This window comes from Pseudomonas sp. WS 5071 (genome assembly GCF_012985765.1).
GTDB lineage: Bacteria > Pseudomonadota > Gammaproteobacteria > Pseudomonadales > Pseudomonadaceae > Aquipseudomonas > Aquipseudomonas lundensis_A.
Window position 1 is genome coordinate 1 of the sequence record NZ_JAAQWY010000035.1, and the last position, 48,721, is coordinate 48,721.

At 57.7% G+C, this 48,721-nt stretch carries 49 protein-coding genes and 6 pseudogenes; 36 read left to right on the forward strand and 19 right to left on the reverse strand.

Going from position 1 to position 48,721, the window contains the following annotated elements; all coding sequences use genetic code 11:
- Positions 1-150: 150 nt before the first annotated feature.
- From HBN61_RS19165 to HBN61_RS19185, 5 genes are all read right to left on the reverse strand, one after another.
- Complete coding sequence (locus HBN61_RS19165; protein WP_032901689.1) at positions 151-702, reverse strand: helix-turn-helix domain-containing protein; 552 nt, start codon at positions 700-702, stop codon at positions 151-153.
- A gap of 514 nt (positions 703-1,216) precedes the next feature.
- On the reverse strand, positions 1,217-1,840 hold the full coding sequence (locus HBN61_RS19170; protein WP_048377566.1) for a recombinase family protein: 624 nt from the start codon (positions 1,838-1,840) through the stop codon (positions 1,217-1,219).
- A gap of 223 nt (positions 1,841-2,063) precedes the next feature.
- On the reverse strand, positions 2,064-2,414 hold the full coding sequence (locus HBN61_RS19175; protein ID WP_048377565.1) for a TrfB-related DNA-binding protein: 351 nt from the start codon (positions 2,412-2,414) through the stop codon (positions 2,064-2,066).
- Positions 2,411-3,319 carry a ParB/RepB/Spo0J family partition protein gene (locus HBN61_RS19180; RefSeq protein WP_048377564.1) on the reverse strand — a complete coding sequence of 303 codons (909 nt, stop codon included), beginning with the start codon at positions 3,317-3,319 and terminating at the stop codon, positions 2,411-2,413. Before HBN61_RS19180 ends, HBN61_RS19175 begins: the two co-directional genes overlap by 4 nt.
- 10 nt (positions 3,320-3,329) lie before the next feature.
- Entirely contained in the window at positions 3,330-4,097 is a 768-nt protein-coding gene (locus tag HBN61_RS19185; RefSeq protein ID WP_048377563.1) for a ParA family protein, read from the reverse strand.
- A 914-nt stretch (positions 4,098-5,011) separates the two neighbouring features.
- Here HBN61_RS19185 and HBN61_RS19190 point away from each other — a divergent pair.
- The 15 genes and pseudogenes from HBN61_RS19190 to HBN61_RS23040 all read left to right on the forward strand — a co-directional run.
- Entirely contained in the window at positions 5,012-5,482 is a 471-nt protein-coding gene (locus HBN61_RS19190) for a TrbC/VirB2 family protein (protein WP_053070065.1), read from the forward strand.
- Entirely contained in the window at positions 5,479-5,778 is a 300-nt protein-coding gene (locus tag HBN61_RS23030) for a VirB3 family type IV secretion system protein (protein ID WP_082149917.1), read from the forward strand. The genes HBN61_RS19190 and HBN61_RS23030 overlap by 4 nt, the downstream gene beginning before the upstream one ends.
- Positions 5,779-5,794: 16 nt before the next feature.
- On the forward strand, positions 5,795-8,449 hold the full coding sequence (locus tag HBN61_RS19200) for a VirB4 family type IV secretion/conjugal transfer ATPase (RefSeq protein ID WP_262498811.1): 2,655 nt from the start codon (positions 5,795-5,797) through the stop codon (positions 8,447-8,449).
- Positions 8,449-9,135, forward strand: coding sequence for a TrbJ/VirB5 family protein (locus HBN61_RS19205; RefSeq protein WP_082149916.1), 687 nt, complete (start codon positions 8,449-8,451; stop codon positions 9,133-9,135). The genes HBN61_RS19200 and HBN61_RS19205 overlap by 1 nt, the downstream gene beginning before the upstream one ends.
- Positions 9,136-9,164: 29 nt before the next feature.
- On the forward strand, positions 9,165-9,377 hold the full coding sequence (locus HBN61_RS19210) for a hypothetical protein (protein ID WP_048377561.1): 213 nt from the start codon (positions 9,165-9,167) through the stop codon (positions 9,375-9,377).
- Positions 9,370-9,759: a hypothetical protein gene (locus tag HBN61_RS19215; RefSeq protein WP_048377560.1), complete on the forward strand. Its 390-nt coding sequence runs from the start codon at positions 9,370-9,372 to the stop codon at positions 9,757-9,759. The genes HBN61_RS19210 and HBN61_RS19215 overlap by 8 nt, the downstream gene beginning before the upstream one ends.
- Positions 9,747-10,607, forward strand: coding sequence for a TrbL/VirB6 family protein (locus HBN61_RS19220; RefSeq protein ID WP_048377559.1), 861 nt, complete (start codon positions 9,747-9,749; stop codon positions 10,605-10,607). The genes HBN61_RS19215 and HBN61_RS19220 overlap by 13 nt, the downstream gene beginning before the upstream one ends.
- Positions 10,607-11,272, forward strand: coding sequence for a VirB8 family type IV secretion system protein (locus tag HBN61_RS19225; RefSeq protein ID WP_048377558.1), 666 nt, complete (start codon positions 10,607-10,609; stop codon positions 11,270-11,272). Before HBN61_RS19220 ends, HBN61_RS19225 begins: the two co-directional genes overlap by 1 nt.
- 27 nt (positions 11,273-11,299) lie before the next feature.
- Complete coding sequence (locus HBN61_RS19230) at positions 11,300-12,079, forward strand: TrbG/VirB9 family P-type conjugative transfer protein (protein WP_053070063.1); 780 nt, start codon at positions 11,300-11,302, stop codon at positions 12,077-12,079.
- 2 nt (positions 12,080-12,081) lie between these two features.
- Positions 12,082-13,341, forward strand: coding sequence for a TrbI/VirB10 family protein (locus HBN61_RS19235; RefSeq protein WP_048377557.1), 1,260 nt, complete (start codon positions 12,082-12,084; stop codon positions 13,339-13,341).
- Between the two features lie 9 nt (positions 13,342-13,350).
- A complete protein-coding gene (gene virB11, locus HBN61_RS19240; RefSeq protein ID WP_048377556.1) occupies positions 13,351-14,379 on the forward strand; it encodes a P-type DNA transfer ATPase VirB11 in 1,029 nt (342 codons plus the stop codon).
- The gene (locus HBN61_RS19245; protein ID WP_048377555.1) at positions 14,363-15,277 is read left to right on the forward strand and encodes a lytic transglycosylase domain-containing protein; all 915 of its coding nucleotides are present in this window, start codon (positions 14,363-14,365) and stop codon (positions 15,275-15,277) included. The genes virB11 and HBN61_RS19245 overlap by 17 nt, the downstream gene beginning before the upstream one ends.
- A gap of 29 nt (positions 15,278-15,306) precedes the next feature.
- Complete coding sequence (locus HBN61_RS19250) at positions 15,307-15,633, forward strand: TrbM/KikA/MpfK family conjugal transfer protein (RefSeq protein WP_053070061.1); 327 nt, start codon at positions 15,307-15,309, stop codon at positions 15,631-15,633.
- Positions 15,623-15,751 carry a hypothetical protein gene (locus HBN61_RS23035; protein ID WP_254925078.1) on the forward strand — a complete coding sequence of 43 codons (129 nt, stop codon included), beginning with the start codon at positions 15,623-15,625 and terminating at the stop codon, positions 15,749-15,751. Before HBN61_RS19250 ends, HBN61_RS23035 begins: the two co-directional genes overlap by 11 nt.
- A 27-nt stretch (positions 15,752-15,778) precedes the next feature.
- A pseudogene (locus tag HBN61_RS23040) lies at positions 15,779-15,973 on the forward strand (phospholipase D-like domain-containing protein); the annotation flags it as partial.
- Between the two features lie 72 nt (positions 15,974-16,045).
- Here the strand turns inward: HBN61_RS23040 and HBN61_RS19260 are convergent.
- From HBN61_RS19260 to HBN61_RS19290, 7 genes are all read right to left on the reverse strand, one after another.
- A complete protein-coding gene (locus HBN61_RS19260; protein WP_009682427.1) occupies positions 16,046-17,149 on the reverse strand; it encodes an FAD-binding oxidoreductase in 1,104 nt (367 codons plus the stop codon).
- On the reverse strand, positions 17,146-18,219 hold the full coding sequence (locus tag HBN61_RS19265) for an aromatic ring-hydroxylating dioxygenase subunit alpha (protein ID WP_009682426.1): 1,074 nt from the start codon (positions 18,217-18,219) through the stop codon (positions 17,146-17,148). Before HBN61_RS19265 ends, HBN61_RS19260 begins: the two co-directional genes overlap by 4 nt.
- Positions 18,220-18,405: 186 nt before the next feature.
- Positions 18,406-19,518: a DUF2817 domain-containing protein gene (locus tag HBN61_RS19270; protein WP_009682425.1), complete on the reverse strand. Its 1,113-nt coding sequence runs from the start codon at positions 19,516-19,518 to the stop codon at positions 18,406-18,408.
- Between the two features lie 23 nt (positions 19,519-19,541).
- Positions 19,542-20,309 (reverse strand): ABC transporter ATP-binding protein, encoded by a 768-nt coding sequence (locus HBN61_RS19275; RefSeq protein WP_009682424.1) that lies wholly within the window; start codon positions 20,307-20,309, stop codon positions 19,542-19,544.
- 27 nt (positions 20,310-20,336) lie between these two features.
- The gene (locus tag HBN61_RS19280) at positions 20,337-21,050 is read right to left on the reverse strand and encodes an ABC transporter permease (RefSeq protein WP_009682423.1); all 714 of its coding nucleotides are present in this window, start codon (positions 21,048-21,050) and stop codon (positions 20,337-20,339) included.
- On the reverse strand, positions 21,047-21,736 hold the full coding sequence (locus HBN61_RS19285; RefSeq protein WP_009682422.1) for an ABC transporter permease: 690 nt from the start codon (positions 21,734-21,736) through the stop codon (positions 21,047-21,049). Before HBN61_RS19285 ends, HBN61_RS19280 begins: the two co-directional genes overlap by 4 nt.
- 116 nt (positions 21,737-21,852) lie before the next feature.
- The gene (locus HBN61_RS19290) at positions 21,853-22,623 is read right to left on the reverse strand and encodes an ABC transporter substrate-binding protein (protein ID WP_009682421.1); all 771 of its coding nucleotides are present in this window, start codon (positions 22,621-22,623) and stop codon (positions 21,853-21,855) included.
- A gap of 381 nt (positions 22,624-23,004) precedes the next feature.
- On the opposite strand from HBN61_RS19290, the gene HBN61_RS19295 reads away from it, so the two are divergent.
- Positions 23,005-23,934, forward strand: coding sequence for a LysR substrate-binding domain-containing protein (locus HBN61_RS19295; RefSeq protein WP_009682420.1), 930 nt, complete (start codon positions 23,005-23,007; stop codon positions 23,932-23,934).
- Between the two features lie 6 nt (positions 23,935-23,940).
- On the opposite strand, the pseudogene HBN61_RS19300 reads toward HBN61_RS19295, so the two are convergent.
- The 4 genes and pseudogenes from HBN61_RS19300 to HBN61_RS19315 all read right to left on the reverse strand — a co-directional run.
- A pseudogene (locus tag HBN61_RS19300) lies at positions 23,941-24,556 on the reverse strand (LysR substrate-binding domain-containing protein); the annotation flags it as partial.
- Positions 24,557-24,585: 29 nt separating this feature from the next.
- Complete coding sequence (gene mobF, locus HBN61_RS19305; RefSeq protein WP_048377553.1) at positions 24,586-27,552, reverse strand: MobF family relaxase; 2,967 nt, start codon at positions 27,550-27,552, stop codon at positions 24,586-24,588.
- A 10-nt stretch (positions 27,553-27,562) separates the two neighbouring features.
- Positions 27,563-29,116: a type IV secretion system DNA-binding domain-containing protein gene (locus HBN61_RS19310; protein ID WP_048377552.1), complete on the reverse strand. Its 1,554-nt coding sequence runs from the start codon at positions 29,114-29,116 to the stop codon at positions 27,563-27,565.
- Positions 29,116-29,502: a hypothetical protein gene (locus HBN61_RS19315; RefSeq protein ID WP_048377551.1), complete on the reverse strand. Its 387-nt coding sequence runs from the start codon at positions 29,500-29,502 to the stop codon at positions 29,116-29,118. Before HBN61_RS19315 ends, HBN61_RS19310 begins: the two co-directional genes overlap by 1 nt.
- Before the next feature lie 428 nt (positions 29,503-29,930).
- On the opposite strand from HBN61_RS19315, the gene HBN61_RS19320 reads away from it, so the two are divergent.
- From HBN61_RS19320 to HBN61_RS19335, 4 genes are all read left to right on the forward strand, one after another.
- Positions 29,931-30,383, forward strand: coding sequence for a conjugal transfer protein TraD (locus HBN61_RS19320; RefSeq protein WP_170047649.1), 453 nt, complete (start codon positions 29,931-29,933; stop codon positions 30,381-30,383).
- Positions 30,380-31,102 (forward strand): StbB family protein, encoded by a 723-nt coding sequence (stbB, locus tag HBN61_RS19325; RefSeq protein WP_048377549.1) that lies wholly within the window; start codon positions 30,380-30,382, stop codon positions 31,100-31,102. Before HBN61_RS19320 ends, stbB begins: the two co-directional genes overlap by 4 nt.
- A gap of 5 nt (positions 31,103-31,107) precedes the next feature.
- Positions 31,108-31,497: a hypothetical protein gene (locus tag HBN61_RS19330; RefSeq protein WP_048377548.1), complete on the forward strand. Its 390-nt coding sequence runs from the start codon at positions 31,108-31,110 to the stop codon at positions 31,495-31,497.
- 133 nt (positions 31,498-31,630) lie between these two features.
- Positions 31,631-32,425 (forward strand): SprT-like domain-containing protein, encoded by a 795-nt coding sequence (locus tag HBN61_RS19335; protein ID WP_048377547.1) that lies wholly within the window; start codon positions 31,631-31,633, stop codon positions 32,423-32,425.
- A 720-nt stretch (positions 32,426-33,145) separates the two neighbouring features.
- Here HBN61_RS19335 and HBN61_RS19340 read toward each other — a convergent pair.
- A complete protein-coding gene (locus tag HBN61_RS19340; RefSeq protein ID WP_081791613.1) occupies positions 33,146-33,385 on the reverse strand; it encodes a hypothetical protein in 240 nt (79 codons plus the stop codon).
- 304 nt (positions 33,386-33,689) lie between these two features.
- Between HBN61_RS19340 and HBN61_RS19345 the strand changes: the two genes are divergently transcribed.
- Complete coding sequence (locus HBN61_RS19345) at positions 33,690-34,016, forward strand: Tn7-like element transposition protein TnsE (RefSeq protein ID WP_257011529.1); 327 nt, start codon at positions 33,690-33,692, stop codon at positions 34,014-34,016.
- Positions 34,017-34,107: 91 nt separating this feature from the next.
- Positions 34,108-34,209: pseudogene (locus tag HBN61_RS19350) on the forward strand (ATP-binding protein); the annotation flags it as partial.
- 290 nt (positions 34,210-34,499) lie between these two features.
- Here the strand turns inward: HBN61_RS19350 and HBN61_RS19355 are convergent.
- Together HBN61_RS19355 and HBN61_RS19360 are read right to left on the reverse strand one after the other, a co-directional pair.
- A pseudogene (locus HBN61_RS19355) lies at positions 34,500-34,652 on the reverse strand (transposase domain-containing protein); the annotation flags it as partial.
- Complete coding sequence (locus HBN61_RS19360; RefSeq protein ID WP_001446199.1) at positions 34,609-34,872, reverse strand: transposase; 264 nt, start codon at positions 34,870-34,872, stop codon at positions 34,609-34,611. The pseudogene HBN61_RS19355 and the gene HBN61_RS19360, both read right to left, overlap by 44 nt.
- A gap of 305 nt (positions 34,873-35,177) precedes the next feature.
- Between HBN61_RS19360 and HBN61_RS19365 the strand changes: the two genes are divergently transcribed.
- From HBN61_RS19365 to HBN61_RS19430, 14 genes and pseudogenes are all read left to right on the forward strand, one after another.
- Positions 35,178-35,459, forward strand: a complete 282-nt coding sequence (locus HBN61_RS19365; RefSeq protein WP_016782886.1) for a helix-turn-helix domain-containing protein — start codon at positions 35,178-35,180, stop codon at positions 35,457-35,459.
- A 34-nt stretch (positions 35,460-35,493) separates the two neighbouring features.
- A complete protein-coding gene (gene hsp20, locus HBN61_RS19370) occupies positions 35,494-36,063 on the forward strand; it encodes a small heat shock protein sHSP20 (RefSeq protein ID WP_034113504.1) in 570 nt (189 codons plus the stop codon).
- A 105-nt stretch (positions 36,064-36,168) separates the two neighbouring features.
- Complete coding sequence (clpK, locus tag HBN61_RS19375) at positions 36,169-39,018, forward strand: heat shock survival AAA family ATPase ClpK (RefSeq protein WP_095008723.1); 2,850 nt, start codon at positions 36,169-36,171, stop codon at positions 39,016-39,018.
- Between the two features lie 146 nt (positions 39,019-39,164).
- Positions 39,165-39,623 (forward strand): small heat shock protein sHSP20-GI, encoded by a 459-nt coding sequence (hsp20-GI, locus tag HBN61_RS19380; protein ID WP_016782889.1) that lies wholly within the window; start codon positions 39,165-39,167, stop codon positions 39,621-39,623.
- A gap of 21 nt (positions 39,624-39,644) precedes the next feature.
- Positions 39,645-40,553, forward strand: coding sequence for a heat resistance protein YfdX1 (yfdX1, locus tag HBN61_RS19385; RefSeq protein WP_016782890.1), 909 nt, complete (start codon positions 39,645-39,647; stop codon positions 40,551-40,553).
- Positions 40,554-40,655: 102 nt separating this feature from the next.
- Entirely contained in the window at positions 40,656-41,543 is an 888-nt protein-coding gene (locus tag HBN61_RS19390; RefSeq protein WP_016782891.1) for a YfdX family protein, read from the forward strand.
- A gap of 85 nt (positions 41,544-41,628) precedes the next feature.
- On the forward strand, positions 41,629-42,240 hold the full coding sequence (locus HBN61_RS19395; protein ID WP_000993372.1) for an HdeD family acid-resistance protein: 612 nt from the start codon (positions 41,629-41,631) through the stop codon (positions 42,238-42,240).
- Between the two features lie 98 nt (positions 42,241-42,338).
- Positions 42,339-43,484 carry a hypothetical protein gene (locus tag HBN61_RS19400; protein ID WP_029611654.1) on the forward strand — a complete coding sequence of 382 codons (1,146 nt, stop codon included), beginning with the start codon at positions 42,339-42,341 and terminating at the stop codon, positions 43,482-43,484.
- The gene (gene trx-GI, locus HBN61_RS19405) at positions 43,474-43,914 is read left to right on the forward strand and encodes a heat resistance system thioredoxin Trx-GI (RefSeq protein WP_000787151.1); all 441 of its coding nucleotides are present in this window, start codon (positions 43,474-43,476) and stop codon (positions 43,912-43,914) included. Before HBN61_RS19400 ends, trx-GI begins: the two co-directional genes overlap by 11 nt.
- Positions 43,915-43,917: 3 nt before the next feature.
- Entirely contained in the window at positions 43,918-45,624 is a 1,707-nt protein-coding gene (locus HBN61_RS19410; protein WP_016782893.1) for a cation:proton antiporter domain-containing protein, read from the forward strand.
- On the forward strand, positions 45,621-46,649 hold the full coding sequence (locus tag HBN61_RS19415) for a GGDEF domain-containing protein (protein WP_178125697.1): 1,029 nt from the start codon (positions 45,621-45,623) through the stop codon (positions 46,647-46,649). The genes HBN61_RS19410 and HBN61_RS19415 overlap by 4 nt, the downstream gene beginning before the upstream one ends.
- A gap of 11 nt (positions 46,650-46,660) precedes the next feature.
- On the forward strand, positions 46,661-47,149 hold the full coding sequence (locus tag HBN61_RS19420) for a phosphate-starvation-inducible PsiE family protein (protein ID WP_004152114.1): 489 nt from the start codon (positions 46,661-46,663) through the stop codon (positions 47,147-47,149).
- Positions 47,136-48,099, forward strand: a pseudogene (locus tag HBN61_RS19425) (zinc metalloprotease HtpX). Before HBN61_RS19420 ends, HBN61_RS19425 begins: the two are co-directional and overlap by 14 nt.
- A 19-nt stretch (positions 48,100-48,118) precedes the next feature.
- Positions 48,119-48,604: pseudogene (locus tag HBN61_RS19430) on the forward strand (S1C family serine protease); the annotation flags it as partial.
- Positions 48,605-48,721 lie beyond the last annotated feature (117 nt).

Below are 48,721 nucleotides of genomic sequence, written 5' to 3' on the forward strand. Positions count from 1 at the left end.
GGTTGATGCGTCTTGAATCGGCCCACTGCTGCTAAGCTTATCCACAATTGCTGGGACAGAAATCAGCAATCCGTCCTGGGTCAATTTTCAATCGGCAGGGTGGGTCAGTTTTCAATCAGCGCCAACAGCCGTGCTGCGGGTTTCGTCGTTTCAGGCTTCTGAATTGTCGGAGATCGACGGCAAGTCTGGCAGCATGCTTTCGAACGTTTCTTGAACTGGCGGGGCCAGACCATCACCAGCTGGCAACTGCAAATCACCTGGTGCCATGACCGGTGCTTTCAACAGTTTGCCGCTGCCCAGGTCACTTTGATCTTCGGACGACACAAGCACACGCGCATTGAACCGTGCGAAGCGGATATTTTCGCGGCTATCCGCCCAAGCGATCCTGCTGTTCACCACGTAGGCCAGCGCTCCGCCTCGATCACTCCCCAGCCGGATTGTCTGAATCCAAGCCTGCTCGATCAGTACCGACAACGCTCGCTTTGTCGTTGCTGTAGAAGTTTCCATCAGCTTGGCCAAAGTAGCTTGGCTGGCAATCAGGGCACCGCTCTTATCCATGTTGGCCACGAGTATGTGCAGCAGCTGGGCCGCACGTGGAGCGTGCGCAATCAGTTGCGCCCATGCTTCGTGTCCAGCACGCTCTGTCTGAACCCAAGTCCCGCGTGGCGCGGGTTGGTGTAGATTGCGGATTTCCTCAGACATCGACCCTCCTGTCAGATCGTCCAAAAGTGATGTTTGCTATCTCTCAAACTTGTCAGATAGCGAGCAAGAATGAGCGAAGGGTAGCTCACGCTGTGCTCTATTGGTAGATCAAATTTGTTCGCTATCTGACAGACTTGTCGGATATCGCGCAAAAAATGAGCTAGGGGTAGCTCATGTTGTGAGCTACGGGTAGCTCAAGGATGTTTGCTATCGAACACCGATGAGCGAGGGGTAGCTCATAACGTGAGCTAGGTTAGATCACGGTCTATGAGCGAGGTTGGTTCACAGATGATGACCGAAGGTTCGCTCATAGGCTGAGCTATCTACTGCTCTGGAGGCCCCGTAAATCAAGGGGTCAGAAGTCCTGCCTCTTATGATCTCTAACTGTCGTCCTCTGCCACGCTGTTAACCTTGGGGTTGATAAGTCAAAGTCGCCTGCCGGCGGCGGCCACTCGTAAGCGCCTGACAGACTACGGCTTCGCCTCCGCTAGTCAGTCACTTCCGACCGGCTCAATTAACTGAGCTGTTGAACCTGGTCACGGATTTTGAGAACGGTCGTGGTTGAACAACCAGCGTGACGGGCAGTTGCTCTAATCCCCAAATTTGCAGCAAGCAGTTCACGTACACGCTTGTGCAGATCGGAATCAATGGGGCGGCCCTTATACGCCCCGGAGCTTTTGGCTTTGGCGATTCCCTGGGCTTGCCGTTCGCGGCGTTGTTGATAGTCCTTACGAGCAATAGCCGCCATCATTTCGATCATCATGTTATTGATTGCTCCAAGCATGCGACTGGTGAACTCGTCGCCTTGGGTGACTCTTAACGCCAGGTGACTGGTGGGCAGATCCAGCGCGACGATGCGAAGTCCTTTTGAGTCGATGGTCGTTTTGAGCATCCGCCAATCAGAATCTTCCATCCGTGACAGCCGGTCGATGCTTTCAACCAGGAGCACGTCGCCTTTGCGCGCATCCTTGAGCAAGCGAAGAAGTTCTGGCCTGTTCGCTTCGGTGCCGCTGGCATTTTCTGTGTATGTACTGGCAACAACCTGGCCATGGTCAGCTGCAAATTGTTCCAACGCGTCATTGGCTCGGTTAGCGTCCTGCTCGATGGTCGATGCTCGCAGGTAAGAACGGATGAACATGACGGGCTCTACTCCTTCGTATCATTTTGAGTGTTCATTTAAGAGTGTATCAAATTGAACGTATCACTAATCTAAGTAAAGCCCTGCCCGGTTTGCCTCTGACTGTCTCAATTCATGTATGCCCTAAAGAAACAGTCCCACAGTCAATGCTCAAGCTTCTGTGCTGCCATCCCCGATAGCGGTTTCAGCAGTTTTGAGATTGCTCGATAGTCGCTTTACCGAATCATGCGTCCTTGTCCTTCTTTGTTGTGGATTTACTCTGCCAATACCTCAATCGCTCCGTGTCGGCCTCTTTGACGAAACGATTGATCATTTCCTCGGGGGCGCAGATCTGCGCATAGCTCCAGCCTTCGGGAGCCTGGAGTAGATAGGCTGAGTAGATTTTGTCCCTTATGGCTAAAGCGCGCTGTTTCGTCAGTCCGTGAGCATTGGCCACTGCTACAAGCTTTTTGCCCTCAACGAGGATTTCAAAAGCCACGTCAAGGCTGCGGCTATGCATCTTTGAGTTACTGCGGATACGCTCGAAGTCTTCGGGTGGTATTCGTAGATCCTGGTCAGTGAGGCGGGTAGTCATTCTGCAGGCTTCCACTGGTCGGCGATTTGTTGCCGTGCTTTCTCCAGTTCCTCAGAGAGATACACCTTTTCAGACTTCAAGGTATTTACCTGCTCAGTCAGGAGGGCAACCTGTTCTTTCAACAAATCGAGTTCTGTCGCTTTGCCTGGTGTCTTGGGTTTGGCTTTGCCCCCGCCTATCCTGAGCGCCTTGGTTGTTTTGAGTTCCGTGCGTACTTCGTTGCGAACGTTCAGGTCAGGATCAGCTTCGGCACGCTGTACCACATTGGCGGCTGCAGCGGGGTCGAGACGTTCAAGGCGCGCTAGGTCGTTTACCACTGATACGTCAGCGGTTATTCCGTTCTGTACTGCTGTGCTGGTAGCTCCCCCGGCTTCGATGGCATCCAGATAGGACAAGCGTTCAGCCACCCAACTGATGCTCTTTTTCCATTCGGCAGCAACTGCCTGCAGGGTGCCTAATTCTTCCTTGTCGGCTTTCAGGGACAGGGCTATTTCGATTTGCAGAAGTCCTTCGCGTTGGACATTCTCAGAACGTTGAATCCGTTTGGCCTGGGCGTCTGTGAGGTCGCGCACTACTGCTTCAAGCAAAAGGCCTTTGAGTGCGCAAGACCGCAACCGTCGCTCACCCGCGACCATTAGGTATTTGAACCCGCTTCCAGGGTTTGGGTGGGGCCGTAGGACGGCAGCCTCTGCCTGTCCGTTCTGTTCAATGTCGTCGCCCAGTTCAATCAGAGATTCTTGTGTGAAGCCTGGGTTGTCCTTGCCTCGGATTTGCGGCTTGCACTCAACCTCGTCGGGGTTGACCTTGATGATGCGTTCACCTTCCAGAACTGCCGTTTTTTGCTTCTGAAAGTCAGAAAGCTTTTTGACTGCACCCCCGAATGCGTTGGGTTTCTTCGTTGTCATGACATGGCCCTCATTCAGCCCAAACTTTATCGAGAACGGCCTTACAAGCCCGTTTCATTTCCCGGCCCGCTTCACGCTGACTGCCGCTGCGGGCCTTCCACCAGACCGGATTACCAGCGGCCAGCGATTTGTTGATACAAGGCCGGTAGATGATCTGCTCCGCGAACATGGCATCACCGTAGCTCTCGCGAAGTCCGGGGAGGGCGTCTATTTCCTCGGGCGAACGGCTGTTCACCAAGTTCGGCAAATAGCCCAAAAAGCGCAGATCAGGGTTGTACCTGTCTTGCACAGTTTCGATGGTGTTCATCAATTTTGGGAGTCGAGCAAGGGTAAAGGCGCTGATATTGAACGGGGCCACCACGGCATGGGAGGCCGTCAGGGCCGCAACCATGCGACGTTGCAAGTTCGGTGGGGTGTCGATCATGCAGAGATCAAAATCGTCAGAAAATCGTTCCAGTGCAGGCCGTAGAGCGTGGATTACGTCTAGATCCATATCGTCCACGTCGAGCAGTGCTACGTCAGCTTCGATCAACCAGATGTTGGGACCGACCTGGCGTGGCTGACGCCCTTCATGCTCGCCATTGAACAACTGGCTGGACATTAGATAAGGCGTATTATCGCCATCCTCTGTTTGGGGAAAAAACTGCGATAGGTCGCCTTCATCAAGGTCTACGACCAGGACACGCTTACCATCCTCTGCCGCGCATGCTGCCAGGTGAATCTCTAGGGTGGTCTTCCCTACGCCGCCCTTTTGATTCGCTACAGTTGTGATCTTCATCATGATCTCCGACTTGTCCGATAGTGGACCGTGATTCAAGTTTGCATATGGTAAACCCTTTGGTCAACCCAAAAATAGGGTTTACTTTGTATTTTTCTCGCATGCGATAAATACACGACACCGCGTCGCGTTCTCGCACGCGAGAATTCATTTCACGGCTGCTCGACTTCGCGACCTTTGCCCCTCCTCACGTCGAACATTCGTTCAACTCAGCTCAATACCGGTCATCAGCTTTTTTTCAAATAGTTGAGAAAAATCCCATCCCCGCTGTCACACCCGCGTGGAAGGCTATGCCCTCTTGCCTTACCTCATACACGACATGAAGCCGCCAGGCCTCAATGGATAGATCGTGAAACGCTTTATGTCTCAATCACTTATCGCTACCCATCAGTACGCAGGTTTATTCCTGGGGCATTCGTTCGTCCCCATCCTTTTCGGAATCCAAAAAACGCAACATGAAATGTTGATTTCATAAAATGAAAAGAATATATTGAGTAACGAAATGCATAAAACGTTAAACAAAACGCTAAAGAGGAAGAAAATGCGAGGTGGGATCTAGAAGAAAAATGTCAGGGGCTACAGTATCCCCTCTGTTTTTAGCGCTGAGCTATTCAGAGGACATGATGCAATCCCTAGATAAAAAAGACCTGGTGGTTTTCACCAACGCCCAACCGGATTACCGAGTTCATCTACAAGAGCGGTACTTGGATAATGTTCGGAAGTGGGAACTCATCATCGAAAGTCCGTCAACAGGGCAAGTGTTTTCGGTTGTTACAGCGTTAGGGAAGACCAGACTTTTTAAAAATGCCGATACTGCTATCGACTTTATAAAAGAGACCTGTCCTAACAATCCGCACAAAGCAATAACCATAACGTACGGGGATTCCCCGTCATGACTATGAAGAGGCAACGGTATGCAACTCGAAACAGGAAAATCGAATTTCCGTAAGTCAGAAACCATTAACAAACAATCCTGGGTAACCAAGCTTCAACAAAGCAACACGGTAACAACCCTTCGCAATATCGTCACCCCGAAACACGGAATGAACCATGCGGCCCTGATGCGCAAAGACTGGACTGCCAAGGCAGAAAAGATCGTCGTCATCGGGTCGCTGTTCTCCCTGAGCCTTCTCCCTGAATTTGCCAACGCGGCGATGGACTTCAGTTCGGTCAAGAACCTGCTGAAAGACATTGTTAGCTTCCTCATCTTCGATATCGGTTACTACCTGGGCATCCTGGCCATTGTGGTGCAGGGCTTCCGGGCTAAGTCGGGCCGTGTCGAGTGGTCCACCTTCGGTTGGACTGTCGCCGGTGTGTTCCTGGTGTTCTTCGCACCGAACATCGTCGCCGAGATCAAATCCGGCGCTGCAACCTCACTGCAATGAGTGCGGTCGAGCACGCACCCGATGAGGGTGAGGTGCTTGTCTTAGCGATGGCTCGACCATCTATGGTCGGCGCCTTCACGCTATCGAGCATTCTTATCAGCATCTTTGGACCGCTAATAACAGCATTGGTAATTCGCTCGTTATGGCCGGTTGGGGCAATACCACTTCTGTTTGGAATTTCGTATTACATTTGCAGCAAAGACGTTTATTTATTTGGTGTCTTGCAATCTGCATTTCGTTTACGGGCCTCTCGGAATAGGAACTTGTGGGGGTATCGGAGTTATGCGCCTCGTTGATAAAGCGCTTAGGAAATTGACGCGCAATCTTGACTTGTCGCTAGGCGTTCAACAGCCAGCAGGATCCGAAGAGGATCTGCTGGAGTTGGAAGTCAGCGCAATGGTGCCGTATGACTATCACTACGATGATCAGATGGTAATGACCAAGGAAAGCGCGTTAGTCCAAGTTATCAAAATTGATGGCTTGCTCTTTGATTCGCTGACCGAAGAACAGGTTAAACAGTTTGAAGTTCGCCGTAACACGCTGCTACGTACCGTCGCATTCAGTAACTTGGGCCTGTACGTGCATACCATCCGCCGTAAGGTCTTTGATTTCCCTGAAGGCGAGGGCGGCACCTGGTTCTCCAAGCAACTCAACGCTGCTTGGCGTGGCCGTTATCAACACAAAGGGTTCTACGTCAACGAGATCTATATCTCGCTGGTACGCAACCGTTTCCGGTCTGGTGTACCAGGGCTGATGGATCGAGGCATTGCGCTGATTACAGGGACCAGCCCGACTAAGCAGGATGCTGAATCCTATGACGACATGGCTGAGGATCTGTACAAGGCTGCGAATCTGCTGCTGGGTGGACTGTCCGAGTACGGTGCGACTCGCCTGAAAGTGCAGCGGCACCCTAAAACCGATTCAAAGATGATCGACCGTGACCGGGCTTATGACGCGGTGCGTCGTTTCCGTTGGAGCTGGGCGGATTTCAAAGAGCACAACGGCGATCACCAGCAATACCCTTCTGAGGTCGTGTATGACTTCCTGGGAGAGGAATTCTCCGAACTCAGTACGTTCTTCAACTACCTGATCAACCTTGAGGATCGCAAGATCCCCCTGAGCGATCAGAAGCTCTGCGAAATGTTGCCATACGCTCGCCTTAACTTTCGTGTGTTGGCAACCATGTGCGAAGTACGTGGCAGCACCAGTTCGCGTATCGGCGCGATGTTGAGCATGGCTGAATGGCCGCGCAGAACTCCATCGCGGATGATGAACAAGTTCCTGCAGCAGCCGGTGGAATACATCATCACGCAATCGTTCTTCTTCTCTAACCGAATCGAAGCTGAATCGGCGATGACGCAAGAACAACGGCGCCTGACTGTCTCGGACACTCACGGCATCGCCGACGATGACAGCAAGGAACTGACTGAGGGGATTCGGGCGTTGCGCCGTGGTGATGCTGTCAACGGTCTGCACCACCTGACCATCTTTGTGCATGTGCCGTCGTTGCCTATGGACTCGGAAGCGAACCGTAAGCAGAACGCTAGCGAACTCGATAAAGCCGTGGGCCTGGTGGAAAACTGCTTTGTTGACCTGAACGTCAAATCGGTACGCGAGTGGATGGGCCTGGAAACCTTCTACTGGTCGCAGCTGCCAGGCCAAGCACAGAACCTGATTGGTCGTCGCGGCAAGATCAAATCGACCAACTTCGCGGGGTTTGCTTCGTTGCACAACTTCGCCAAGGGGCGTCGGGATGGCAACTTGTGGGGGCCAGCCATTACCGCTTTTGAAACTGAGAGCGGGACTTCCTACAACTTCAACTTCCATCGCGAACTGGAAGGGATGGTTGCAGGGCACACGGCAATTGCCGCTGATACGGGTTCGGGTAAGACCACCGTTATTTCTCTGATGGTCAGTGAGGCCGACAAAGCCGAGCCACGAGTATTCTGGTTCGATAACCGCTACGGCGCAAAGGTGTTCATGAAAGCTATGGGCGGTGTGCATACCACGCTTTCCCCTCATAGCGGCATGAACTGGAACCCCTTCAAGCTGCCCGATACGGCTGAAAACCGTGCGTTTCTGGTGGATCTGCAAGTGCTGATGCGTCAGTGCTACGCATCAACCCCTACGTCTGCTGATGACATCAAGCGTTTCAAGGCTCTGGTGGACGAAAACTACAGCCTGCCGTTCGAGGATCGCCGGTTCCGCAATGTCGTGTGGACGTATGGCCAGGGCGAGCTGGCCGATGTTATGGCCATCTGGCACGGCGCCAAGGGTGTCACTGGCGCGAATGCCGGTGTCTTCGACAACGTGAATGACTCCATCGACCTGAGCACGTCGCGGCACTACTGCTTTGAAATGATGGAACTGCTCAAGGGCGGTGAGGCGCGGCCAGAACTTCCGGTCGTGTTGAGCTACCCACTGCATCGCATCGAGCAAGCAATGGATGGCACGCCTTTCATCCTGGTACTGGAGGAAGGGCAAAACCTGGTGAAGAACGAGTATTGGAAGAAGCGAATCGACAACTTCATCATGCAGATCCGTCGCAAAAACGGCCTGATTATCTTTGTCACGCCTGATGCCAAGTATTTCCGCAGTGAAACCGACTCAATCGACAAACAGAGTGCCACCAAGATCTATCTGTCGAACGACGCGGCCACTGATGAAGATCATCAAAACCTGACCGTCGCTGAACGTAAGTGGATCCGCGAAATCGGCCAGGGCTCTCGCAAGTTCCTTATCCGTCGCGGCAAAGAGTCGATCAAGGTTGTATTCGATCTGACCTCAGAGGATCCGAAGGCCGATCTGTCCGACTTCATCCCCGTGCTGTCCTCGAACGATGTTGGTGTGGCTCTGATGGAGTCGATTATCAAGCGCCTGGGCACTGACGATCCAGAGCAATGGGTTCCGGTCTTCATGGCCGAAGCCAAAGCCAAAAACACTCACAACTTGAAGGCGGTCAAATGATGACGACTATCAAAAAGCTGTGCCTCGCTACGGCGGTGGTTATGGCTATCAGCGGCCAAGCACACGCAACGGGTGTTCCAACTGGTGACGCTGGCACCTGGGCTGCGTTGGCCCAGCAATACCTCGTGTTGAAAGATCAATTTGACACGTTGAAACAGTCCTACGAGACGCAAAGCCGAACCCTGGACAGCCTCAAAGGCTCGTACGGTCGCGGCGCTATCGGTCTGAATGACGCGATCAACTCGGCCTCGGTCGTGCCAGGTTCATGGCAGGAAGTCGTTTCCCGTCAAAGCTCGGGCGCTTATGGCAGCAAGCAGTCGTATTACGAACAACTGATCAACACGTTGCCGCAGGAACTGTTCAACAACCCGCAGGGCCAACGGGCTCAGAATTATCAGCTCAGTTCTGACTCTGTTCGCGCTGCAATGTCTGGTGGTGACGCGCTGTACAGCGAGGTGCAAGTCCACCTGAACAACTTGGCCACGCTCTCGGCGCAAGTCGATCACACCGCCAATGCCAAAGACGCCGCAGACCTGCAAAACCGTATTGCCGCTGAAAACGGCATGTTGTCCTCGGCTCAATCGAAGCTGTCAGCGTTGAACATGAACCTGCAAGCGAACTTGAACAACGCTGAGAACCAGGCTACGTCGGACAACGAAAAATTCTTCAAGTGGAAAGATCAGTAATTCTCGCGTGCGAGAAAAGGAGTAACCGCATGAAAGCAATCGTCTTCATCTTCAAAGGCGTCACCCTCCCGATCTGGCTCCCGCTGTGGGTGGTGTTCAAGCTCTGGAAAGTGGTGCTGCTGGCCGTGGTGGTCAGTGCGGCCTCGGGCTGTGTCACCAACACCGGCAAGATTGATAAGTCGCCTTGCGCTTGCCAGTTCACCCCGTTTGTCACAGCAGACCAGGAGCGCAGCAATGCTTAAATTCAAACTACATCACGTCCTTTCGGTAGTCGTTGCCGTGGTCGTTGTCGGTAGCGTGGTTTACATCAATACCGCTTCGTACTTCTCGACGGAACCTGCTGAACCAGGCAATCCAACAGCACCGATCAGCGTCGGGAAAAACCCTCTGTTGAGCGCATCAAAACGCGACGTTGGCAACTGGTTCCCCGGCACTTGCTTTGCTGAGATCTACATGAAGTCGTCGTCGTACGGCGGTTCGCTGGTTCAAGGCTGCATCGAACAGACTTCCAGGGAGATCAAGGCACAAACCGGTGTGCAGTTGAGTGCCAGTGACTTCCGCGACCCCGAAGTGCTCTCCCACTTCCAGGGTGTGTACGGAGCATCGAACCCATGGCGCAGCTGACCCTTGAGGGCTTAATCGGTGCCACTGACGAATTGACTACCAGCTTCGTCGCCCAGGTGTTTCCTGACTTGGCGGAACTGGTTTCCCCAGCCGTGTACCTGATTGCCGTTGCTTACTGGGCAGTGCTCGGGTTCACGATCTACAACGGCCAAGCCATCAAGTATTGGGATCTGGCGCAAAGGATGTTCCTCACTGCCATGGTGTTCCTGACGCTGAATTGGTCTACGGGAGGGCTTGTGTTCTACCAGGCATGGGGCGGTTTCACAGAATCCATTGCCGCGAAAATCATGAGCGGGGGTGTCAATTCGACGTCGATGCTCGACGCCTTGTATGTGAATGTCGGGAAAGTAGCCAGCGTTCTGATGAACGTCAGTTGGCGGCAGTTTGCAATGATCATGATGGGCTACGGCTTATTCGTTATTAACTGCATTCTGTTCGTGGTCGCGATCTTGAACATGCTGATTGCTAAGTTTGGTGCAGCTATCAGCATGTCGATTCTGCCGATCTTGGTCGCGTTTTTCTTCTTTCCACAAACACGGGGTTGGGGAATGAATTGGCTAAGCAAGATGTTGAACTTCTCGCTTATCTACATTCTGTCCATCGCCATTATCCGATTCGGCTATTCTGTCTTCGGAGACGCCATTAACGAAGTTGCGCAAACCGCTACTATCAGTGACGCAGCCCTAATGACGGCTCAACAGTACGGCACATTATTGATCGTGGAAGGAGTCTTGATTATCTGCATGTTGCAAGTTCGCGGTTGGGCCGCTGCGTTGTCCTCTGGTGCAACTGTAGGGGGGTCGTCGCTGGTGATGATGGCTGTTAGAACTTTGGGAGTGAAAATGTAATGGACAAGACATTCAAGAATGATGAGGCCGTGCGCCGCAATTCATTGCGAGAGCAGCAGAAGGTCAAACAGGAACGCAATCGCTCCCTGTTCCTCAATGGTGCTCAGGCGATTTCCATTGTTGCTTTGGCTTGTGCGGTCTATGTCCTGTCGGATCTGCACACTGTAATTCCCGTGGTAGCCACCATCGGCGCAGACGGTGAAGTCCTGAAAATGCGCGTCATTGACAAGGAAAATGTGTCGGCAGAACAAGCCTTGATCGAGTCAGACCTGTACGCCTTCGTGAATGCGTGCAACACCTTTGATCCACGCAGAAGGCAGTCACTTTCTGACACCTGCCACCTGTACACAACGCCGGAGGTTGCGCGCCAGTACGAGCAGGAAATCAATCCAGATAATCCAAGAAACCCCTACGCATTGCTGGGTGAAAAGGAGTGGATTGAAGCCGAGGCGTACAGCATCAATAAAGTAGGTGACATTTATCAAATTTCATTCACGTCAAACTTTCATCAAGCAGGGAAAGCTGATCCCGTACCAACGAACTACACAGCGAATCTGAAAATAGCGAACACACTTGTACCGCGTCAGCTCGGTGATCGCTGGGTTAACCCGCTCGGTACTGTGATTACTCTTTATCGAAAAAGTGAAGAACTGAGCCGCCGGTAATTCACTCAATTCAAGGAAACTAAAATCATGAAGCAACATTGCATTTTGCCGACCGCTATCGCCCTGAGTTTGTGTTTTTTTGGTGGTTTTGCACACGCCGCTAAGTTGCCAACCCCGCTCTTGACCGATAAACGGGTTAAACAAGTTACTTATGACCCGAACCAAGTCTACGAACTGGTGGGCACTTATAACTATCAAACATCCCTCGAATTTGAAGCGGATGAAATGGTGAAAGTGGTTGCCTTGGGCGACACCATCGCCTGGCAAACCATCCCGTTCCGCAATCGTCTGTTCCTCAAGCCGGTCGAGGAAAACGCGGACACCAACCTGACCGTGATCACCAGCAAGCGTACTTACTATTTCCAGCTGGGTAGCTCCAAGAAAAACACCGGCCAGTCGTACCTGATTCGCTTCATTTACCCAAGCAGCCGCGTGTCCTCTTTCACTGAGGTCAAGAGCCATGAGCCCCCGCCTGTGGTCAGCACCGGCACGCCAGGCTCCCCGAACATCAACTACGGCTATGCAGGTGACAAGGACTCCATTGGTTTGCAGTCGGTCATGGATGATGGCCAGTTCACCAAGTTCCTGCTCAAGAAAGGGGCTGACATGCCGCAGTTCTACCGCGTGTTGCCCGATGGAACTGAGGCCATGGTCAACAAACGCCGTGAGGGTGATTACGTGGTCGTAGAGCGCCTGGACAGTATGTTTGTCCTGCGTGACGGCAACGCCCATGTCTGCGTGGAGAACCTGGCCAACCCATATAAGCGCACCGTTACTCGAGGCGCTCGTGATGGCGGAGGGGCTTAAGCATGAACAATGACGACAACAAACCCGTTCCGGAGAAAACTCGCGAGGACGAACTTCGTGAGTGGAACGAATCACAGTCGAACTCGATGCTCAAAGCGAAGCCCGGCTCAAACAAGGCTGCCGGTGTCGCTGTGGCGCTCACGGCGGTTGCGCTTTGTGGGTTTGTCTACTGGTTAAAACACAGTGATGAACCTGTAGCCGGGAACAGCGTTGGTAATGACGCGATCACCGCCGCACAGCCGCGCCGTGTGCAGGATCCAACCCTCAAGCGTCAAGCGGCGCAGGTCGCTCCTGTCAGCAATGACGGCAGCACTGCACCCGCTGACACGCCGCGCACTGTGGTAGACCGTCAAAATCAAACTGGTATGAGCGAAGCCGAGAAGCGTCGCCAGGCCATTGAGCTGCAGCGTGAGCTTGAAGAACAGAAGATGCAGGCCGCACGTCAACGCTCGGCCATCATCGCCACTGCGAAAGACGAGGGCTTCACGGATGAAGCTGAGGGTCAGAAGGGTGGGTCTGGATCCTTGGGCGTGGGGAGCGATAGAAACGCTCCTGTCCCGTCAAATGCCAATAGCGCTTACGCATCCTCGACGTTCACCGATGGGGTTACGGTATCCAAGGTACGCAAGATGGAAAACCTGGAGTACAAGGTTCTGCAGGGCGCTGTTATCGAGGCTGTGTTGCAGCCCCGCGCCCAAAGTCAGTTGCCGGGGCAGATCTGCGTAGACATTCAGCAGGACGTTTACGCGGCTGTCGGTCGTCGGGTTCTGATTCCGTGGGGCTCGACGGTTTGCGGCAGCTACAACGCCAGTCTTCGCCCTGGTCAAGAACGGTTGTTCACCATCTGGAATTGGTTACGTACGCCGAACCTGCCTGGACGCCCAGCAATGGAGATCGCGATCAATAGCGCGGGCTCTGACCAGTTGGGCACCGCTGGTCAAGGTGGCGTAGTCGATAACCATTGGGGGCAAATCTTCGGTGTTGCTGCAGCGGTTTCGATCATCGGCGCCGGTGCCTCGAATACCGGAGTGTCGTCCGGCGATCAGGAAAACTCGGCGTCACGCTATCGCACGGAAGTACAGGAAGCCGCGTCTGAGTCGGCCCAAACGATCCTGGGTCGCTACGCCAGTATCCAACCAACTTTGACCGTGCCCCATGGCTCGCGTGTGGTGATCTACCTGCAGCGCGATTTGGATTTCACCTCGCAATTCGAGGCCGAGATCGAGCACGCCAAGAGTGGCGGCGTCACCTTCATCCAGTGAGGAAGCGGTATGTCTGAGATTGCATCGTTCCGCGCCAAACTGAAAAACCTGGTCACGCTGCTGGACGATCCAGAAGTGACCGAAATTGCGATCAACGGCCCTGGCAACGTCTGGGCCGGTTATCACGGCAGTCGGTTCATGAAGCCGGTGCAGATCGAGGGGGTAACAACTGGATTAATTACCTCGCTCGGTGAGGTGATTGCCGCTCATACCGGGCAACAGGTTGACTCGTATACGCCGATTCTGTCGGGCCGTATTCCGATCAATCTCGCCGAGGGTGTGCCAGACAACCAGCGCGGCGATTACCGCGTGCAGGTTGTCTTGGCGCCTGCGGTCGAACAGCACATTGGCGGCATCGTCTGTATCCGTAAGCCCGGTATCAAGCAAATCACCCTGGACGAATACCAGGACACCGGGGCTTTCGAGCATATCAACGAGCCTCGGTTGCACAGCGATTATTCCGACGATCACCTGATAGCGCTGTATCGCGCTAAGCGCTGGAAAGAGTTCTTCATCGGGATCATGAAAGCCCGCAAGAACATCATGATTTCAGCCGGGACCAACGCGGGTAAAACCACCTGGCTCAACGGGATGCTGGAGCACATTGATCCGCATGAACGTCTCGTCACCATTGAAGACACCCGCGAGATCCGCACACCCAACAAGAACGTGGTTCACCTGATCTATTCACGTGGCGGTCAAGGTCGCGCCAAGGTCACACCGTTTGACCTGCTTGAGTCGATTCTTCGACTGACCCCCGACCGGGCAATCATGGGCGAGATCCGCGGCGGCGAAGCCTTCCCGTTTTTGGAGCTGTTGAACACCGGTCACAGCGGTTCACTTTCCTCGATTCACTCGGACTCGCCGGAAATGATGTTCGACCGCCTGGCGTCTATGGCTGCGCGTGGCGGCGCCGAAATGAACAAGTCGCAACTGATCGAATACTCGCGGCAACTGATCGATGTCGTCATTCAGTGGGAGTACGGCTTTGATGGCCGTCGCTACATCTCGGAGGTTCAATATGCAAAAGCTGCCTAAGTTCGCGGTAACGCTGTTGGCACTGGCCTGCACTCTCGGCCAGGCCTGGGCCGATGAACAAGCCCCGGTGCCGTTCTCTGAGCTGGCCGTTAAGTGCGCGCCTACCGTGCATCCGCAGACCCTAAAGTCATTGATCGGCAATGAATCGACCTACAACCCTTACGCTATTGGGGTTGTCGATGGCCGATTGGAGCGTCAGCCCAAGTCGTTGCGTGAAGCGGTGGCCACCGCCGAACGGTTGGAGCGCGAAGGCTTCCGTTTCTCGGTCGGTATTGGCCAGCTCCTGGTGACGAACATGCGGGCTCTCGGCCTGAGCTACGCCCAAGCGTTTGAGCCGTGCCGCAACCTGCAGGCGATTAGCGAGCTGATGGTCAAGAACTACACCAAAGCCCTGACCGCGAATCCGAACCCACAAGAAGCCCTGCGCGACTCGCTCTCGATGTACTACAGCGGGAACCCTGTACGTGGTTATCGCCCGGACAAAGAGGGTGATCTGTCCTACGTGCAGAAAGTTGTGGTCGGTGCCCTGAATCCTTCGAGTGCTGATCCGATTGTGCCTGCTGTGGAGGCCACTGCAGGCGATGAGGCGATACCCGTAGCGGTTGCATCACCAGGGGCACGAAAAACGCCTGTGCGCGCTCGTACAGCTTCGTCAAAACATAGTGACCCATGGGTGATTGTGACCGACGAAAACGGCCAGGCACCGCAACCCGCTCAACAGGCTGCGATGCAACCGGCGAGCCCTGAGCAGTCAAGGATTCAAGTTGCGCTGGACACTGGCGATGCTGCGCCGGTTGAACAGTTCCAACGCTTCGCTGATCCCAAACCAGCCGCTGCGCTGGCATCCGGCCAAGGGCAAGCGCAAGTCGAGCCATCTTTCGTACAGATCATCAATTGAATTTCTCGCACGCGAGAAAAGGGGGATTTATGCAAAAACTTCCATCCGTTTTTTTGCTGGGAGCGTTATTGCTGTCAGGTCCAGCCGTTGCTGATGAACCGGTCCAGCCGCCCTATGGCCATGACAGTAACCCCGACGCTTGCGGTGCTGTTCTTTGTCTACTTGGCATGACCCGCGATGGTGACTGCGACAAGTACATCCAGAAATATTTCAGTATCAAGCGTTACAAGCACGGACATTTCAGTCCTTCGCGCACGAAAGCCGCACGGGGGGAGACTGTTGAGTCCTGCAAGGACGATGAGGGTTTGACTAAAAAGGCCAACGATATTTGGGGGCCTGTAGAACATGGTTTCTAGAGTTTTCAAGCCACTGGCGTTGACGATGGCACTGGTCGCGGGGGGCAGCCTGCAAGTGCTGGCCCTGGCTGCTGACAACGAGGGCGACGCAAGCCGTCGCATCGAGGTCGGTTTCTAGCCCGAGGGCTCTGCACAGAAACTAGTCTTGCGCACCATTTACGCGGCCACCAGCTCTATCCGCGTTGCTGCGTACGTCTTCACCAGTCCAGACGTTACCCGAGCGCTGGTTGCCGCCAAGCAACGCGGTGTTGACGTGGCGGTGGTCGCCGATCACCGCAGCAACCTCGAAGAAGCGCGCTCAACTGCTGGGCGCCATGCCCTGACGCTTATAGCCAAGACGGGTACCCAAATATTGGATCTGATTTTTCGCGCCCAGCATCAGACACGCGGCCGACTTCGCCTACGGCGCTTACTATTGGCGCAGTTGCACCGTGATCGCACTGGTGGGCCGCGTGCAGCACAACAGGATGTCACCGTTTTGCGGAGCGTCCAGCGGGTCGTCGAAGTACTCGACCGTACCTTCGCGCAAGCTCACCTGGCAGGTATTGCACAAGCCCGCCCGGCAATTGAACGCCGGAGTCAGGCCCGCCTGTTCGGCCAATTCGAGCAATGAATGGCAGTTTTCATCCCAGGCTACGCGGGTGCCGGACGGCATGAAGCAGACACTTACGGCACCGTCCTTTGCCACAGGTTCGCTCAGCGTCGGCTCAGGTGGCGGCGCTGGACTGACGTCGTCTTCCTCAAGCACCGTCGCCGGGCCAAAAAACTCGTAATGAATTCGTTCGCGGGCCACCCCAAGGCTGCGCAACAGCCGCCAGTTGGCCTGCATGAAAAGTCTGGGGCCGCACAGGTAGATATCATAGTCGTCCAACGGCAGCAGGCTTTGCAGGGTTTGGCGACTGATCAGGCCCTGGCTGTGAAAGCGGTCACGATCCGCCTCGCTCGGATTGCGATAACAGAAGTGCACTTCAATGCCCGGGCGCCGGTCGGCCAGGGCCAGCACTTCATCGCGAAACCCATGCACCGCGCCGTTTTCGCAGGCGTGCAGAAAGTGCACCGGGCGCATCGACTGGCCGCTCAGGCGATGCAGCATGCTCAGCATGGGCGTCAAACCGACGCCGCCGCTGAACAGCACCACCGGCCTTGGACTTTGCTCGTCCAGCACAAAGGTGCCGGATGGGCCTGCGATGTCGAGTACGTCGCCAACCCGCACGCCGTCGTGCAGGTGGTTGGAACCTTGTCCGGCCGGCAGGTCTTGGCGATCGAACGGGGCGGGTTCACGCTTGACCGAAATTCGTACCTGGAGCGGGTTGTCCGTGAGGGCACTGACGCTGTAGTTACGCAGCACTCGAGTGCCGTCGCCCAACACCAGCCGCACCGTGAGGAACTGCCCCGGACGAAAGTCCATGGGTGCAGGACCGTCCTGCGGCGCGAGGACGAAGGAGGTAATGACCGCGCTTTCCGGCGTTTTCTCGATCACCCGCCAAGCCTTGAAACCTTGGGGTTGGCTGCTCATCTCAAACCCCCGCTGTTTGCGGTCTGGCCTTGTACCAGCGGGATCAAGTCCGCAGGTTGTTCCTGGGCAATCAATTTGGCCAGGTTACGCCGGAAACGCAGGGGTCCCGAGTCGGAGGCCAGGTCGATATTGGGGCTGCACTTGTTGGCCATGCCTTGATGGACGGCGGCGAGCACCACGCGGTCTTCGGCGAAAGCGTGACGTACGTCCTCATCGAACTGGCGCGAGACTTCCTCGTTGTCCTGGTCGAAGTTGCGCACCTGGAACCAGTAGTAGCGGGTGGTGGACTCATCGATGGGGGTCATGAAGTTGTAGGAGTTCATCAAGAACACCTGTTCGTGCACCGGCCCGGCATCCGATCCGGTGCCGGCCGGGGTGAAGATGGCCTTGATGATGGCCTGGGCCGGGTAGTGCACTTCGTAATGCTGCTTGCGGTCACAGTTGCCGCTGAACTTGACGAACTTGGCGTAGAACGGCGCCACTTCGATGTCGCGCATCCACCGCGACACGATCACGCCGACGTCTGTCACCGTAGTTTGCAGCGGCTCCTGGGCGCATGCGGCGCTGCCAAAGGAGGACTGGTGAACCCAGGCCACGTGGGAGGGGTCGAGCAGGTTGTCGGTCATGTACAGGTAGTTGCAGGGGATGACCATGCTGTCGCCACGATTCAGGCCCCAGGCCGGATCGCCCCATTCGGGCACGTGGCAAATCTTGCTGGCGTCGGCCAGCTCGGCATCGCCCATCCAGATCCAGATCAGGCCGTAGCGCACGGCCAGCGGATAACTGCGCACCTTGGCGCCTTGGGGAACGTGCTTACTGCCGGGGGCGCGCACGCAACTGCCCGAGCAGTCGAAGGTTAGGCCGTGGTAACCGCATTCGATGTCGTCACCTTGGCGCCGCCCTAAGGACAACGGCAGTTTGCGATGCGGGCAGGCATCTTCTAGGGCGACCGGGGTGCCATCGCCTTTGCGGTAAAGCACTACCGCCTCATTCAGCAGCTTGACCGCAAACAGTTGCTCACCGAGTTCGGTTTCACTGGCGGCGACATACCAGGCGTTGCGCATAAACATGGGGTCTCTCCTTATTATTCTTCGGATCGTGGCTAACGACGGATCCAGAATACGAGAGGCCAGTTGAGTAAGAATAGATGGATAAAACTGATATTTGGTTTAGGTTCTCTTAAGTGTTTATCGCGTCCCCACGAACATCTCCTGTGGGAGCTAGCTTGCTCGCTCCCACACTGGGTGCTGTGCGTTTTACAGACCGCCGCGCGTGCCTATCGCGGACAACGCCCGTTCCCAGATCTGCCGCGTTCGCACCCACACCAACTCTTGCCAGTCGCTGTCCGCGGGGAAGAATTGTTCAAGCAGTTGCAACTTGATCTGCCGTGCTTCGGGGCCGGTTGGGTCGCCGTGTAGGTGCAGCCACTGATCGTCGCGCAGCACCGCATGGATTTGTTGACCAGGGTAGGTGCCGCACTCGATCACGAACGGCATCAGTTGCACATGAGGCAAGGCGTTGATGATGGCCTGGGAGGTGTAACCGGTGGCAGTGGCAGCAACGCCGGTGTCACTCTGGCTGTTGGCGCTGGTCATCAGGGTGAACAGCCAGGGCCCGAACAACACCTGGGCCTGGGGCAGTGCCGGGTACGAGGCCTGGGCAATGGTCATCAACATCGGATGGCCATAATCGCCCGCGCCGGTGTGCAGGTCGAAGCACATCGCGACCTCGGCGTGTGCCAGGTGTTCGCCGAGGATCCGGTGCAGGGTCTGGTTCGACCAACTTGAGCTGTTACCGCCGTAGAACAGGCCATCGGGATGGCGATACTGACCGGCCTCGACAATCGACATCACCGCCGACCAGCCCTCGCGGCTGATCCGTTCATTGAGCTGGGCATCGGCGCGCTCACGTTCGGGGCCACGCAGTTGGGTACAGGTGTAGATCGGGTGCAGAGTTTCATAAGCCGCGTTGTCGGGTGGTGTCTTAGTGAAGTCCAGGTAGTTGCGGTTGAGGTCGATGTTGTCCTCGTTGACCCGACGCATCCAGGCCGTGCCCCACGGGTTGATCAAGTGGATCATCAGTACCGCGACGTCGTCGGGCAGGCTGCGCTCCCTGAAGGTTTGCAGCCATTGGCGCTGGCAATCCGAGCCGTAATAACCTTCCACGCCGTGGGTGCCGCTCAAGGCCACCAACACCCGTTTGGCCTGGGGGTTGCCGAGCAGGGCCACATCTGTGCCCAGGGCCTCGGCGAACGGGCCGCGCAATGGGTGCGGGTAATGGCTAAGACGGGCGCCGACGGCCTCGGCGGCGGCGAGGAATTGTTCACGCTGCTGGGTAAAGCTGCGGTGTGATGGAAAACCGTTACTCATGGTTGTCTCCTGTCGAAATGGGGTTACTTCAGGCGGCCGGAGAGGAACTGGGTCAAGCGCTCGCTTTGCGGACTGACCAGCACTTCACCCGGCGGACCTTGCTCTTCAACCCGGCCTTGGTGCAGGAACATCACATGGTTGGAGACGTTGCGCGCAAACCCCATCTCGTGGGTGACCACGACCATGGTGCGACCTTCCTCGGCCAGGGCCTGCATCACTTTCAGCACCTCGCCCACCAGTTCCGGATCCAGCGCGGAAGTGGGTTCGTCGAACAACATCACTTCCGGTTCCATGGCCAAGGCACGGGCAATGGCGACCCTTTGCTGCTGGCCGCCGGACAGGTGGGACGGGTATTTTTTCTCAACGCTCGGGTCCAGACCGACTTTATGCAGGTACTGCCGCGCGCGTGCCTCTGCGTCCTTGCGCTTGACGCCCAGCACATGCACCGGTGCTTCGATGATGTTCTCCAGCACGGTCATGTGCTGCCACAGGTTGAAGTGCTGGAACACCATCGCCAGTTTGGTGCGCACTTTTTGCAGCTGACGCGGGTCGGCCACCCGCAGCGCGCCGTTGAGATCCTGTTTGGTGCGGATTTGCTCGTTGTTTACCGTGATGGTTCCGGCGCACGGCTGTTCCAGGAAGTTGATGCAACGCAGGAAGGTGCTTTTGCCCGAGCCGCTGGAGCCAATGATGCTGATTACGTCGCCAGCTTTGGCCTTGAGCGATACGCCCTTGAGTACTTCGTGGTCGCCGTATTTCTTGTGCAGCTCATCTACGCTTAGCTTATACATGTTCGATGTCTCCAAAAGGACGGTCACTCAATGCGCCTGCGGTTGCAAGAAGGCCAGCCAGCGCACTTCGCAGCGACGAAACAGCCAGACCAGGGTAAACACCATCAGCGCGTACAGCACCGCCGCCAGGCCGAAGGCTTCGAACGAGGAGTAGGTCGCAGAGTTGACGTCGCGAGCGACCTTCAATAGATCGGGCACGGTGGCGGTGAAGGCGAGAGTGGTGGAGTGCAGCATCAGGATCACTTCGTTGCTGTAGTACGGCAGCGAACGGCGCAATGCCGAGGGCAGGATGATTCGCCGGTACAGGGTGAAGGTGGACATGCCATAGGCGCGGCCTGCTTCGATCTCGCCATAGGGCGTGGCGCGGATGGCGCCGGCGAAAATCTCCGTGGTGTAGGCGCACGTGTTGAGGGCAAAGGCCAGCAGGGTGCAGTTCATGCCCTCGCGAAAAAACGCATCGAGGGTCGGTTGGTCGCGCACCACTTGCAAGCTGTAGATCCCGGTGTAGAGGATTAGCAGTTGGATATACAACGGCGTGCCGCGAAACACGTAGGTGTAGAACCATACGGGCATGCGCAGCAGCGGATTGGACGAGACTCGTGCCACGGCCAGCGGCACGGCCAGGGTGCCGCCGATGGCGATGGAAGCGACTAGCAGCCAGAGGGTCATGGCCACGCCTGAGAGTTGGTAGCCGTCAAACCAAAGGTAGGCTTTCCAGTACTCCTGGACGATATCGATCATAGCTGCGCACCTCTGACGCCCACCGAGTAGCGGCGTTCAAGCCACATCAGCACGCCGTTGGAAACGGTGGTCAGGGCCAGGTAGATCAGGCCGCCGACCACGCTGAAGAAAAACAGGTCCATGGAGTTCTTGCCCGCGTCCTGGGTGACTTTGACGATATCGATCAAACCAATGATCGACACCAGCGCCGTGGCCTTGATCAACACCTGCCAGTTGTTGCCGATTCCCGGTAGGGCGAAGCGCATCATTTGTGGAAACAGCACCCGCACAAACACCTGCCGACGATTCATGCCGTAGGCCACGGCAGCTTCCAACTGGCCGGCTGGCACGGACTGAAAAGCGCCGCGGAAGGTCTCGGTGAAATAGGCACCGTAGATGAAACCCAGGGTCAGCACCCCGGCCGCGAAGGGGTTGATGTCAATCTGTTCGGTGTCCAGCCATTCAGTCAGGTTGTTCAGCCAGATCTGCAGGCTGAAGAACAGCAACAACATGATCACCAGGTCCGGCACGCTGCGAATCAGCGTGGTGTAGCCGGCGGCCAGGTGACGCAGCAGCGGTTGTTTCGATAGTTTGGCTGATGCGCCGATCAGGCCCAGCGTGACGGCCAGTACCATGGACATCAGTGCCAGCTGGATGGTCGCCAACGTACCTTCGAGAATGAGCGAACCATAGCCCTGTAAAAGCATGTTCTGTCTCTCCGTTGGCAAGGGCGGCCCGGGGGCCGGCCCTTGCGCGAAATGGATGGGCAAGGCGCCGGATCACCAAGCCGCGAGCGTTCCGGCACCGGTCAAGCGCAGGGCTTTTAGTTGTAGATGTCGAAGGTGAAGTACTTCTTCTGGATGGTGTCGTAGGTGCCGTTCTTGTGCATTTCGGCCAGTGCCCGGTTGATGGCTTCCATCAGCTGCGGCTCGTTCTTGCGCAGGCCGATGGCAATGCCTTCGCCCAGCAGTTCCTGGTTGTACACAGCGTCGCCGGCGAAGGCGAAACCGGTGTTCTTAGGCGTTTGCAAAAAACCCAGTTCGGCCACGGCGGCATCGGTCAGGCTGGCGTCGATACGGCCGCTGACCAGGTCCGGATACAGCAAGTCCTGATTGGGGTAGGTGACCATGATCACCCCTTTAGGCGCCCAGATTTTTTTGACGTACGTCTCTTGGGTAGTGCCTTGGGCTACGCCGACGCGCTTGCCTTTCAGGGATTCTGGCGTAGGCAGCAGACCGCTGTCCTTTTTCGCGATCAAACGGTTGGGGGAGTTATAGAGACGGTCGGAGAAGTCCACGTTTTTTTTGCGCTGGTCGTTGATGGTCATTGCCGACAACACGGCATCGAACTTTTTCGCCCGCAGCGCCGGGATGATGCTGTCGAATGCGTTTTCCACCCACACGCACTTGACCTTCAGCTCGGCGCAAATGGCGTTGCCCAGGTCGATGTCAAAGCCCACCAGTTGACCGTCGGGGTTTTTCGATTCGAACGGAGCGAAGGTCGGATCGACGCCAAAGCGAATGACGCTTAAATCCTTGGCCAGGACGCCGGTGGAAGCCAATGCAAAGACGGTGGCGAGTACAAATTTTTTCATTGTTGTTTTTCCTTTGTCTGACGGATCGAACGCTAACGATGTATTACAGAAAAATCTTTATATGATAGTACCTGTATATACATTTAATGCAAAATGCAGGCCAATTCACGGAAAATGCCTGCAAGGTGCTGTTTTTCGCGGTGCTGATAAGCCCGGGGTGGCTGAGTCGCCGGGCCACTATGGTTTTTTGGTACGCATGGTTACATCAGAGGCTGCACCGTATCGGGTCTTGCGTAACAACATGGGGCGTCTCCTGACCGGGACAGGTAAATACCCGCCAAAGCCAGAATACGAGGCTTTTCATATACAAAAAATGTCGAAAATTGTGGCTTGCTATAGCTCAGCTAAAGTATAAAACCGTCGATTGCTATGGAGATGATGATGAACAGCTTGCCTTCCCTGCGCGCGCTGCAGGTTTTTGAAGCCGTGGGACGTTTCGGCGGCATTGTCGAGGCCGCCAAGCGTCTGGGTATCTCGGCCGGTGCCGTCAGCCAACAAATGAAACTGCTGGAAGACACCCTGGGCTTGAGCCTGACCTTGAAGGTCGGCAAGCGTATTCGCCTGACCGCCGCCGGCCAGCGTTATCACGATAGCTGCGCAGCGGCATTCGAGAGCCTGCGCATCGCCCAGGTCGAGGTCGAGCGGTCGAAAAACGCCAGCAACCTGCGCATCAGCGCTTTGCCGTCATTGCTGTCGGATTGGTTGGCACCGCACATCTATGCCTGGCAGGACGAGCACCCGGAACTCAATTTGTTTCTCGATGGCAGTCACGCCGAACCTTCGCCAGAGGGCTACGACATCGATTTTCGCTTCACCTACGGCGACTACGTGGCCACGGAAAACGCCATCGAACTGTTTCGCGATTGCGTGGTGCCGGTGTGCAGCCCTTGGTTGTTGCGGCCTGATGTGCTGCTCAACAAACCGGCAGACCTGCTGGCATATCCGCTGCTGTCCATCGACTGGCTACCGAAGTTTGCCTCGCCGCCTTCGTGGCGTGACTGGTTCAAGGCCCAACAGGTGGACTGCGAAAGCATTCGCGATGGCTACCGCGTGTATTCCTTGTCTGCCATGGCAATCCAGGCCGCATTGGCGGGGCAGGGTGTGGTACTGGCGCAATACTCAATGGTGGCTGATGCGTTGTCAGATGGGCGTTTGATCAGGCCGTTTGCCCGGGCCTTGCCCTTGCCGTCGGCGTATTTTTTGGTGGGTGCCAAGGGCGCGTTCGACAAGGCCCACTGCCGCGACTTCCACCGTTGGATTGTGGCGCGCGGGCGTGAGCAAATGGTGATCAATCAGCGGTTGCTGGCGTAGCCGTCACTAGGCTGCGCTTGAGCTCAGGTTTTCGTCGGACAGTTCGCTGTTGGAGCGCCGGCACAGGTAGTACTGGCGGCCGTCATCCACGTGCAGGTCGAACAGCTTTACCAGTTCGCCGCTGGCGACATCGGCGCCACCAACGGCTCGCGCAGCAGCGAGCAACCCAGGCCGGTCAGCGCCAGTTGCCCGTCTTCGAGCAGCAAGCCATTGAGCGCACTGGCGTGCTTGACCTCGGCGACTTGAAACCATTCGGCCCAGGTGCCGCGTTCTTCGTCGTGCAGCAACGGCAGTTGGCTCAAGGCCTGGGGCGAGTCGATGGGGGCGTGGCGCTGAAGGAATTCGCGGCTGCAATAGGGCGAGACGGCACCCGAGATCAGCGGCTCGCTGTGATTGCCCGGCCAGTGGCTGGTTCGCTGGAATAGCTGCGGTGGTTTGCGTAGGTGACGTTGATGTCCAGTTCCGGGTTTTGCGCCAGGAACTCGACCAGCCTCGGAATGAACAGGTTGATGCCAAACAGCGGAATCAAGCTGATGGTCACCTGGCGCATGACGGACTTCTCGCGCACATGCTCGGTGGCGCTGTGCAATACCGCGAAAGCCGAGCGGATGGCACGGTAATAGGGGGCATGCCGAGATAAGGCAAAGTTCACTAATTTGGTATGCCGCCGCTTGGGCTGTTGGGCCGCATGCGTTTTTCGCGTTCCAAAGCTCGCTCGGTTTTTGGCCCATCCACAACCGTTTTCGGGGCGTGCGCTTTCTGCAGGCGCTGGGCGTCCCGCTCTTTTTGCAGCGCCAGTGCCGTGGTTTTGTCGTAGCGCTTGGCAATAGAACCCGGCAAACCGGCGATAGCATCGGTGTAGATCCTCGCTTCCAACCGCGCCCGACTGATGGCCACGTAGAACAGATTTAGCGAAGTGGTACGGCTCTTGGTGTTCACGGAGATCATCACGCGATCATTGGTTAGGCCCTGCGCACTGTGAACAGTCGCGGAATAAGCGTGTTCCAGGTGCAGCGGTTTGTTCGATGGCAGCTTCACCACGCGCTCCGGCTTTCCGTCGCGCTCTCTGGTCGAAGCCAGCTCGATCATGCCGTTGGCTGTGCTGATAACTCGCATCCGGTCGCCGTTGGTGAGGTCGAGTGATGGCGTGTTGCGGGTGATGCGTACCAGGTCGCCAATGGACAGCTCCGGGCGCTCTGCCTTGTAGACGCTGAGCTTTGTAACCTGTCGCGAGTTGATCTGACGGCTCTGGCCATCGGCACCGGTCACGACAAGGATGTTTCCCGGTAACGCCTGTTTGACGGTGTAGTTCTCGCCACGAACCAAGCCCGCTTTTTTGTAGTCTTTCTCCGGCTGAATGACCATTCCTTGCTGGTAGGTCGGTGCGTAGCGCCGCTCTGCCTGAGTCATATCAACGCGGTTCAACGTGTCGAACTTCGCCCCCCGGCCCTCAAGGCCCAATGCCTTGCGCGCCAAAGTGTTGATCTCTTTGCGGTCTTTGTTTGTACCGGCAACGATCAATACCTCTCTACGCTCCTGGTCAGTCAGTTGCATGTAGTCGTTGACGATCGCTTGATGTCGATCGATAGGGTTGCGCAGTTCCTCAATGTGCTTGATGTGCTGCAGCGACTTGGGAGTATTGCCATCGGCGGCGTGCTCGACGGCTAATTTCAACTCGGGGTCTTTCTGCCGCTGGATCTCCTTGATCCGGGCGGTTTGCATGCCGTTCTGCTGGAGCTGGGCGAATGGTTTTCCCGCCTCGATGGCCTCGGTCTGTTTGGTATCGCCCAGCTGAACAAGGCGGGCCCCGGACTTTTCCACCAGCCGCATGAGCTGTTCCATCTGGCGAGCGCCGACGACACCGGCCTCGTCGAGAACAATGATAGTCCTTTCGTCCAGGGTCTTGTCTTTGGTGTTGAAAAAGCTGGCCAGGGTATGAGCGTCCATCCCCTCGTTTTTGAGTGCGGCAACTTGGTTCCCATACGGCGCCAATGCGAGGATTCGATAGCCGAGTTGATCCTCTGTCTTGCCGTAACTCATTGCCTCGTTGACGGATGTGAGCAGTTGCACGGCCCGCTCAACGGAGTAGGTTTTGCCCGTACCAGCATCACCCTGAATGCCGACAAACCGATTCTCCGTGCTGACGATGGTCTCGACGGCTTGCCGTTGGCCAGCGGTGAGGGTTGATCCTTCAAGTGCTTTAGCGACCTGCTCCTGGGACATGAGCGGCGTCACCTGGCCCCGGCCAGTGCGCTCAATGGCAAGGATGGCTTTCTCGCGCTTCAAGCCTTTCTGTGTGGTGTAGCGCTTCTCGGTTGGCACCAATGAACCGCGCTCGATGGCGGTGGCCACGTACTGTTTTGCCTGCTTGTCCGTCCAGCCTTTCAACTCCTGCAGGTGAGCTTGCCAACCTGCAGGCGACAACACGGGCGCGTTTTCCGTGGGCTGTGCCATTGAGTAGGCCGGTGCTGACTCTATGAGCGTACCTTGTTGTACCAGCCGGGCTATTTCGGCCCGTACCTGGTCAGGCCCGGCCAACCCTACCGAACGCTGGAGCGCCACGGTCAACAGGTCCAACTGGGTAACAACCTGTTCACGCTCGGTCAGGTGATTGATTGCGTATTGCACAACGGCTTGGGCCGGTGTCAGCCCTGCGGGTAGATTGGGATCAGATGGAACGCGGCCAGCGCCTGACGCTGGGCCTGATTCACCATACTCGCGGCCATCCAATCGGCTTTGTGGGCCGTAGTCGATCCCTAACTCGCGGCTTTTCGTCACCCAATACTGTTTCACCAGATCGTGGTCGCGCTCGTCTTTGTGCGGCCTGGTGGCCATTGAGATAACTTGTTTTTCCAGAGTGGTCGCGTCGGCCCGGGTTTTCCCGTCCTTGGCCAACGCTTCTTCAATGACTTTGCTGCGGCTGGAGAATGCTTCGATCTGTTCCCGTGAAATGTGATTCAGCTCGAAGTTGCCTTTGCCATCGAGTACGCGGATCTCGTAGCCCAGCTCGCGCAGCTCCAAGGCCAGTTGGCCCTTGTACATGGCGTCAACTTCATGCTGAACCTTGAAAATATCGTCGTTGAACAAGGCACGCCATTTACCATCGGCGCGCTGCGTCATGTTCATGATCACCGCATGGGTGTGCAGTTGGGGATCCTTGCCGCGACTCATTTCGTGGCGAAACTTGCCAATGACCATGTTCCCCGTGCGTTCGCGCAGGAACTTGCCCTGTACCTTGCGCCGTGCCTGGGCGAGCTTTTCGACGTGGTGCATGGCCTTGGCCACCGCCCGGTCGTGAGCCAGGGTGACATTTTTGTCGCCGGCGACGAGTGCTTGCATCGACACCGATTTCGGCGCCGAGAATGTCATGTCCAAGCCCATGCGCCGCTTGTTGGTTTCGGCATTGAACGTGGTGTGGATCCGCTCGCCGTTCGGCAACTTGCCATCAAGCAGTTTGGCCAGTTGCAGCTGATCGACGGGGCCGACCAGGCCGAGCCGTTCGGCACCTTCGCCTTGCCACTCGCCGGGTGTTTCCTTGGCGTAGTAGTCGTCTGCAGCAGAGAAATAACGTGCTGCAGCGTACTGGTTGTTTCCTCGAATCGGCGTGACGTTGAGCATGCAACCTCCGTTACGCAGCCTGACCGGCAACGACTATTCCCTGCGCTCTCTCTTTGTGATTCACATAGGGCAGCTTGATTTTGGTGATAGGGAAGTCCTCACCGAATTTCAGATAAGCCTCAAGGTCTTTCAAATTTGAGATTTCGGAGTCCATGACCACGGGCTCTTTCTTGATCTCTGGCGAGCGGTTGCTGCGGCCGTTGCTGAAAGAGACACGCATACGCCTGACTTCCTGCTGGCCAAGGATCTCGCTGGCCTTGTCCGAGGTTTGTGCGTTGGATGCGGCAAGAATCACGTAATTACGGAAGCAAGACAGCACCGTTTCTGCATCGTGTTGGCCATAGCTGGTGATCAACTGCGACCAGTCCTGCAGACTGGCAACCATACGAAGGCCGTGTTTCCGGCCTTTGGTGGCTGCTGGCACGAACGATTCGAGTTTGCCCAGCGACTGCAGCTCGTCCAGGAACATCCAGAGACGTTTCCCGGTCATGGGCTCATAGCTGAGGATGGTCGCGCAGATCGTATCAATCCACATGGCCACCAATGGCTGCATGGTCGAGCGCATGTCCTCCCGCCAGGTGATAAACAGATTGCCCGCATTCGGGTCTGTCACCCACTTATGGATCGAGAAACTACCCTTGGTCATGAAGCGCAGCGGGCGAATGTACTTGTTCATCATGAACTGAATACTGGCAATCGCCTTTTCAGCGTTGTCGCGGAAATAGCCCTCGGAGTCGGTGTTGGCCAAGAACGCCCGAATGGTGTCCCCATCCTCCCGAACCAGCAGGTTTACCAGCGTGTCCTGGTTCGGGTTGTTGGTTTCCTTGAGCTTACGCATGGTGTCGGCCAGTACGTCACGGGCATACGCGCACCACTGTTCATCACCTGGATCCACCTGCGGCGGGATGATGGATTTCGCCATACGGTCGAAGTCGTGAACACCCTTGATCTCGTTGAACACCGTCCAACCTGCTGACCGAGCATCGAAGGGGTTGAGAATCACATCGCCTTTGAAACTGAACTTTGAGTAAAAGGTGCCGTTGGGATCGACAACGGCCATCTTGTCGTTACGCTTCAACGCCGAGACCATCATGCTTTCCATGGTGACGGACTTACCGGCACCGATGGACGCGCAAATCATGGTGTTTCGATCTTCAAGGTGCAGTGGCATCGGCACTTTGCCGACCATGATCGGTTCGATGTTTTCCAGCCCACTTTTGCGGCGTTCACGGTTGGTTTGGGCGTTACGTCTACGGACTTTGCTGTCCACGTAGTGCCAATTTCGCATGCGAGAACCGCGCAAATGCTCAATGAACCGTTCGCCACGGAACCCATCGTCGCAATACTCATTGAGGTAGTAGACCAGGGCACCGGCCACCACGGAGGTGGCCACCGTGCATCCGGCCATGATTGGGTTCTGCAGTGTCTGGTGCAATGTCTCGCGGAAGGCGCCGGGGAATGGTGTAAACGGCATCTGCGCCAGGTAGGCGCCGCCGACCCAACCGGCGATTGGCAGAGCAATCCCCGCCGTCAATATTGCGCTATCGACTTCTTGTTTGTGCACTAGTCCTCTCCTGATAGACGTTCAATGTCCTTAGCCAACTCGGGCAACAGAGCGGCTAATGCTTCCTCGTTGCTCCCCAATGCGGACAGTTCGGCACGCAGCTCGCTGAGCTTTCCTTGCGTGCTGTTCTGTCGTAGCAGGTAGACCACGATGGCCAGAATGGTTCGGTTAGTGGCCTGCGCCTGGTCGAGTGATTCGAGCAAACTCATGATTCGTTGTTGGTCTGCCCACTGGTCGATTCCGCCCTGGTGGCTGTCCACTTTGGACGGCTCAAGCAGACGATCACGCATGTAGGTGGACAGGTGTTTGTAGCCTGCCAAAGCAGCCGATTCCTCGACCCTGGCCAGCTGCTCATCGTTCAAACGTATCGGTACGGTCTTCCCCACATTGCCCCCTCATGGCGGTCAAAATCCCCCCTTGAAATGGAGGGGTCCAGGTCTTCGAGTTCATGTATAACAAATGTAATACACAGAACACTATTAAAATATGGTCCATATTGTATATTTGTAATACATCTGTATCACATGTGCATTCAGGCAAAACCCACTGGAAGCACTGTATATGCTGGGCTGACCTCCCGCTAGGGAGGTGCGTGATGTGTATTAAGATTTTGATCCTGTTAAGGATCAAAAATTATGCTCTTGTTAAGGGCGTATCCATCATTTAGGTCGAAGACCGTAGAAGAGGGTACAGGTAGGGTGCAAGGTGGGTGCTGTAAGGCTGCACAATGGATGCAGGAAGGGTTTAGCTTGACTATGTGTAGGGGGTAAGTAGGATGCACAAAGAGAGCAATAAGGTGCATATAGGGTGCAATATGGCAAAGCTAGACCTAGCGACTGCATTGCAGGCAGTTGAACCGGAAACCAAGGCGGCACAAATACGCCAGGTGATGCCGATTATCGAGCAGCAATTGAAGGCGGGAGTTAGACGCCAAGCGATCCTGAATGTGCTCAAGGAGCAGGGGATCGAGATCAGCATGGAGACGCTGAAAAGTTACCTGTATCGGTATCGCAAGTCGGTCAAGGCCGGAACGGTCGAAGCACCGGCAAATGTGCCAAATTCGCAGTCAGCTGCGGTAGTGCCAGAGGCAACCGCCGAAAAGCTGGAAATTGTATCGTGCGATACAAAGACGGAAAGTCAGGATCTACCGGCGCCAATAATGGCGCCGAACGAATTGAGCAAGATCATGAACCCTGGGGATGATGTGAACGCCTCAGAACTGGCTCGCTACGAGAGTGCGAGCCCAAGCAGAAGGAGACGCACATGAGTAAAATCGCCGTAGTGAATTTCAGCGGCAACACCGGCAAGACGACTGTATCTGATCAGTTGTTGTCGCCCCGGATGGACGCGCCGCGCTTCGCCATCGAGACAATCAACGCGGGGGCTTCTGACACTGCCGCCGAGATCGAGCGTATGAAGGGGCGTCAGTTCGGCGAGCTGCAAGAATGGCTGATGGTCGAGAGCAAAGCTGTGGTCGACGTGGGAGCCTCGAACGTCGAAGACTTCTTCAAGTACATGGGGCAGTTCGCTGGCTCGCAGGAAGAGTTCGATTACTTCCTGGTGCCCACGGTCAGCGAGAAGAAGCAGCAGGCCGACACGATCAACACGATCAAGACGCTATCGGCGCTTGGCGTACCAGCCAAGCGAATCCTGGTCGTGTTCAACAAGGTGCAGATTGACGATGCAGACGACCTGCCGCAAACCTTCTCGGCGGTGTTCGGCTTTCACAAGCTGGAGAAGAAATTCACCCTCAACCCTGACGCGGTGATCTATTCCAACGAGGTGTTCGAGCGGCTGCGTGCGTTCAAGAAAAACATTTCCGAGGTCGTGAAAGACACCACGCCGTACCGTGAGCAGTTGAAAGACGCGAAGACCGAAGAAGACAAGGAGCACGCCATACGGATGATATCGGTTCAGCGCCTGGCTAAGTCGGCCTGGAAGAACCTCGATGACGTGTACGCGGCGCTGTTCGGGAAAGGGAAGTAACGGCGATGGGCAAGGATCCGACAACCGCCCGCGAAGCGTTGGCGGTTCAGATGATGGAAGACATTGACGCCCTGGTGCGCCGTCTCGAAGAAGTGGACGGCGAACTGGGGGCGAAACTGGACCAGGCGATCAAGGACGGCGCGGCCAAGGCGTTGCTGCAGACGCGGTTGAACTTCGAGTCAATGATGGAAACCCAGCAGGTGGCGTTGCTGCAGGCTGGCCGTGAGGCCGCCGCCAGGATCGGTAACGAGCTGAACCGCAGTTCGGCGCCGCTGATCCTAGCAGCCGGAGGGCTGCGCCGTTGGTTCTTGGCGTTCACGCTTACGGCGTTGGTATCAGCGATTGTCGCCGGTGCCGTGGGTGCTTTCATCGGGTATCGACTGGCAACAATGTAAGGGGGGCGCCCCCTTTTATTGGGGTTTATCCTGTATCGTACGATACAGGATAAACTTTCCGTATTGCCACAACCCTCCCCCCGTAGGCGATCAGGCCAGGGGGGATTTCTCGCGTGCGAGAAAAGGAGGACACATGACCGCAACTGCCAGTCAGGAACTGTACGAAGAAATCGAAGGCGCCTATGCGTACTTCAACGAGGTGCTGTTTGATGGCCAACTCCCTGGCTGTCTGTTCACGTTGCAGCGCAAAAGCAACACGTTCGGGTACTACTCTGAGTCGCGCTTTCTTCGCCGGAACGGCGAAGGAAAGAGCGATGAGATTGCGCTGAACCCTGCATATTTCGCGCACCGTCGCGTAGAGCAGACCCTATCCACACTGGCACATGAGCAAGTCCACCAGTGGCAGGCCCATTTCGGCAAGCGCTCCCGATCCGGGTATCACAACGCGGAATGGGCGAACAAAATGCAGTCCATCGGGCTGATGCCGTCCGACACCGGCGAGCCTGGCGGGAAACGTCATGGCCAGCAGATGACGCACTACATCATCGAGGGCGGGCCGTTCGATCTTTCCAGCAAGGAACTGATCGAACAGGGCCGCATGTTGTCCTGGATCGACGTGGTAACCAAACGGGTTCCTATGTCGGCAGTGCTGCTCTACGGGCCTGGCGGCGAGCCGGTGCCAGGTACGCCGGAAGATCCGACGATAGATATATCGGCGCTGACCTCGGCGGGTTTGCTGCAGCCAGATCCTGGCAAGGAAGACCCGAAGAACAAGCGCAAGTACACCTGTCCGAGTTGCCACCTGAATCTATGGGGCAAACCGGGGCTTAGCGGTCGGATTCAATGTATTGAGTGCGCAGTCCCGTTTGTGGACTCGAAAGAGCTGGTCGAAGTCCCGCCAGAGGTGGCGGCTGAGAGCGGCGAATAGGCCCGCGCAGATCGCGGGCGAAGCCCGAACCATTCCAACTTGCGGATCCAAGGGGGGCACCCCTTTGGTCGCCGAAGGCATTCCGATGCAATGGCCAGCGCATGAAAAATCGCCCAGCGAGCGGGGCCCGTCAGAGGCCAGAGCGAGCGATGCAGTTATCCACGGGCCGGGAGGTTTCTTGCCCGGGCGGTGGATAACTGCAGGGTGATTTCCTGAGTCGTGCGCAGATCCAGGACGCGGGCTGTTGCATCGCCCGGGCTATCGGCTTTTTCCCTGTATCGATATAAAGAGTGGGGGACGTTGACCTGGTGCAAGCGGAGCGCGCAGCCCGGGACGGGCGAAGGCGTGAGGATCGAAGCCCGAAGGGCCAAGACCCGGCGCGCTTTTGGCCGGGGCTTGGTTTACGAGAGCCGTTTCGGCGAGGCCGAACACGCACAGCGGCGGGGTCACACCGGCTCGCGTTGCGGGTAACGCACCCTATGTTCAATCGGGGGTACAGAGAAGGGGTGCATAGAGAAAACGGAAAAAATCGTACGATAGGCCCTGTGACCCGCAAAGTTCGGGCATGTCTCTGTCAGAGTGTTTGCACTTGCTCGGTTTGCCTTTCATTTCTTGACTACAATCGTGGGAGCTGAAGGATCAGATCCCCTCAACAAAAGCCCCGTCAAGATGCCGGGGCTTTTGTTTTCAGTCCACACCGTTGAGCAGAGAACGACTAGATCATGGTGAGCTGATGCCGGTAGGTGTTGTCATAGAGGTTTGATAGTGCTCCATGTTCAGTCTTTCGCATTCAGCATCTGCTTCTATCTGTGTCGGGTAGGTGAACTGCAATCGCTGCTTATCTTGATTGTCATAAATATCAAACCCGCCAGGAACTGTAGTGGAGTGAAAGCGAGTTCCATTACGAATCGATCCTGTTTCGATGGGGATCGCAGGAACAACAACAAATCTCTGAATCATCGTCGCGTCCTTGTGTTGAGTGAATCTTAACTAATAGCGGCAGCCCGCCACTTCTTCAAGTTTTGATAAACCCAATGACAACCAAGCAGCCTGAAGCCGTGGCCTGTCAGGTTGAAGTCATAGAGGTTTGTAGGGAAACGTCAGGAAAAGCCGAAATAGCCCCTATCTTGACGTACTTCGGTCGTCCGGTCTGACGCCAGGTTGAGGCATACCCCATTCGGACACCGACTACACAACCTAAGGGCTTGCAGGCTGTCAGCAGGGCTTATCGTACGATTTTTTCCGTTTTCTCTATGCCCCCCTGATTGATCACGAAAAATCACGCTGCTATCTGCTGGCAAGGTTCAAGCTGCAAAACGGCGATCAACGCTACCTTCTAGAAATAGATACCTCAGACAACCGGAAGACCATGTCAACGCGGATCATGGGCTTCAAAGCAGGTGTTGAGGCAGGAAAATGCATAGACAGGATCTTGAGGGAGACAGTGAAAGGCTCGTTGCGTTGGCCAGGCACCATGGCGAAGTACTGTGAGCCTTTGCACTCTGTGCATCACCCGAAAGAAAGCTCACCTGGGGCCAACCATGCCCGGGTGTTCGACTGGAAGCAGCGGATACGCGCGGCCCTAGGCTGATTGCAGAATACACCGCAGTTCGGCTGCGATACATCTTGTCGCGCACTGCGTGCAGCCTCCCCGAAACTGCCCGGAGCCGTGCCAAGGCGATATAGGCCCCTTGGGAGTCGGCAAGACGCATCTGGCCATCGCACTGCGCTATCGGGCGGCGCAGTGCGGCATCAAGACCCGCTTCATCACTGCGGCCGACCTTGGTGCTGCAACTGGGCGCGGACCAGCGTAACCGTCCGGGCATCCCGGCTGGCTTGACCCCGCCAAGCTAAGAGATGGTGGCAGTTCGTGGATGCCGTTTCCCGGGTGCACGCGATCCGAGACCACGCGATCAAGCAGGAAAACGAGCACCTGGGCTTGCCTGACTGACCGCAGGCCGGCGACGACAAGGTGGAAAAGTTCGGCGTGTGGCTCTGGCGGCAACGATCCCGCGAAGGGCGGACGGTGCTTGAGCTGTTGAACGTAAGCGTGCGGGCAAACCGTCTTGCGCGACTATGCCGGATGCCACCTATGCGGCAGCAGCTCTGCAATCTCACTCGCCCGCTGCGTCGGCAACCGTGTCAGCACATCCTTGAGATAGGCATACGGATCGTGCCCATTATTACGGGCCGACTGGATCAAACTCATGATCGCAGCAGCGCACTTGAGCATGCGATCCCGCGCCGAGCATTTGAGAAGGCAACGGGATGAACGCTGGCTGGATAGCCGTGGTTTTCTGGGTATGCAGCCGAATCCATTTGTGGACGAGGTTGGCATTGAGGCTGTAGCCCAAGGCGATGTTTGCGATGGAGGCACCGGGTTCAGAACACTCCTGAATGACCTGGGCCTTGAAAGATTTGCTGTAGGTACGGCGCTGAGGGGGCATGGAAAATCCGCTTGATGGGCCATGGCCTTCGGCGGCGGTGTCGGGAAGGTGTGTTGGCCGGACGGATACTGTTGAACTACGCTGTCTGGGGCAACGGAAGTGTTTCGGCCCGACTCTGGAACGCGATCCGCAGCGACGACTGGGCAATTCCGCACGTTGGCCTGAGCAGTTGACCTGCATCAATGGGGCGGGAGATCGCTGTACATTGACTCTTGAAGTTTGTCCTGGTAAGCGCAATATCTTGCAAAGTCTTGCAAGGATTTCCTTGGCCGGAACCGCAAAGCGACGCGATTGGAGAGGGTGAGATGAAAGCGCACCTACAGGTGATTTTCACGCTCGATGAATTGGCTGCGTACTTGAAAGTCGGCAAGCGGACGCTTTATCGGCTCGCCGCGCACGGGGAAATTCCGGCTTTCAAGGTGGGCGGGACGTGGCGGTTTCGTCAAAGTGAAATCGATCAGTGGATCAATGATCAGACCCGAGCCGGAGCAAAGAAGGAGGTGATGCGCAAGCGTGAACAGCAGAAGTCATCCGAGCAGCCCGTGTCGCCTGGGCGCACTGCCCGTCGCAGCAGGCAAAGGGCTTGAGTAACTCGTTTTTCAATTTTTCTGGAGGTATGACATGGACATCGATTTCAAGAAGTTGGCTCCCTGGAACTGGTTCAAGAACGAGCAGCAAGAGCAGCAGACCGCCTCTTCCCTGCCGGTGCAGCGCAATGACCTGCCAGCGGCGAGCGGGCCAGTCAGCCCGATCCTGCAACTGCATCGCGAGATCGACCGGCTGTTCGATGACGCGTTCCGGGGCTTCGGTTTTCCGGCGCTGGCCATGCCGCGGCTGCCATCCGATTGGTCGGGCATGCTGAAGCCGGCCCTGGACATCCAGGAAACCGACAAGCAGTACAAGATTGCCCTGGAAGTGCCCGGTGTCGAGGAAAAGGACATCCAGATCACCCTCGACAACGACGTGCTGGTGGTGCGTGGCGAGAAGCGCCAGGAACAGGAGAAGAAGGAAGGTGGCTTCCACCGTGTGGAGCGCACCTACGGCAGCTTTCACCGCGCCTTGAACCTGCCTGACGACGCCGATCAGGATTCGATCAAGGCATCGTTCAAGAACGGGGTGCTCACGGTCACGATCGACAAGCGCGAGGTCAGCGCGCCGAAGCAGGGACGTTCGATCCCGATCAACAGCTGACGTCGCCGGCTCGTTCGTCACAAGAAAAACCCGGTACGAGACGAGGTGTCGCGGCTCGCGATGCCTCGTCGCCTCAACCTTGTCAACCTTCTCAGGAGCATCAGCATGACCAGAAAACAATGCCAGGTCTGCGGCCAACCCGCCACCGTGCGGGTGGAAGCCAATCTCGACGGGCGTCACAGCACCATGCTGTTGTGCGACGACCATTACCGCCAACTGGTGCGCCAGCAAAAGCGCACCGTCTCGCCGCTGGAAGCCTTGTTCGGCTCGCGCAGCGGCCTGTTCGAGGACTTCCTCGGCAGTGACTTCTTCCGCATCGGCGACGACGCGACGCCCTTTGCCGCCGATACCGATGACGTGGTCGATGCCGTGTTTGGCGAACCCGCCGCCGCAGGTTCGGGTGCACCGCGCCGGCGCGGCAGTGGGCTGGCCAGCCGCATCAGCGAACAGTCGGAAGCCCTGCTGCAAGAGGCCGCCAAACACGCTGCCGAATTTGGCCGCTCCGAGGTGGATACCGAACATCTGCTGCTGGCGCTGGCCGACAGCGACGTGGTCAAGACCATCCTGGGTCAGTTCAAAATCAAGGTCGATGACCTCAAGCGGCAGATCGAGTCCGAGGCCAAGCGCGGGGACAAGCCGTTCGAGGGCGAGATCGGCGTGTCGCCGCGCGTGAAGGATGCGCTCAGCCGCGCCTTCGTGGCCTCCAATGAACTCGGCCATTCCTATGTCGGTCCGGAGCATTTCCTGATCGGTCTGACCGAGGAAGGCGAAGGGCTGGCCGCCAACCTGCTACGCCGCTACGGCCTGACGCCGCAGGCGCTGCGCCAACAGGTCAGCAAGGTGGTCGGCAAAGGCGCCGAGGATGGCCGCGCCGAGACGCCGACCAACACGCCAGAACTCGACAAGTATTCGCGCGACCTCACCAAGATGGCGCGCGAGGGCAAGCTCGATCCGGTCATCGGCCGTGCGCAGGAGATCGAGACCACCATCGAGGTGCTGGCCCGGCGCAAGAAAAACAACCCGGTGTTGATCGGTGAGCCCGGCGTCGGCAAGACCGCCATTGTCGAAGGACTGGCGCAGCGGATGGTCGCCGGCGAAGTGCCCGAGACGCTGCGCGACAAGCGTCTGGTGGAACTCAACATCAACGCCATGGTGGCCGGCGCCAAGTATCGCGGCGAGTTCGAGGAGCGCGTGCAGAAGGTGCTCAAGGAAGTGACCGAGCACCAGGGCGAGATGATTCTCTTCATCGATGAAGTGCACACCATCGTCGGTGCCGGCCAGGGTGGCGGCGAAGGCGGGCTGGACGTGGCCAACGTGTTCAAGCCGATGATGGCGCGCGGCGAGCTGAACCTGATCGGCGCCACCACGCTCAACGAGTATCAGAAGTACATCGAGAAGGACGCCGCGCTGGAGCGTCGTTTCCAGCCGGTGATGGTGCCCGAGCCGACGGTAGCGCAGACCATGATGATCCTGCGCGGCCTGCGCGACACCTTCGAGGCGCACCACAAGGTCAGCATCACCGAGGATGCGATCATCGCCGCCGCCGAGTTGTCGGACCGCTACATCACCGCGCGCTTTTTGCCTGACAAGGCCATCGACCTGCTTGACCAGGCGGCCGCACGCGTGAAGCTGTCGGCCACGGCTCGCCCAGTGGCCGTACAAGAGCTGGAGTCCGAACTGCACCAGTTGCGGCGTGAGCAGGACTACATGGCCTCGCGCAAGCAGTACGACAAGGCCGCCGAGCTGGGCAAGCGTATCGAGGCAAAAGAGGCCGAACTCAAGAAGCTCATCGAAGATTGGGAGCGCGAGCGCGCCTCGGGCAGCGCCGAAGTCAAGGCCGAGCATGTCGCGCAGATCGTCTCGCGCCTGACCGGCATTCCGGTCAACGAGCTGACGGTGGAAGAACGCGAGAAGCTGTTGCATCTGGAACAGCGGCTGCACGAGCGCCTGGTGGGCCAGGACGAAGCGGTGCGCGCGGTGGCCGATGCCGTGCGGTTGTCGCGCGCGGGGCTGCGCGAAGGCGGCAAGCCGGTGGCGACTTTTCTGTTCCTCGGGCCGACCGGCGTGGGCAAGACCGAGCTCGCCAAGGCGCTGGCCGAGTCCATCTATGGCGATGAAGGTGCGCTGCTGCGCATCGACATGTCCGAGTACGGGGAACGCCATACCGTGGCACGCCTGGTGGGCGCGCCTCCGGGTTATGTGGGCTATGACGAGGGCGGCCAGCTCACCGAGAAGGTGCGTCGCAAGCCCTACAGCGTGTTGCTGCTGGACGAGATCGAGAAGGCTCACCCCGACGTCTACAACATCCTGCTGCAGGTGTTCGACGACGGGCGGCTCACCGACGGCAAGGGCCGGGTGGTGGATTTCACCAATACCATCATCATCGCCACCTCGAACTTGGGCTCGGACATCATCCAGCGTCGGCTGAAGGCCCGTAGCGCCGCCGGCGAGGAATACGAGAAGACCAAGTCCGAGGTGATGGACGTGCTGCGCGGACACTTCCGCCCCGAGTTCATCAACCGCATCGACGAGATCATCGTCTTCCATGCGCTGGGCAAGGAGGAGATCCGCCATATCGTCGGCCTGCAGCTCGATCGTGTGGCCCGCAACGCCGCCAGCCAGGGCGTGACGCTGACCTTCGATCAGACCTTGATCGACCACTTCGCGGAGGAAGGCTACAAGCCCGAGTTCGGTGCGCGTGAACTCAAGCGCCTGATCCGCAGCGAGCTGGAAACCGCGCTGGCACGCGAGATGCTCGGCGGCGGAATCGGCAAGGGCGATCACGCCAGCGCACGCTGGGACGACAAGGCCGAACGGGTGGTCTTCGAGCGCCAGGAGCCACCCGCAAAGCCGGCCGAGCCTGAGAAGCCCGATGTCGCGAACGTGGCCGAGACGCCGCCGAGCGACGCGAGCAAGCCTGCGCGCAAGAAAAAGTCAGCGGGCGGCGAATCTTGAGTCATGGGGAGGCTGTCGTGATCCTTCAATTGACCCAAGGACTTGTTCTTGATGGAAACGAAAAGTAGCAGGCGCTATTCAGAGTGCGCCGGCGGCTCTGTTCGGTGCGTCATCCAATTCGCCGGCATTGTTCAAGGAGAACCGATATGTCTGCATTGACTCCGTGGGACCCCTTCCGGGAACTGGATGAATTGCAAAACCGCCTGGCGACGATGTTGGGACGGCCCCCCCAGCGACAGGGCGCCCGTACCGGCAACGAAGCCATGACCACGGCGGACTGGGCACCAATGGTGGACATCAGCGAGGATGAGAACGCATTCCTCCTCAAACTGGATCTGCCGGAGGTCCCCAAGGATGCCGTGCGCGTCAGCGCGGAAAACGGCGTACTCACCATCAGCGGCGAGCGCAAACTGGAAAAAGAGGAGCAGGGCAAGAAATTCCACCGCATCGAACGTGCGTATGGCCGCTTTGTGCGCAGCTTTGTCTTACCTGACAACGTTGATCCGACCAAGGTGACGGCTTCGATGAAAGACGGCGTGCTGGAAGTGCGGCTTGTCAAGGCCGAGCAAGCCAAGCCGAAGCAGATTGAAATTTCAGTCAATTAACTTCAATTGGAGTCCAACATCATGAATATCAAACAGCCCCAATACATCCGTTCCGCACTTGCCCTGGCGGTCTGCATCGGACTGAGTGGACCGGTTTTGGCCCAATCGGCGGCAAGTCCAAGCGCTGCAGCGCCCTCTGTCGCACCCAAGGCGGCGCAGCCACAAGTAGACGACAAGGCCGCCCAGGAAGCCGAAAAAAAGCGTTCCGAGCTCACTCAGGACGCCATCACGGCGCTCACCAAGACCCAGGAGGCTTTGACCCTCCTTGATGCAAATAAGACCAAGGAGGCGCTCGCTGCGCTGGAACTGGCCACCGGAAAGCTGGAACTGGTATTGGCACGCGACGCCAAACTTGCTTTGGCGCCGGTCGATGTACGCGTCATCACCCATGATATCCACGCCAACGTGGAATCGGTAAAGAAAGCGGTCAAGTTGTCTCGGGAGTTGTTGGGTGATGGCGAGGTGCAAAAGGCCCGGCCCATCGTTGCCAATCTGGCCAGCGAAATCGTGATCGAAACCGACAACCTGCCCATGGCAACGTACCCGGCAGCGATCAAGTCGGCTGCACGGCTCGTCGACAGCGGCAAGATCGACGAAGCCAAAGCAGAGCTCGCCCGAGCACTGAACACGCTGGTGGTCATCCAAGTTGTACTCCCTCTGCCCGTGCTACGGGCCGAGGCCGCGATAGCAAAAGCTGAAAAGCTGGCCGAGACTGACAAGCGCGATGCCAAGCAGAACGAGGAGCTCAGCACCTTGCTGTCGTCCGTGCGCACGGAGATCGAGCTGGCGCAAATCCTGGGTTATGGCAAGAAGGAGGACTTCAAACCCATCTTCGATCAGGTGAAGTCCATTGAGCAAAAGTCGGCTGGTGGCAAAAGCGGCAATGGATGGTTCGACGAGTTGAAGACGCGCATCCAAAAGCTGTTTTGAGGTGATGAAGGGGCCGACTGCTCCATCGGTCAGTCTCGCGATATTCGCAGTAGGCCCCAATAGATTCCCCTATTTTCACTATCTCATACGAGGCATATCACCATGAATGAGCAAACATCGAATCCCAACGCGATCAACGAAGGCACGAACGAACAGGCCGCGGTAAGCAGCCTTCCTGCCAGACCAGAGCCCAAGCCTGAAGTCGTCACGGAGGTACAGCCTGAGGTTCAGAAGGAAACGGACTCGCAAGCGGCAGACAAACGTAAACAAGTCCTCGATGAGGCCGTCTCGGCCTTGGCGCTGACCAAATCAGCGCTGGCGGCCCTGGACGAAAAAGAATCCGCGCGAGCACTGGCAACGCTGGCCGAAGTGACGGGAAAGCTGGAGCTGATCGTTGCACGCGAACCCACGCTCGCCCTGGCCCCCGTTGATGTGCGCACCATCGTGCACGACTTGTTCGCCAACACGGAAACCGTTGAGGCGATGACTGACGAGGCGCTGGATGCCCTCAAACATGGCGAGGTGCAACGCGCTCGTCGCGTGTTGGCATTGCTGGCCAGCGAAATCGTGATTGCGGTCACCAACATCCCTCTGGCGACTTACCCGGCAGCCGTGAAATCCGTCGTGCCGCTGATCGATCAGGGCAAGATCGAAGAGGCCAAGGCCGCGCTGCAGTTGGCGCTCGGCACGCTCGTCGAGACACTCAGCGTCATCCCGCTGCCCATCCTGCGCGCCAAACTGCTCGTCAAGCGCGCCGAGACCTTGACAGAAGATGGCCAGCGCAGCGAGGCGTCCGGTGAACGCCTGCAGGACTTGTTAAACGAAGCCCGGCAGCAGTTGGAAATGGCAGAACTGCTGGGCTATGGTAAAAAGAAGGACTTTGAGCCCCTGTACTCTGAACTCAAGAAAGTCAAGGAAAAGACGGCCGGAGGCGGGAGCGGAAAAGGCTGGCTCGATGAAATCAAGGCGAGACTGTCAAAGCTGTTCTAAAACCGCAAGAGAGGGGCGAATAGCCCCTCTCTTCGCCATGAAGGCTTGATTTTCCTGATCTCATGATCCATCAAGGAGATATCGCATGAATGCAAATACCATCGCCGATTCGAATGCGGATAACCCTGCCGATGCCGTGTGTTCACTGACCCAAAATTGGTGGTTGTTTGCGCTGCGCGGCATATTCGCGTTGATTTTTGCAGTCCTCGCATTCTGGATGCCACACTCGGCTTTGTTCGCCATGACGATAGTGTTCGGCGCATTTTCTTTGGTCAATGGTGCGTTCAACCTGGTTGCAGCGGTGCGGCAAATGCGGCAAAAGCAGCGCTGGGGCTGGCTGTTGTTCAGCGGCATCGTCGGCATACTCACCGGTGTCGTTGTGGTAGTTGCCCCTCTGGCTGCCACTTTGGCGTTGGCCTATTTCTTGTGGGTAAGCGTGGCATTCTGGGCAATTTTCACCGGTATGCTGGAGATATCCGCCGCCGTTCGTCTGCGCCGGGAAATCAAGGGCGAGATCTGGCTTGCCCTCAGCGGGCTGCTTTCCGTGCTCCTCGGTGCGATCATCCTATGGATGTTTTTTACCCGCCCGATCGAATCATTTCTGGCCGCGGGCTGGGTATTGGGTTTCCATGCTGCGATCTTCGGTATGACTCTTTTGCTTCTTAGTTGGCGTTTGCGCAAAGCGCGTCAGCGGTAAGGGCGTGAAAAACCAAACCGTAAGATCATCTTTGAAAATCAACATATCCAATCACCCGGGTCCACTCACCTGGGCGGACAACCCTAAAGGGCTTGAGCATGCGTATACAATATAGCTATCGACTCGTCGAAAAAGAATTTCATGAACCTTGGCGAATGTCTGTAGAAAAAGCGGTTGAACCCGCTCTCAAGCCGCTGATCGAAAAGCGCTCCGAAGATTCGGTACGTCTTCAAATCGTCCTCGAACGCGCGAAAAAAGGATCTCGCTTAACGGCCAGTGGCCACATGCACTTGCCGGGCAAAAAAATCGTCAGCGTCACTGCATCGCATAACGATCTGACGCCTCTCGCGCACATGCTAGCGCAGGCGTTGTTCCGGCAGGCCAAGAAGCACTTTGATCGGCTGAGCGCTCAGGATCAAATCAAGCGTAAGGCGCGTCGTGAACGCTTGCGCGAGCTCAAGGCGCGGATCGACACTCAACCTGCCTCTGTCGTCCAGCAAGCACGCGGGATAATCGAGACGCTGCTGCCGAAGGTTGAGGCCGTTGCGCAACGCGAGTTGGCTTATCTGCATGCCGCCGGTGATTTGCCTCGCGATTATCCGACGCTGCACGACGTGGTGGACGAAGCGATTGCTCTGGCTGAATCGGTATGGACATCCGTTCCAGAAGAAAATGCCGCTTACCTCGATCTTTTGAAGCATCTTTTTGCCGTCATTGATCGCGAAGTGGCAAACAGCCGGCAATATGGCGAGGCCGTTTCGCTGGATGCGCCGGTCGAAGCGGATGCGCAGGACATGGCGGAGGCCATGGTAGAGGAAGAGTTCTACGAGTTTTATCAGCCTGATGACGCACTCAGCCTGGCCGACGTCATGGCTGATAGTCGGCTTCCCGACCCAGCAGCAATCGCCGAACAGGAGGAAATTGGTGACAGATCGAGCGAATTCGCATTTGCATTCGACCTGATGAAGGGTATGCCGCACTTGTGGCGCCGCATTTTTCTGCTTATCCGGGTGGATGGGCTGGATGCAGGCTGCGCTGCTGAAATCCTGCGGATGCCTAATAAGATAGATGCTGTCAGAGCGGGGCTCATTCAAGCCGAAGCCTTCATTGCGGCTCACGTGGAAGATGCCGGCGTGAGCGAAGACGGGAACGATTGGATCAAAGGCGTAAATTGGTCGGCGATGTCGGTGATCCGAAGCGAGGCAACCTCACCGCAGTCCAAGGAAGCGAACCATGAAAAATGAACTCCACATCGTCTGCCCACATTGCCAGTCCATCAACAGCGTGCCGGCCGCCAAGCTCGCGGATCGTCCCAACTGCGGCCGCTGCCAGCAGCCCTTGTTCACCGGCGAGCCCATCGAGTTGACGACGGCGACGTTCTCGCGCCACGTGGAGCGCAGCGATCTGCCGCTGCTGGTCGATTTCTGGGCGCCCTGGTGCGGGCCGTGCAAGATGATGGCGCCGCAGTTTCAACAAGCCGCGCGCCAGCTCGAACCCGGGATCAGGCTGGCAAAGGTGAACACCGAGGCTGAGCCCCACCTGGCCGCGCAGTTCGGTATCCGCAGCATTCCGACGCTCGCCCTGTTCCAGGGCGGACGTGAGATCGCCCGCCAGGCAGGCGCCATGGGCTCGCAGGACATCGTGCGCTGGGCCTCTGCACAGGTGGGACGCTGACCGATGCAGGATTTGCTCGGCACTACCCTGATCCTGCTGGCGGCGTGCAGCCTCGCGGTGGTGGCGACGGCGGCGTTCAGAGTACCCGCCTTGCTGGGTTACCTCGCCGTCGGCGCCTTGCTGGGCCCCTCGGTCAGCGGTGTGATCGCGCCGGGAGAGGCGTTGACTTTCATATCCGAACTGGGTGTGGCCCTGCTGCTGTTCATGGTCGGACTGGAATTCTCGCTGGGGCACTTCTGGCTCACTCGCAAGACCGTACTGGCGTCCGGCAGCTTGCAGATGGTCGTCGTGGCCGCGCCACTGACCCTGGTGCTGATCGGGTTGGGTCAGCCAGCTCAGAGCGCTGCACTGCTCGGCGCCGCAGCGGCCATGTCGTCCACGGCGCTGGTCAGCCGACAGCTGGCCGACCAAGGCGAGCTCACCACCCGCCACGGCCGCAGTGCCATCGCCGTGCTGGTCTTTCAGGACCTGGCCAGCGTGCCCCTGCTGGCCCTGCTGGCGATCTGGGCGCGCGGCGACTCGCCGAAGATCGAGAGCGTGCTGCTCGAAGTGTTGGGCGTGCTGGTGTTGTTCGCGGCAGCGGCGGTTGCCTCGCGTCGTCTGTTGCATGGCCTGCTGGGCTGGGTGGCGCGGCAGGGCCACGAAGAATCCTTCGTGCTGGTCTCCTTGTGCGTGGTCGTGGCGGCAGCCGCTGCTGCACACGCCGTCGGCGTATCCGCCGCCCTGGGGGCCTTTCTCGCCGGCATGGTCCTGGGCGAGAGCGACTTCCGGCACCACATGGAAAGCCACCTCAAGCCCTTTCGTGATGTGCTGTCGGGCCTGTTCTTCGTGACCATTGGCCTGCAGCTGGACACCGCGCAGATCGTGGCCGCACCGCTGGCGGTACTGGGTTGGCTGTTGGCCTTGGTGCCTCTCAAGATGGGGCTGAACTTTCTGGCGCTGCGCGCAACCCGCCTGTCGGCGCTCGACGCCTGGCGCGCAGGCATCGTGCTGGGTCATGGCGGCGAGTTTGCGCTGCTGCTCCTGGGCATGGTCATGCAGCAGCACCTGATCGCCGCCACCATGGTGCAACCGATGCTGGTGGCGCTGGTGTTGAGCATGGGGTTGGCACCGCTCCTGATCCGACACCATGACCGATGGGCGCGGGCTTTCAGCCGCTCGGGCGCACTCGGTCAGCCACCGCAGGCCGAAGAAGGCGAAGTCGCCGAGCGGGCGCGGTCGTTGCGCGACCATGTGATCATCTGTGGGGCGGATGACGTCGGGCTGCTGCTGAGCCGAACGCTGCGCCTGGCAGGCATACCGCATTTGCTGCTGGAATCGGACCGCCAACGGGTCGAAGCGGGGCGTGCGATGGGGGCGCCGGTGTCGTATGGCGATGCCAGTCGGCTCGACACCCTGGCCGCCGCCGGATTGGCCCATGCCCGCCTGGTGGTGCTGACGTTTGCCCGTCCGCAGACGGCCCTGCGTATCGCTCAGGCGGTTCTCGACCGCCGCCTGAGCTTGTCCGTGGTGGTGGCCACTGAGCGCGTAACGGATGCCCAGCTTTTGCGTAATCTGCCCAATGTCAGACTGTACCCGTTGTACCTGGCTGCGGGACTGGGACTGGCCGAGCAGGTACTGTTGATGTTGGGCATCAACGCCGACCAAGTCGACCACCGGATCGAGGAATTACGGCAGGCACTCAGTCAGTCAGGCGGGGATAGACCATGAACGGGCCGACCATCTGGCTGATGGTGTCGCTACTTGCCAATGTTGGCATGGCGGTTGCGTTATGGCGTTTTGCTCGTACCAATCGCCACAGGCGTGACGAGCTGAAGCATCGCCAACAAGCGAAAATCGGCGACAACGAACGGATCGCCATCGCCCTGGAAGGCGCAGAGTTGGGATTCTGGGAGTGGGATCTTGCCACCGACAGCTTCAGGCTTTCTGCCCGCAGTCTGGCGATGTTCGGCTTGACCTCCGACGAGGAGATTGGCGCCACCCATGCCGCATGGCAAGCGCGTATTCATCCGGAGGATTTACCGGTCGTTCTGGCAAAGGTGCGCGCTTACCAAGAAAATCCGTCGGAGCGATTGGAGTGCGAGTACCGCGTTCGTCATCGATCCGGCGTTTGGATTTGGGTGCTGGATCGCGGTCGTTGGCTGGGTGACACGGGCAGGCAATTGATGGTGGGCACTCTGCTCGACATCTCTTCTCGCAAGGAAATGGAGCAGCGGTTGCTGCGCATGGCGATCACCGACCCCTTGACCGGCTTGTCGAACCGGCGGGCTTTTAACGAACGATTACAGCTGGAATGGGCGCGCCTCAAACGCAGCCCGGAGATACAAGCAGCACTTGTGCTCTGCGATATCGATCACTTCAAGCGCATCAATGATACCTATGGGCACGGATGCGGCGATGAGGTGCTCAAGCACTTTGCTTCACGGTTGAGGGAACATGTTCGCGCAACCGACATGGCTGCACGGATTGGGGGGGAGGAATTCGCTGTGTTGTTGGAAGCGGCATCGATAGAAGACGCCCAAGTATGGGCGGAGCGATTTCGTCAGGACGTTGCGGCGACAGCGCTGGTGTGTGGAGAGGTGTCGATCAGCTATAGCGCCAGCATGGGGGTGGCTCCCCTCGACGTCCGCTTAAACTCTTCCGAGCAGGTGATGCAGCAGGCGGACAGCGCGCTCTACCAGGCAAAAAGACAAGGGCGCAACCAAGTTGTGGGTGCACAAGTATTTCAGAATTGAGAGGAGTGGCGATGAAGGAAAAGCAAGCAGACCCGATCAAAACATTTCGCGCCCAATGGGCAGTGATGACGTTCTACGAGCGCTTCGAACAGGTGATCGCGCTCGCGCTGTCCGCAATCATTGCCGTGATTATCGTGGTCTCGCTGCTGCAGCTGATCTCGATCGTCTTCAGCCTGCTGATCATTGATGCGTTCAATCCGCTCGATCACAAGGTCTTCCAGACCGTGTTCGGCATGATCATGACGCTGCTCATCGCCATGGAGTTCAAGCATTCCATCGTGCGGGTGGCCTTGCGGCGCGACAGCATCATCCAGGTCAAGACGGTGATCCTGATCGGGCTGATCGCCCTGGCGCGTAAATTCGTGATCCTCGACCCGGAGACCGGCCCCGCCAAGGTCGCGGCGCTCGCAGGCGCGACACTGGCCCTCGGGGCGACTTACTGGCTGCTGCGCGAGCGCGATGACCGGACAGCCGGGGAAAGCTCAGATGATCAGTCGTGATCTGCGCCACGCGCAGAATGTCGGCGCGCGGCATCGCTGGCTCAATCGCCTGCAAACCGCGCTGTTGGTGCTGACCCTGCTCGGGATTGCCGCCGTCGCTGGCAGCCTGCTGTTGGGTGACGGCGGGCTTTGGCTGGCGCTTGCGGCCGCGGGGTTCACCCTGCTGCTCGAACCGGCGGCCGCCTCCGGGCTGACCTTGCGGCTGTATGGCGCACGCCCCCTGCACCCGGATGAAGCGCCCGATCTTTGGGCTGTGTTGCGCGGAACTGGCGGCGCGGGCCGGGCTGCCTGCCGTGCCGGTACCGCACTACGTGCCCAGCGGGGTCGTCAACGCCTTCGCCACCGGTTCGAAGCATCACGCGGCCATCGCGCTGACCGACGGCCTGCTGCGTAGCCTCACGCCCCGCGAGTTGACCGGCGTGCTCGGCCACGAAATCGCGCATATTGCGAACGAGGATTTGCGTGTCATGGGCTTGGCCGATTCCATCAGCCGGCTCACCCATCTTCTAGCCTTGTTGGGGCAGCTTGCGATCGTGCTCAGCTTGCCAGCGCTATTGCTTGGAGTCACGGAAGTCAATTGGCCCGCGTTGCTTCTACTGGCGGTCGCGCCACAGCTAGCCTTGCTGGCTCAGTTGGGCTTGTCCAGGGTGCGCGAATTCGACGCCGACCGGCTCGCTGCCGAATTGACCGGCGACCCGCACGGGCTGGCCTCGGCGCTCGCCAAGATCGAGCGGGTGAGCCGCTCCTGGCGCGCCTGGCTGCTGCCCGGATGGGGCAATCCGGAACCCTCCTGGTTGCGCACGCATCCGGCGACGGCTGAACGCATTGAGCGCTTGCTGGAACTTGCTCCGCCGCCCGCGATGCCGCCGTTTCCATCGGCCCGTTTCGTCCCCGAGGTGACCGTATCACCACGTCCGCCACGCTGGCGCACCGGCGGCCTTTGGCGCTGATTTCAACATGGAGAATGACGTGACCTACCCCGACCCCTACAACCGCCCGGCGCCGGACCGCTTCAGCCGGCGCTGGCTCGTCATCACTGGCTGCATCGCCGCACTCATGCTGCTGTGGCAGTTCCTGCCCGCCATCGAAGCCTGGTTCAGTCCCCACGAAACGCAGGAGCGCACGGTGACGCCGCGCGGCGACCTGGCCGCCGACGAAAAAACCACCATCGAGCTGTTCGAAAAATCGCGCGGGTCGGTGGTTTACATCACCACGGCACAACTAGTGCGTGACGTCTGGTCGCGCAATGTCTTTTCCGTGCCGCGCGGCACCGGCTCCGGCTTCATCTGGGACGATGCCGGCCACGTGGTGACCAACTTCCACGTGATCCAGGGGGCATCGTCTGCCACGGTCAAACTGGCCGACGGTCGCGATTATCAGGCTGCGCTCGTTGGCGCCAGTCCTGCGCACGACATCGCGGTACTCAAGATTGGCGTCGGCTTCAAGCTGTTGCCGCTGACCGAAAACTGACCCAGTAGAGGCTCTTCTGCCGACTGAAAACTGACCCAGGTGTTCAACTGCTTCTGCTCACTTTTCGAGCAGGAGAACACAGGGTGATCAGCATGGAAATGT

Coding starts and splice junctions, on each gene's coding strand:
- HBN61_RS19165 (WP_032901689.1), bottom strand. CDS start 702: ATGTCTGAGGAAATCCGCAATCTACACCAACCCGCGCCACGCGGGACT.
- HBN61_RS19170 (WP_048377566.1), bottom strand. CDS start 1,840: ATGTTCATCCGTTCTTACCTGCGAGCATCGACCATCGAGCAGGACGCT.
- HBN61_RS19175 (WP_048377565.1), bottom strand. CDS start 2,414: ATGACTACCCGCCTCACTGACCAGGATCTACGAATACCACCCGAAGAC.
- HBN61_RS19180 (WP_048377564.1), bottom strand. CDS start 3,319: ATGACAACGAAGAAACCCAACGCATTCGGGGGTGCAGTCAAAAAGCTT.
- HBN61_RS19185 (WP_048377563.1), bottom strand. CDS start 4,097: ATGAAGATCACAACTGTAGCGAATCAAAAGGGCGGCGTAGGGAAGACC.
- HBN61_RS19190 (WP_053070065.1), top strand. CDS start 5,012: ATGCAACTCGAAACAGGAAAATCGAATTTCCGTAAGTCAGAAACCATT.
- HBN61_RS23030 (WP_082149917.1), top strand. CDS start 5,479: ATGAGTGCGGTCGAGCACGCACCCGATGAGGGTGAGGTGCTTGTCTTA.
- HBN61_RS19205 (WP_082149916.1), top strand. CDS start 8,449: ATGACGACTATCAAAAAGCTGTGCCTCGCTACGGCGGTGGTTATGGCT.
- HBN61_RS19210 (WP_048377561.1), top strand. CDS start 9,165: ATGAAAGCAATCGTCTTCATCTTCAAAGGCGTCACCCTCCCGATCTGG.
- HBN61_RS19215 (WP_048377560.1), top strand. CDS start 9,370: ATGCTTAAATTCAAACTACATCACGTCCTTTCGGTAGTCGTTGCCGTG.
- HBN61_RS19220 (WP_048377559.1), top strand. CDS start 9,747: ATGGCGCAGCTGACCCTTGAGGGCTTAATCGGTGCCACTGACGAATTG.
- HBN61_RS19225 (WP_048377558.1), top strand. CDS start 10,607: ATGGACAAGACATTCAAGAATGATGAGGCCGTGCGCCGCAATTCATTG.
- HBN61_RS19230 (WP_053070063.1), top strand. CDS start 11,300: ATGAAGCAACATTGCATTTTGCCGACCGCTATCGCCCTGAGTTTGTGT.
- HBN61_RS19235 (WP_048377557.1), top strand. CDS start 12,082: ATGAACAATGACGACAACAAACCCGTTCCGGAGAAAACTCGCGAGGAC.
- virB11 (WP_048377556.1), top strand. CDS start 13,351: ATGTCTGAGATTGCATCGTTCCGCGCCAAACTGAAAAACCTGGTCACG.
- HBN61_RS19245 (WP_048377555.1), top strand. CDS start 14,363: ATGCAAAAGCTGCCTAAGTTCGCGGTAACGCTGTTGGCACTGGCCTGC.
- HBN61_RS19250 (WP_053070061.1), top strand. CDS start 15,307: ATGCAAAAACTTCCATCCGTTTTTTTGCTGGGAGCGTTATTGCTGTCA.
- HBN61_RS23035 (WP_254925078.1), top strand. CDS start 15,623: ATGGTTTCTAGAGTTTTCAAGCCACTGGCGTTGACGATGGCACTGGTC.
- HBN61_RS19260 (WP_009682427.1), bottom strand. CDS start 17,149: ATGAGCAGCCAACCCCAAGGTTTCAAGGCTTGGCGGGTGATCGAGAAA.
- HBN61_RS19265 (WP_009682426.1), bottom strand. CDS start 18,219: ATGTTTATGCGCAACGCCTGGTATGTCGCCGCCAGTGAAACCGAACTC.
- HBN61_RS19270 (WP_009682425.1), bottom strand. CDS start 19,518: ATGAGTAACGGTTTTCCATCACACCGCAGCTTTACCCAGCAGCGTGAA.
- HBN61_RS19275 (WP_009682424.1), bottom strand. CDS start 20,309: ATGTATAAGCTAAGCGTAGATGAGCTGCACAAGAAATACGGCGACCAC.
- HBN61_RS19280 (WP_009682423.1), bottom strand. CDS start 21,050: ATGATCGATATCGTCCAGGAGTACTGGAAAGCCTACCTTTGGTTTGAC.
- HBN61_RS19285 (WP_009682422.1), bottom strand. CDS start 21,736: ATGCTTTTACAGGGCTATGGTTCGCTCATTCTCGAAGGTACGTTGGCG.
- HBN61_RS19290 (WP_009682421.1), bottom strand. CDS start 22,623: ATGAAAAAATTTGTACTCGCCACCGTCTTTGCATTGGCTTCCACCGGC.
- HBN61_RS19295 (WP_009682420.1), top strand. CDS start 23,005: ATGAACAGCTTGCCTTCCCTGCGCGCGCTGCAGGTTTTTGAAGCCGTG.
- mobF (WP_048377553.1), bottom strand. CDS start 27,552: ATGCTCAACGTCACGCCGATTCGAGGAAACAACCAGTACGCTGCAGCA.
- HBN61_RS19320 (WP_170047649.1), top strand. CDS start 29,931: ATGGCAAAGCTAGACCTAGCGACTGCATTGCAGGCAGTTGAACCGGAA.
- stbB (WP_048377549.1), top strand. CDS start 30,380: ATGAGTAAAATCGCCGTAGTGAATTTCAGCGGCAACACCGGCAAGACG.
- HBN61_RS19330 (WP_048377548.1), top strand. CDS start 31,108: ATGGGCAAGGATCCGACAACCGCCCGCGAAGCGTTGGCGGTTCAGATG.
- HBN61_RS19335 (WP_048377547.1), top strand. CDS start 31,631: ATGACCGCAACTGCCAGTCAGGAACTGTACGAAGAAATCGAAGGCGCC.
- HBN61_RS19340 (WP_081791613.1), bottom strand. CDS start 33,385: ATGATTCAGAGATTTGTTGTTGTTCCTGCGATCCCCATCGAAACAGGA.
- HBN61_RS19360 (WP_001446199.1), bottom strand. CDS start 34,872: ATGCCCCCTCAGCGCCGTACCTACAGCAAATCTTTCAAGGCCCAGGTC.
- HBN61_RS19365 (WP_016782886.1), top strand. CDS start 35,178: ATGAAAGCGCACCTACAGGTGATTTTCACGCTCGATGAATTGGCTGCG.
- hsp20 (WP_034113504.1), top strand. CDS start 35,494: ATGGACATCGATTTCAAGAAGTTGGCTCCCTGGAACTGGTTCAAGAAC.
- clpK (WP_095008723.1), top strand. CDS start 36,169: ATGACCAGAAAACAATGCCAGGTCTGCGGCCAACCCGCCACCGTGCGG.
- hsp20-GI (WP_016782889.1), top strand. CDS start 39,165: ATGTCTGCATTGACTCCGTGGGACCCCTTCCGGGAACTGGATGAATTG.
- yfdX1 (WP_016782890.1), top strand. CDS start 39,645: ATGAATATCAAACAGCCCCAATACATCCGTTCCGCACTTGCCCTGGCG.
- HBN61_RS19390 (WP_016782891.1), top strand. CDS start 40,656: ATGAATGAGCAAACATCGAATCCCAACGCGATCAACGAAGGCACGAAC.
- HBN61_RS19395 (WP_000993372.1), top strand. CDS start 41,629: ATGAATGCAAATACCATCGCCGATTCGAATGCGGATAACCCTGCCGAT.
- HBN61_RS19400 (WP_029611654.1), top strand. CDS start 42,339: ATGCGTATACAATATAGCTATCGACTCGTCGAAAAAGAATTTCATGAA.
- trx-GI (WP_000787151.1), top strand. CDS start 43,474: ATGAAAAATGAACTCCACATCGTCTGCCCACATTGCCAGTCCATCAAC.
- HBN61_RS19410 (WP_016782893.1), top strand. CDS start 43,918: ATGCAGGATTTGCTCGGCACTACCCTGATCCTGCTGGCGGCGTGCAGC.
- HBN61_RS19415 (WP_178125697.1), top strand. CDS start 45,621: ATGAACGGGCCGACCATCTGGCTGATGGTGTCGCTACTTGCCAATGTT.
- HBN61_RS19420 (WP_004152114.1), top strand. CDS start 46,661: ATGAAGGAAAAGCAAGCAGACCCGATCAAAACATTTCGCGCCCAATGG.